The organism is Acinetobacter sp. P8-3-8 (genome assembly GCF_000214135.1).
Lineage (GTDB): Bacteria > Pseudomonadota > Gammaproteobacteria > Pseudomonadales > Moraxellaceae > Acinetobacter.
In genome coordinates this window covers 1-48,325 of the sequence record NZ_AFIE01000025.1, presented here as the reverse complement: position 1 = coordinate 48,325, position 48,325 = coordinate 1, and the positions used below count along the sequence as shown (strand labels likewise).

The 48,325-nt window shown below is 37.2% G+C and carries 47 protein-coding genes and 6 tRNA genes; 20 read left to right on the top strand and 33 right to left on the bottom strand.

What is annotated here, in order from left to right; genetic code table 11:
- Positions 1 to 146: 146 nt before the first annotated feature.
- From GGG_RS0111475 to GGG_RS0111385, 19 genes are all read right to left on the bottom strand, one after another.
- Positions 147 to 221, bottom strand: a tRNA-Thr gene (locus GGG_RS0111475).
- A 12-nt stretch (positions 222 to 233) separates the two neighbouring features.
- Positions 234 to 309 (bottom strand) — tRNA-Gly (locus GGG_RS0111470).
- Between the two features lie 34 nt (positions 310 to 343).
- Positions 344 to 427, bottom strand: a tRNA-Tyr gene (locus GGG_RS0111465).
- Positions 428 to 481: 54 nt separating this feature from the next.
- Positions 482 to 557 (bottom strand) — tRNA-Thr (locus tag GGG_RS0111460).
- Between the two features lie 98 nt (positions 558 to 655).
- Positions 656 to 2,149 (bottom strand): anthranilate synthase component I, encoded by a 1,494-nt coding sequence (trpE, locus tag GGG_RS0111455; protein ID WP_010115025.1) that lies wholly within the window; start codon positions 2,147 to 2,149, stop codon positions 656 to 658.
- 128 nt (positions 2,150 to 2,277) lie between these two features.
- A complete protein-coding gene (locus GGG_RS0111450; protein WP_010115023.1) occupies positions 2,278 to 2,946 on the bottom strand; it encodes an HAD-IA family hydrolase in 669 nt (222 codons plus the stop codon).
- 90 nt (positions 2,947 to 3,036) lie between these two features.
- Entirely contained in the window at positions 3,037 to 3,783 is a 747-nt protein-coding gene (locus GGG_RS0111445; protein ID WP_010115021.1) for an FHA domain-containing protein, read from the bottom strand.
- Between the two features lie 50 nt (positions 3,784 to 3,833).
- Complete coding sequence (locus tag GGG_RS0111440; protein ID WP_138920273.1) at positions 3,834 to 4,166, bottom strand: hypothetical protein; 333 nt, start codon at positions 4,164 to 4,166, stop codon at positions 3,834 to 3,836.
- Between the two features lie 290 nt (positions 4,167 to 4,456).
- A complete protein-coding gene (gspD, locus tag GGG_RS0111435) occupies positions 4,457 to 6,697 on the bottom strand; it encodes a type II secretion system secretin GspD (RefSeq protein WP_010115017.1) in 2,241 nt (746 codons plus the stop codon).
- Positions 6,698 to 6,738: 41 nt separating this feature from the next.
- On the bottom strand, positions 6,739 to 7,596 hold the full coding sequence (locus GGG_RS0111430) for a type II secretion system protein N (protein ID WP_081399942.1): 858 nt from the start codon (positions 7,594 to 7,596) through the stop codon (positions 6,739 to 6,741).
- A 2-nt stretch (positions 7,597 to 7,598) separates the two neighbouring features.
- Complete coding sequence (gene gspN, locus GGG_RS0111425) at positions 7,599 to 8,342, bottom strand: type II secretion system protein N (protein WP_010115013.1); 744 nt, start codon at positions 8,340 to 8,342, stop codon at positions 7,599 to 7,601.
- Positions 8,343 to 8,505: 163 nt separating this feature from the next.
- Positions 8,506 to 8,832: an H-NS family nucleoid-associated regulatory protein gene (locus GGG_RS0111420; protein WP_029574557.1), complete on the bottom strand. Its 327-nt coding sequence runs from the start codon at positions 8,830 to 8,832 to the stop codon at positions 8,506 to 8,508.
- A 235-nt stretch (positions 8,833 to 9,067) separates the two neighbouring features.
- The gene (locus GGG_RS0111415; RefSeq protein ID WP_010115011.1) at positions 9,068 to 9,499 is read right to left on the bottom strand and encodes a thioesterase family protein; all 432 of its coding nucleotides are present in this window, start codon (positions 9,497 to 9,499) and stop codon (positions 9,068 to 9,070) included.
- 9 nt (positions 9,500 to 9,508) lie between these two features.
- Positions 9,509 to 10,702 carry a hypothetical protein gene (locus GGG_RS0111410; protein ID WP_010115009.1) on the bottom strand — a complete coding sequence of 398 codons (1,194 nt, stop codon included), beginning with the start codon at positions 10,700 to 10,702 and terminating at the stop codon, positions 9,509 to 9,511.
- 4 nt (positions 10,703 to 10,706) lie between these two features.
- Positions 10,707 to 11,537: a hypothetical protein gene (locus GGG_RS0111405; protein WP_010115007.1), complete on the bottom strand. Its 831-nt coding sequence runs from the start codon at positions 11,535 to 11,537 to the stop codon at positions 10,707 to 10,709.
- Positions 11,534 to 12,316 (bottom strand): uroporphyrinogen-III synthase, encoded by a 783-nt coding sequence (locus GGG_RS0111400; protein ID WP_010115005.1) that lies wholly within the window; start codon positions 12,314 to 12,316, stop codon positions 11,534 to 11,536. The genes GGG_RS0111405 and GGG_RS0111400 overlap by 4 nt, the downstream gene beginning before the upstream one ends.
- Positions 12,317 to 13,243, bottom strand: coding sequence for a hydroxymethylbilane synthase (gene hemC, locus GGG_RS0111395; protein WP_010115000.1), 927 nt, complete (start codon positions 13,241 to 13,243; stop codon positions 12,317 to 12,319).
- A 92-nt stretch (positions 13,244 to 13,335) separates the two neighbouring features.
- Positions 13,336 to 14,073 (bottom strand): LytTR family DNA-binding domain-containing protein, encoded by a 738-nt coding sequence (locus GGG_RS0111390; RefSeq protein WP_010114998.1) that lies wholly within the window; start codon positions 14,071 to 14,073, stop codon positions 13,336 to 13,338.
- Between the two features lie 49 nt (positions 14,074 to 14,122).
- Positions 14,123 to 15,139, bottom strand: coding sequence for a sensor histidine kinase (locus GGG_RS0111385; protein ID WP_010114996.1), 1,017 nt, complete (start codon positions 15,137 to 15,139; stop codon positions 14,123 to 14,125).
- A gap of 134 nt (positions 15,140 to 15,273) precedes the next feature.
- Between GGG_RS0111385 and argH the strand changes: the two genes are divergently transcribed.
- Positions 15,274 to 16,704, top strand: coding sequence for an argininosuccinate lyase (gene argH, locus GGG_RS0111380; protein WP_010114994.1), 1,431 nt, complete (start codon positions 15,274 to 15,276; stop codon positions 16,702 to 16,704).
- Between the two features lie 11 nt (positions 16,705 to 16,715).
- The gene (locus GGG_RS0111375; RefSeq protein ID WP_010114992.1) at positions 16,716 to 16,985 is read left to right on the top strand and encodes an oxidative damage protection protein; all 270 of its coding nucleotides are present in this window, start codon (positions 16,716 to 16,718) and stop codon (positions 16,983 to 16,985) included.
- 418 nt (positions 16,986 to 17,403) lie between these two features.
- Here the strand turns inward: GGG_RS0111375 and GGG_RS0111370 are convergent, their stop codons facing one another.
- The gene (locus GGG_RS0111370) at positions 17,404 to 18,042 is read right to left on the bottom strand and encodes a sterol desaturase family protein (RefSeq protein WP_010114990.1); all 639 of its coding nucleotides are present in this window, start codon (positions 18,040 to 18,042) and stop codon (positions 17,404 to 17,406) included.
- A gap of 220 nt (positions 18,043 to 18,262) precedes the next feature.
- Between GGG_RS0111370 and GGG_RS0111365 the strand changes: the two genes are divergently transcribed.
- Positions 18,263 to 19,273, top strand: a complete 1,011-nt coding sequence (locus tag GGG_RS0111365) for an AraC family transcriptional regulator (RefSeq protein WP_010114988.1) — start codon at positions 18,263 to 18,265, stop codon at positions 19,271 to 19,273.
- 290 nt (positions 19,274 to 19,563) lie between these two features.
- Entirely contained in the window at positions 19,564 to 20,256 is a 693-nt protein-coding gene (gene aqpZ / locus GGG_RS0111360; protein ID WP_010114986.1) for an aquaporin Z, read from the top strand.
- A gap of 73 nt (positions 20,257 to 20,329) precedes the next feature.
- Here the strand turns inward: aqpZ and GGG_RS0111355 are convergent, their stop codons facing one another.
- The 3 genes from GGG_RS0111355 to GGG_RS0111345 all read right to left on the bottom strand — a co-directional run bounded on the left by GGG_RS0111355 (position 20,330) and on the right by GGG_RS0111345 (position 24,060).
- A complete protein-coding gene (locus tag GGG_RS0111355; RefSeq protein WP_010114984.1) occupies positions 20,330 to 20,575 on the bottom strand; it encodes a hypothetical protein in 246 nt (81 codons plus the stop codon).
- Between the two features lie 75 nt (positions 20,576 to 20,650).
- Positions 20,651 to 21,670 carry a DNA/RNA non-specific endonuclease gene (locus tag GGG_RS0111350; protein WP_202945564.1) on the bottom strand — a complete coding sequence of 340 codons (1,020 nt, stop codon included), beginning with the start codon at positions 21,668 to 21,670 and terminating at the stop codon, positions 20,651 to 20,653.
- A gap of 509 nt (positions 21,671 to 22,179) precedes the next feature.
- Positions 22,180 to 24,060 carry a potassium transporter Kup gene (locus GGG_RS0111345; RefSeq protein ID WP_010114980.1) on the bottom strand — a complete coding sequence of 627 codons (1,881 nt, stop codon included), beginning with the start codon at positions 24,058 to 24,060 and terminating at the stop codon, positions 22,180 to 22,182.
- A 122-nt stretch (positions 24,061 to 24,182) separates the two neighbouring features.
- Between GGG_RS0111345 and GGG_RS0111340 the strand changes: the two genes are divergently transcribed.
- Positions 24,183 to 24,269 (top strand) — tRNA-Ser (locus tag GGG_RS0111340).
- A 118-nt stretch (positions 24,270 to 24,387) separates the two neighbouring features.
- Here the strand turns inward: GGG_RS0111340 and GGG_RS0111335 are convergent.
- Entirely contained in the window at positions 24,388 to 25,338 is a 951-nt protein-coding gene (locus GGG_RS0111335) for a hypothetical protein (RefSeq protein ID WP_029574554.1), read from the bottom strand.
- A 401-nt stretch (positions 25,339 to 25,739) separates the two neighbouring features.
- Between GGG_RS0111335 and GGG_RS0111330 the strand changes: the two genes are divergently transcribed.
- The 3 genes from GGG_RS0111330 to GGG_RS0111320 all read left to right on the top strand — a co-directional run bounded on the left by GGG_RS0111330 (position 25,740) and on the right by GGG_RS0111320 (position 26,674).
- Complete coding sequence (locus tag GGG_RS0111330; protein WP_010114978.1) at positions 25,740 to 25,967, top strand: hypothetical protein; 228 nt, start codon at positions 25,740 to 25,742, stop codon at positions 25,965 to 25,967.
- A 314-nt stretch (positions 25,968 to 26,281) separates the two neighbouring features.
- Positions 26,282 to 26,422, top strand: a complete 141-nt coding sequence (locus tag GGG_RS21025) for a hypothetical protein (protein WP_157998080.1) — start codon at positions 26,282 to 26,284, stop codon at positions 26,420 to 26,422.
- A gap of 176 nt (positions 26,423 to 26,598) precedes the next feature.
- Positions 26,599 to 26,674, top strand: a tRNA-Thr gene (locus GGG_RS0111320).
- Between the two features lie 2 nt (positions 26,675 to 26,676).
- Here GGG_RS0111320 and GGG_RS0111315 read toward each other — a convergent pair.
- From GGG_RS0111315 to GGG_RS0111300, 4 genes are all read right to left on the bottom strand, one after another.
- Positions 26,677 to 27,093 carry a GFA family protein gene (locus tag GGG_RS0111315; RefSeq protein WP_010114977.1) on the bottom strand — a complete coding sequence of 139 codons (417 nt, stop codon included), beginning with the start codon at positions 27,091 to 27,093 and terminating at the stop codon, positions 26,677 to 26,679.
- Positions 27,094 to 27,100: 7 nt separating this feature from the next.
- The gene (locus tag GGG_RS0111310; protein WP_010114976.1) at positions 27,101 to 27,919 is read right to left on the bottom strand and encodes a cyclopropane-fatty-acyl-phospholipid synthase family protein; all 819 of its coding nucleotides are present in this window, start codon (positions 27,917 to 27,919) and stop codon (positions 27,101 to 27,103) included.
- Positions 27,920 to 27,938: 19 nt separating this feature from the next.
- Positions 27,939 to 29,237, bottom strand: coding sequence for an FAD-dependent oxidoreductase (locus GGG_RS0111305; protein WP_034599409.1), 1,299 nt, complete (start codon positions 29,235 to 29,237; stop codon positions 27,939 to 27,941).
- 471 nt (positions 29,238 to 29,708) lie between these two features.
- On the bottom strand, positions 29,709 to 30,584 hold the full coding sequence (locus GGG_RS0111300) for a pirin family protein (RefSeq protein ID WP_010114973.1): 876 nt from the start codon (positions 30,582 to 30,584) through the stop codon (positions 29,709 to 29,711).
- Positions 30,585 to 30,929: 345 nt separating this feature from the next.
- Here GGG_RS0111300 and ycaC point away from each other — a divergent pair, with 345 nt between their 5' ends.
- Both ycaC and GGG_RS0111290 read left to right on the top strand, forming a co-directional pair.
- Positions 30,930 to 31,556, top strand: coding sequence for an isochorismate family cysteine hydrolase YcaC (ycaC, locus tag GGG_RS0111295; protein WP_010114971.1), 627 nt, complete (start codon positions 30,930 to 30,932; stop codon positions 31,554 to 31,556).
- Between the two features lie 144 nt (positions 31,557 to 31,700).
- Positions 31,701 to 32,624, top strand: coding sequence for a LysR substrate-binding domain-containing protein (locus tag GGG_RS0111290; RefSeq protein ID WP_010114970.1), 924 nt, complete (start codon positions 31,701 to 31,703; stop codon positions 32,622 to 32,624).
- 85 nt (positions 32,625 to 32,709) lie between these two features.
- Here the strand turns inward: GGG_RS0111290 and ahpC are convergent, their stop codons facing one another.
- A complete protein-coding gene (ahpC, locus tag GGG_RS0111285) occupies positions 32,710 to 33,273 on the bottom strand; it encodes an alkyl hydroperoxide reductase subunit C (RefSeq protein ID WP_010114969.1) in 564 nt (187 codons plus the stop codon).
- Positions 33,274 to 33,492: 219 nt separating this feature from the next.
- Between ahpC and GGG_RS0111280 the strand changes: the two genes are divergently transcribed.
- On the top strand, positions 33,493 to 33,828 hold the full coding sequence (locus tag GGG_RS0111280) for a hypothetical protein (RefSeq protein ID WP_010114968.1): 336 nt from the start codon (positions 33,493 to 33,495) through the stop codon (positions 33,826 to 33,828).
- Positions 33,829 to 34,008: 180 nt separating this feature from the next.
- Here the strand turns inward: GGG_RS0111280 and ssb are convergent, their stop codons facing one another.
- From ssb to GGG_RS0111265, 3 genes are all read right to left on the bottom strand, one after another.
- Positions 34,009 to 34,602 carry a single-stranded DNA-binding protein gene (gene ssb, locus GGG_RS0111275; protein ID WP_010114967.1) on the bottom strand — a complete coding sequence of 198 codons (594 nt, stop codon included), beginning with the start codon at positions 34,600 to 34,602 and terminating at the stop codon, positions 34,009 to 34,011.
- A gap of 51 nt (positions 34,603 to 34,653) precedes the next feature.
- Complete coding sequence (locus GGG_RS0111270; protein WP_034599407.1) at positions 34,654 to 36,018, bottom strand: MFS transporter; 1,365 nt, start codon at positions 36,016 to 36,018, stop codon at positions 34,654 to 34,656.
- 139 nt (positions 36,019 to 36,157) lie between these two features.
- Positions 36,158 to 37,240 carry a DUF475 domain-containing protein gene (locus GGG_RS0111265; RefSeq protein ID WP_010114964.1) on the bottom strand — a complete coding sequence of 361 codons (1,083 nt, stop codon included), beginning with the start codon at positions 37,238 to 37,240 and terminating at the stop codon, positions 36,158 to 36,160.
- A 284-nt stretch (positions 37,241 to 37,524) separates the two neighbouring features.
- On the opposite strand from GGG_RS0111265, the gene tenA reads away from it, so the two are divergent.
- On the top strand, positions 37,525 to 38,196 hold the full coding sequence (gene tenA, locus GGG_RS0111260; protein WP_010114962.1) for a thiaminase II: 672 nt from the start codon (positions 37,525 to 37,527) through the stop codon (positions 38,194 to 38,196).
- A 295-nt stretch (positions 38,197 to 38,491) separates the two neighbouring features.
- On the opposite strand, the gene GGG_RS0111255 is transcribed toward tenA, so the two are convergent.
- Positions 38,492 to 39,457, bottom strand: a complete 966-nt coding sequence (locus GGG_RS0111255) for a hypothetical protein (RefSeq protein ID WP_010114960.1) — start codon at positions 39,455 to 39,457, stop codon at positions 38,492 to 38,494.
- A 383-nt stretch (positions 39,458 to 39,840) separates the two neighbouring features.
- Here GGG_RS0111255 and mdtD point away from each other — a divergent pair, with 383 nt between their 5' ends.
- From mdtD to GGG_RS0111215, 8 genes are all read left to right on the top strand, one after another.
- On the top strand, positions 39,841 to 41,232 hold the full coding sequence (mdtD, locus tag GGG_RS0111250; RefSeq protein WP_010114959.1) for a multidrug transporter subunit MdtD: 1,392 nt from the start codon (positions 39,841 to 39,843) through the stop codon (positions 41,230 to 41,232).
- A gap of 89 nt (positions 41,233 to 41,321) precedes the next feature.
- Positions 41,322 to 42,086, top strand: coding sequence for a GH25 family lysozyme (locus GGG_RS0111245; protein ID WP_010114958.1), 765 nt, complete (start codon positions 41,322 to 41,324; stop codon positions 42,084 to 42,086).
- A gap of 143 nt (positions 42,087 to 42,229) precedes the next feature.
- On the top strand, positions 42,230 to 43,285 hold the full coding sequence (gene dinB, locus GGG_RS0111240) for a DNA polymerase IV (protein ID WP_010114957.1): 1,056 nt from the start codon (positions 42,230 to 42,232) through the stop codon (positions 43,283 to 43,285).
- A gap of 423 nt (positions 43,286 to 43,708) precedes the next feature.
- Positions 43,709 to 44,422, top strand: a complete 714-nt coding sequence (creB, locus tag GGG_RS0111235; RefSeq protein WP_010114956.1) for a two-component system response regulator CreB — start codon at positions 43,709 to 43,711, stop codon at positions 44,420 to 44,422.
- Positions 44,423 to 44,429: 7 nt separating this feature from the next.
- On the top strand, positions 44,430 to 45,896 hold the full coding sequence (gene creC, locus GGG_RS0111230; RefSeq protein ID WP_010114955.1) for a two-component system sensor histidine kinase CreC: 1,467 nt from the start codon (positions 44,430 to 44,432) through the stop codon (positions 45,894 to 45,896).
- Positions 45,897 to 46,082: 186 nt separating this feature from the next.
- Positions 46,083 to 47,510: a cell envelope integrity protein CreD gene (gene creD / locus GGG_RS0111225; protein ID WP_010114954.1), complete on the top strand. Its 1,428-nt coding sequence runs from the start codon at positions 46,083 to 46,085 to the stop codon at positions 47,508 to 47,510.
- Between the two features lie 85 nt (positions 47,511 to 47,595).
- Entirely contained in the window at positions 47,596 to 47,808 is a 213-nt protein-coding gene (locus GGG_RS0111220) for a hypothetical protein (RefSeq protein ID WP_010114952.1), read from the top strand.
- 78 nt (positions 47,809 to 47,886) lie between these two features.
- The gene (locus tag GGG_RS0111215; protein ID WP_010114950.1) at positions 47,887 to 48,243 is read left to right on the top strand and encodes a RidA family protein; all 357 of its coding nucleotides are present in this window, start codon (positions 47,887 to 47,889) and stop codon (positions 48,241 to 48,243) included.
- The last annotated feature ends 82 nt before the right edge of the window (positions 48,244 to 48,325 follow it).

Below are 48,325 nucleotides of genomic sequence, written 5' to 3'. Positions count from 1 at the left end.
TTTGTTCTTCCTCGTTTATGTCGAACACGAGTTAAACAACTCAGCATCGACAATCGTCTAAAAAAATTAGACACCTAATACTTGAAAAGCAGACTAATAAGCCTGCTTTTGAATAACTGGTGTAGATTAATCTACTAAACTGTATCTGGAGCTCTTATCGAGATTTGAACTCGAGACCTCTCCCTTACCAAGGGAGTGCTCTACCACTGAGCTATAAGAGCAATCATCTTCGATGGAGCGGGAGACGAGGGTCGAACTCGCGACATGTAGCTTGGAAGGCTACCGCTCTACCAACTGAGCTACTCCCGCTTAATGTTGGTAATTTACCACTTATCGAAGTTAATGGTGGTGAGAGAAGGATTCGAACCTTCGAAACTTTCGTGGCAGAGTTACAGTCTGCTCCCTTTGACCGCTCGGGAATCTCACCATTTACACTTACTTTCAGTGTTGTTCTTCACTACTATATCACAAAACTTTAAGATGGTGCCGGCACACGGATTCGAACTGTGGACCTACTGATTACAAGTCAGTTGCTCTACCAACTGAGCTATGCCGGCGTTTCTTAGTGTTTCGTACGTTTCGTATCGGAACGGTGTGCAGTTTAGCAAAACTTAGAATCCTTGCAAGTGTTTTTTGCAAAAAAACTGTCAAAAACTCATAAAATCAATCCGTTTGACGATAATTCAACCGCTTTGATCACTGCGCGAGCTTTTATTTGGGTTTCATTCCATTCAGATTCAGGATTTGAGTCAACAACAAGCCCTGCTCCAGCCTGAACATAGACCTTATTTTCACGAATCACACAAGTTCGAATGGCAATAGACATGTCCATTTCGCCATGCCAGCCTAAATAACCAACAGCGCCACCAAAAACGCCACGTTTTACAGGCTCAACTTCGTCAATAATTTCCATTGCACGAATTTTTGGTGCACCTGAAAGTGTTCCTGCTGGGAAAGTTGCTTTAAAAACATCCAAAGCATCAACATCATCCAATACTTCACCCTGCACATTCGACACAATATGCATAACATGCGAATAACGTTCGATCACCATTTGATCAGTCACTTGCACTTTACCAATTTTAGAAACACGTCCGACATCATTTCGGCCCAAATCGATGAGCATAAGATGTTCTGCAATCTCTTTTTCATCAGAAAGTAAATCTTTTTCAAGCGCCAAATCTTCTTCTTTCGTTTTACCACGTGGTCGCGTACCTGCAAGCGGACGCACTGTAGCAATACCATTTTCAAGTCGAGAGAGAATTTCAGGTGAAGAACCCACTATATGGAATGGTTTTTGGTCTGTTAGTGTCTGACCCTGCACCAAAAATAAATACGGCGAAGGATTGAGATGTCGTAACGCACGGTAAACTTGCAATGGCTCACCATCAAAATCAGAAACCATGCGATGACCTGGAACCACCTGCATCACATCCCCCGCACGGATGTATTCTTTGACTTTTTCAATTGATTCAAGAAACTTGTCATGCCCAGTCAATGATTCAAACTGTGGAGCAGTATGTTTCTTGGCTTGCAAACTGATTGGCGTTGCCAATAACGCTTCTAACTGATCCAGTTGTTGTTGCGCTTTGGTATAAGCATCAACGTCATTCACATCTGCATGCACAATGACAAACAAAGTATCTTTCAAATTATCAAAAACAATGACTGTCTTAGACAACATCATCCACAAATCAGGTAAACCCACTGGATCTGCTTCAGGCACGTTTTTTAAACGCGGTTCAATATAACGCACCGAATCATAACCAAAGTACCCGACCAGACCACCTGTAAAGCTTGGCAAGGCAGGTAAGTCTTGTTGTGTAGGTACTTTAAACTGCGCCTGAAAATCTCGAATATATTGAAATGGATCAGCACAGGCTTGTGTTTGGATTGATCCATCTGGCGATTGAATGGTTAATTGACCCGCATTGCATGAAAATACCGTTGACTCACCCAAGCCAATGATTGAGTAGCGTGCCCAGTTTTCACCACCTTCGACAGATTCAAACAAATAGGCTTGTTGATGTTCTTTTAAACGTGCAAAAACAGAGAGTGGCGTATCAGTATCGGCCAATCGTTGACGATAAACTGGAATCAGGTTGTAACCCGCTGCTTTTAATTGTTCAAATTGCACTAAAGTTGTCATGAGGAATTCTCTCTATTTTCGATATTACTAAGTGTTTATGTCTATTCATTTCACTTAGTGACGCCATCGAAAACTATGTTTATTGTTCATTCCTCTTTCCTTTTCGCACCAAAATTACTAACGTTGCATTAAACCAAAAGTGTTGTTAAATCATCCACAACTTGCTGTGGCTGACAAAGCTGTATATCTTCACCATGATTATAGCCATAGCTGACCACAATACAATCAACCTCTGCACGACGTGCAGCTTCCACATCATTACTCGAATCACCAATCATCAAAGTTTTATCATTTGAGCTTTGATAGGTTTCTACACAATATAACAATGGTTTCGGATGCGGTTTACGCACCTCAAAACGGTCCCCACCAATTACATCAACAAAATAATGATCCATTTTAAGTTCTTGTAGAATTTTTCGTGCGGGCTGTTCAGGTTTATTAGTCACACAGATGAGTTTTTTATTATTTTGAATGCCCCACTCTAGGAACTCTAATATTCCTGTGAATGGTTTAGTATCAACGCAAGGATCGGCATTATAAATTTCCAAGAAAGTATCTAAAAGCTGTTGATGTAGTACAGGATCAACCTCCCCTTTTAAATATTTCAACGTACTTTCACAAAATAATGATGTGCCCTTGCCAATCCAAACACGTACTTGAGCTTCTGTCACCAATGGTAAGTTTAAACGCTCTAAACTGAGATTCATCGCTCGATATAAGTCAAATGCTGAATCCACCAAGGTTCCATCCAAATCAAATAAAATAAGTTCTCGTTGGTCTAATTTTGCAACATTCATGATTTACACCTGAAATTGAATGGATAAAACGTTATTCACATAAGACAAAGGCATGCGATTGCATGCCTTTGAGTCTATCGCATTTAAGAATTATTTAAAGAATAGCCAAGCAATAATTGCCAAAATAACCAAAGTCACAATGGTGATTAATCCCACCGAAGTGTTTTTCTTTTCTTCAAGTTGCTGATCGACCGCAGATGGAGTCTTAGGTGCCTCTGCTGGCGTTACCTCCACTTGAGCTTGTAAATCAATACCTTCGGGAATAGGTGCAGGCTTAGGAATACCCACAGCTGTCGGCATTCCATCACGTGACAATTGCACATTACTATCTCGTGATGCAAGTTCAGGCATACCTTGTTCATTCATTTGCTGAGCAGCTGTTTTTTCTTCAACTTTCTCTTCAATGACTGTTTCTTTAATCTCAGCTTCTTTGATTTCAGCAGTTGCTATGGCTTCCGAAGGTTGTTGAACTGGTTTTTCAACAACCTGTGAAACAGGTTCAATTTCAATCTCTGGAACAGATTGCTCAATCACCGACTCAATTTTTGCAGGTGCTAATACATTAAATTTAATGCTCGCAAATTGTACAATATCACCATCTTTAAGCATTTTATCGTGCTCAATACGGATATCATTGACAAAAGTACCGTTTGAAGATTTTAAGTCTTGCACCCAAAGTGCATCATCTTTCAATAAAAATGCTGCATGACGGCGAGAAATCTCCGCTGATTGTAAAACCAAGTCGGCATCTTGATGACGACCAATCAACATATCGCGTTCGATTGCAACTTCCTGCCCGTCAAACTCGCCTGTAATTGCTTGTAATTTCCAAGTCATGATTTTTATCCACTAATTCAGAATTATCTTATTTAAATAAGAATTTTATATCATATTTTCACATAACTTAAAATTCGATAATTTGCATTAAATATATTTGGATATTCTCTAATGGATGAACACCCAACTAAGGATGCAGAATTTGGCCAAGCTTCAACTTGTTTAGTATAGGTTACGCGCTGTGCCTTAGCATTATAATATTCCACTTGCACATTAACTCGATAGGCTACGGCTTCATAATTTTGGATTTTCACATAGCTACTCATTGGACAACTGGGATATGGTTCAGTCAAAGTCTGCGTAAATAAATAAGGCGCTGCATTCACTCCACCTGCAATAGACATTACAGCTGTGATACACATTAAAGCTCTCTTAATTTTCATTTTTAATCTTCCTAGTTAGAGATAGCAATTTTTCTAATATTAATTATTGCTTAAAAGTAATTTAAACCATTATTGTCAAATAAAACAAGTCAAAATCTCTTGTTTATGTAAGCAAGAATTTCAAAAAACAGTCAAACAAACTAAGTTATTAGAGTTTATAAATATAGCTGGGTCAAAAGATGCTCAAGAAAGCTATGTAATAATCATTTATTATAAAAATACAACAAAATCAATAAATAACATTTATATTAAACACTAAATTAAAGGGCCCTAGAAGAGCCCTCTTATCTCTACTGCTTAAGAATATCGTTTAATTCCTCTGCAACAGGCGTCGTCACTGCATTGCTTTTTGCAGGAACACTCGTTACCCCACCAGAAGGTACTTGCTTGTATTGGCTTGGTTGTTGTATCACTTGTGGTTGAACAATTGTAGGCTGTGTGCTTTTAGAAGATGTGATTGGCAAACGTTGCTGGAACACATCATCAACATTGGCAGGCAGTTTAGCAAAGTTACCATCCTTATCCATTGCCAATTGCAAACCATACAACTGATCATAACGTTGTTGAGATAATCGACGTACATCAGCATTATCCCCAACAATGGTTGGATGGATAAATACCAATAAGTTACGCTTAGCATTTGACTTGCTGTCTGCTCTAAATAAGCGACCTAAGCCTGGAATATCACCCAAAAATGGTACGGATTGACGCACATGAGCTGTATCATCAGAAATCAAACCACCAAGTACAATCGTTTGACCATGATCTGCAAGCACTGAGGTTTTAATGGAGCGCTTACTCGTCACCAAATCAGCCGCTTCCCCTTTATTTTTTGCAACTGCAGAGACTTCTTGCTCAACCTCTAAACGGATTGAACCACCCTCACCAATATGTGGAATTACTTTTAAAGTCACACCAACATCTTTACGTTCGATGGAAGTATATGGATTGACTGTGCCACCAGCACCCGTACTGACTGAACCTGTTACAAATGGAACATTTTCACCAACAACAATATAGGCTTCTTCATTATCCATTGTCACAATAGATGGGGTCGACAATAAGTTCGATTTGGTATTGGTTTTTAAGGCTTGAATCAAAGCACCATAAAGTTTACGTGAACCATCAGAACCCTCTTTATAATCGCCTAAAATAAGCGATGTCCCTGCTCCCACTGCCGAACCAAGCCCTGCCGCGCCACCTGTTAAATAACCCGCTGCCAGCTTAGATAAACTCGTACCCACTTTATCAAAATTAATTAAACCCACACCACTACTTAAATCACCCATCGCCCATTGCACACCGAGCTGATCCGCATCATCTCCTTGTATTTCAATAATGGTCGCTTCAATCAACACTTGTTGACGGCGCACATCCAATTGTTGAATGGCAGCTTCTATTTCACGCATCAGCTGTGGTTCAGCTTTAACCACCAGCGCATTTTGAGCACCATCAGCAATAATGCTGACCCCATTGGCATTAAAGCTTGTCACACTATTTTGGTTATTATTATTTGAGTTACTGTTTAAATTAATCGATGGTGTCGAAACCCCACCACTACTATTTGAGCTTGTGCTGGAAGAATTATTGTTATTAAAATTATTACTGCTGCTTGAACTACTATTATTAGAAGAATTATTTGAACTTGAATTAACAGCCTGCCCTGTTACTAAGCCTTGTAAAATTTCAGACAGACTTTTTGCACTGGCATACTTCAATTTAAAGACTTTCAAGCCACCCAAACGATCTGCCGACGGTACATCAAGCATTTCAATGATGTTACGCAATCGTTTACGTGTATTCGGATCACCCTTGATTAAGATACGGTTGGTTCGTGCATCTGCAACAATGCGTACACGTGAACCGACAAAATCTTTAGATGCACCTGTCGCACTCATAACTTCTAATTGTTTAATGATTTCTTCAGCCTGACTGCTTTGCAAACTGATCGCTTCAATATCATTTTGCCCCGTACCATCTAAATTACGGACGATCGTTTCAATCTGATAAATATTGCTTGCACGATCCGAAACAATCAGAGCATTGGTTCCTTGAATTGCAGCAATATGTGCAAATTGAGGCATCAAAGGACGTAACGCTGGAATAAGATCATTTGGATTGGTATTTTCCAACCAAATCACACGTGTTACGACTTGGTCACCACGTGCATTATTACGTGGGTCATAAGGCACACCCGAGTTTTTGACATTACTGTCTGGTACTAAACGAATGGTATTTCCAGAAGGTATCGCAACTACACCATTGACATTTAAAACACCCAAAAATAAGTCATAAACTTCATTTTTATTGAGTGGTTTATTTGAAATAACAGTCACATTGCCACGAACACGTGGGTCAACAGCAAAGTTTTTACCTGTAATATCGGCGACTTCATTAATAAAAGCAGTGAGATCGGCATCACGTAAATTAATTTTCCACGTTTGTGCATGCGCTGCCGTACTGATTGCAGCCATCATTGGTGCTGCAGCAACTAAAGCCCAAAGCGGTCGATTGTGATTCAAAAAAGCCATAACTTATTATCTATCCTAATTTTATTTGTAGTCCTAGCCACTTACAAACTTTGCTGAATGGTCATCACTTGATCACCACGCTTAATTTCAATTTTTACTTTTCCTTCACGCTTAGCTTGTTCTAACAGTTGAATGTCATTTTGTCCTTGACCAACTGACTGCCCATTGAGTGAAAGAATACGATCCCCAGATCTTAATCCTAATTTATTCCGAAGTGCTGCGGGGGTTTGATCTGTAACCTCATAGCCTTGACCGCTATTGGTATTCACCCCCATGTTCTTTAGATATTGTTCTCTGTTTTCATTCATTCGCTCTATTGCTTGACCCAACGCATTTTGATTTTGGTTCGCTGGCGGTGGCTGTTGTGCAGCTTGTTCTGAGTTAGTCGATGGCATACTTGTATTTTGCCCCGATGTATTATTCGGCAAAGGCTGATATAAATTATCTAAACCAGTAAAACGCAATTCTTTACTATTGCTTCCGTTCTGACTCAACACAATGTGATCCCAATATACCTCAGACACGGTATAACTAGTGCCTTCAATTGTATCTCCAACTTGGTAACGATCCGCTGTTTCTTTTACTTTAATCACAGCTGAAGAGAATCGCGCAGGATAACTCACCACCACACCTTGCAAAACCATTGCCACACTATCATCTGCCGATGAATTACTTCCAACTTCATTAAACAATGAAAAACTTGAAATATTCGGCACTTGAACTTGCTGTGAGCCCAAACTCACTTGCTCAGGTTGTATCACTTGAGGTGGTGCAACAATCCACCAAAAAATAGCAGCTAATTTCCAACACAGTGCCAAAATTAAGATAAATAATGCAATCGGTGCAATATGTTCAGTTTTCTTCCATGAAATATGTTCAAACTTGTCTTTTAAATTCATCATTAGAAACCACCTTGTAGCAGTGGTTGTCTTGAACTGATCACGTAGGTATCTAGCCCTGCTTTACCATTATATGAAGGTACATTCAGCAACATACGCTGTGTCAATTGCACATCAAGCATCAAGGTTTGATCTAGGCTAATATTCGCCATTTTTTGACTTCTTTGATCTTGAATATCAAAAATAAGTTTTCCTGCATCATTCTTCAATTGAGCATTGAGCGAAGGAATATTCATTTGGTCTTGGCGCTGACCAAAGGTATATCTTAACTCACCCCCACCCCATTGCAATTTACCATCCGCATCAGCAAACCCAGTATCTTTTCTAAAATTCATACTGATATCGGTCAATTGAATTGAATTTGACGGCCATTGCCAATTGGCAATATTTTTTAAAGTTTCAGGCGCGATCTGACCATTGATATTTTTAATAATAATTTTTTTCCCAACACCATATCCCACAATACCATTGAGCTGAGTTTGCCCAGTATGGATTTCAACATTGGCCCCTACACGCAATAAAATCAAATCCCACGGACGGGTGCGCCAAGCGACTGATCCACGTAAATTGCCTTTACGCCAATCTGCCTGACCTTGCCAAATATTCCCACTCACATTTTGTAGTACCTGATTATTTTTATAAAATTTAGAAATGATCCAAGTTGCAGGAACCTGCAAAAGTACAAAAAATAAAAATGCAATAACCCCTGTAATCCACCATGTCACCTGTTTAGATTTTTTATTCATCCAGCTTTACCATATTCATTTTTTCTTCCGTGCGAGATGATGCCCTCATTATCTATACATTATGCATAATTTTTTCACATCGCCAATTCACTCGTATAAAAAAACCAAGCAGTTTTGCTTGGTTCTCTTAGTTTAGAAGCATTGAATGACACTTAGATGAAGATTAGATCAAGAAATCTTCTAATTTTGCACCTTTTTCAATTTCTGCAACTAACCAACGTGGTTGTTTACCACGTCCAGTCCAAGTTTCAGAAGCATCTTTTTTATTACGATAACGTGGTTCAACCGCTTTACGCGTTGTCTTTTTACGTTTTTGAGCACCGTATTCAATAAACTGTTCTAAACTTAAACCTGCAGATTCTGCAATTTCAATAATTTTATTATAAGCATCTTCAACAGCTTGATCTTTTTTAGTTTCAATTAAAGCTTCCGCTTCAGCTGTTAACTTTCTTAACTCTTCAACCGATAGATTACTAATATCAGGCATTATTAACACTCCACTTAATTCCATTAATAATTATTTAAAATAATTTCCCAGCAATAATATTTTCATTCATTCAAATTAGCAATACATTTAAATAGAGATAAACCAGATTAAATACATAAAAAAACAAAAAGTAATCTAATGAAATATAGGTAATGGATGCCGAATTTTGAATGTACGTTAAATTATTTTCATTAAAACACAATTTAACGCACATTTAATGAATGAATATAGACTAAGCCTACATTAAATTATTTTCAACCGAACGTTCTAAATCAAAAATAGCTTGACGTAAGTGTTCAGGAATTGAAGTTTTCTTCATTTCTAATTTATCAACAAAAACAATAACTGCCTCACCATCAGCCACAACTGCCTGCTGTTGAGTGCTATATAAAATATAATGCATTCTTATTGCACTATTTCGAACTTCTTCAACTCGCGCACCAATATGCAACACATCTGGATAAAATACAGGTTTTAAGTATTTACATTGGCTAGATGCAACAACAGTAACTACATCTTGGTCAAATACATTTAAAAGATCAAAATATGCAATTCGGGCACTTTCTATATAACGATAATACATCACATTATTTACATGACCAAAAGCATCCATATCTCCCCATGCAACTTTCTGTTCATAAATAACGGGGAATTGTGCTAACTGACTCATACTACGCTCTCAGATTTTAAATTGAATATATTTGGTGTCTTTTTCAAGAATTAAATTTAATTGTTGAATTAATTCATCATTCCCATTTAATTTCGCTTTTATTCGGAGATAATTCATCAAAATATTATTCGGATATAATGATAAAAGTTGGCCTGCTTCATATTCTCTTTGCGTTGCAATATATATATGCCATTTCATAAAACTAAACATTGGAATATCGATATATTTATTTTCAAGCTTTAAAATCTGCTGTTCCAAATAAAGGTAATCTGGGTTTTGTCTTAATATTTGCTGTTGAAACCACAAATAAAACACATCTTCATCAAACCGTTCATCTAACAATTGAATTGCCAATTGTTGCTGTTGTTGTGATAGCTCAGGTAAGCGCGTGATGATTTTTAACCACAATACTTTATTTTCAAAAGGCATTTGCTCAAGCTGATCTTCTATTTCCAAAAATTTTTGCTGTAATAATTCAAGATCTTCAAAACTTGCTTGGTCATAACAACTGAGTAATTGCGTTAACCATTGTTGCTTAGTCGCTGTTTCAAGTTGGCCAAACTGTGTTGAATGCAAATATACCCATGGAAATACAACTGCAAACTGCCCCCATAATTTTTGCATACACAACTTATAACTTTCAGCCAATGGATTTAACCATGGTGATAAATCGTGTCCATTTAAAAATTCCAGATGGGTTAAGGCCTGTTGTGCATCTTGCTGAGCCAAATAAATTTCAATTCTTAAAATTTCTGCCAGTTCAAATGCAGACGGCGGGCTAGTTTCTAATAGTGCCAAAGCTTCTGAATAATGATTTTGTTTAAATAACAACCGTGCTTGAATAATTTGTTTTAACAATCCAGATTGATCAAAAATTTGCTGAATCACATCAGGTTGTTCTTCATCACCTTCAAGCAACCAAAGTACGCCCAGTTTTTCATAAGGATGCAAGTGGCTAAAACTCAGTACATGTTCTAGCTTTCTTTTCTCACGGGCTAAATAACGCTTAAACACCGTCCAAGTCAGTTGCATCAACAGGCTGATCAAAACACAAAGAAATACGACTGCCCATAAATTGCTTTGGATTTGAATATTATTCCATAACAGATAAACATATCCCGAACCTGCGGCATAACTCATCACACTTAAAATAGCGAAAACCACCAAACTGATAAGCGCATAAATTTGAAAGATATGTTTCATCGACCTACCCCAATACAGCCAAACTGCTCAGTTTTGGTACTGGTAGCATCGGTATTTGTTTAAGTTGAATCACTTGTTGTTTTAATTTTTGACTTGATTTATCTGGTAATTGATCCAGTTGTTGAATCGCTTGGTTTAACATGGATTGAAATTCTGAACTTTGCCCTTTACTAAGCAATTGTTGTGCAAGTAACAATCTAAACTGTGTTTCTTTCAAAATAAATTTTCGATTGACCAATTCTGGCGCATTATTTTCAACAACATCAATTTGCAACCATTTCTGCCAGAAATGTTCAGGTTGATTTTTCCCAGGACTCAGTTGATTATTTTTTAATTCAGTTACTAAATTTTGATCAATCTGCTTAATCATGACATCCAACTGAGCTTGCTGTCCATTTTTAGCAATCACAAATTGTTGAATACTTTGTATATCTTGGTTAATGGTTTGATGCAAACTTTGCTTAACTGTATCCGCCAATGTGTAATGATCTAAGGACTGATTCAGTTGGGTTAAATGCTCAAGTGCATAAATAAACTGTTGCTGTTGCAAAGCAAATTGTACCAATTCAAGCTGTTGCTTAATTACAACACTGGGACTAATCCCTTCTATATGTGCATCAACTGTTGTGGTTTTTTTCGATTCTTTTGAAGTTGGCTCATCTGTTTGTCTTTGTACTGCAACCAATTGATCATTCAAACTGGCATTTTTCTGTTCGCTTTTATGTAAAACCTGTTGAATATCATCAAGCTGTTGCGAAACATGATAGAAGTCATAACTCAGTTTAATGAGCCATCCTAAAGCGACGAACAATAAGAAATAAATAAACTTCTTCATAACTTCCTTTGCAACTGCAATATCATTTGTAGAATCGTATTCGGTTCTAAATCTAAAATCTTAGTGATATTAAAACACTTTTGATGATTATTCTTCTCATCCAGCAATAATTGATACAAACGCTCACCTAAAACCAAATAATGACAATCGTTGAGAACGTCTGGATGATCTTTGGTTAATGCAAGCCAATGTTTCCAACTGGCTTCACTACTAATGCAATTCCAATAGGGCTTTTCAGCTTGTGTAATATGAGGAAGCCATGCAGAGAATTTACTTAAAGTCGTTTGCGGACACTCACGCTCATATAATACGAAGTTTAAAACCTTTATATGACGCTCTGTGCATTGTTGCATCATAAATTGACGACCACCTTTCCCACGCCAAAATGCAATTTGAGTAATATCTTGCAATTGATTAAAAATGGGTAAACTCAACATGCCTTCTGATGTTTCCACTTCAGGTACATGGCTGGAAATCTGATATTCAGCTAATGCTTCAGCCGTTTTTTTACCTACAGCAATCCATTGAATATGCTTAATTTGTGAAGTTAAGATACCTGCTTGCTGCAAATATTGCATGCCAACTTGTACAGCGGTTGGGCTGACCACAACGATACATTGAGTATGTTGAAGCTGTGAATAGAGTTGTTTTAAGGATTGAGTCAAAGGTCGAGGCTTGAGCTCCAATAATGGTAGATCAAGCACTTCAAAGCCCGATTGGCTAAGGCATTGTGTTAATGCCTGAGCACGATCAATCGGACGTGTATTAATAAAAAGCATTTAGTCTTGATAAAGTGCTTTGAGTAATTCTCCAGCACCTTGTTGAAGTAGGTTTTGAGCAAGTTGCACACCTAATTGTTCAGCATCTTCAGGTACGCCTTGAACATTGCTCCGCAACAAAGTTTGACCATCTGCGCTACCAACACGGCCTTCTAGGGACAATGTTTGATTGTCCAAAGTGGCAAAACCCGCAATAGGAACCTGACAACCACCCTCCAAATACGCATTAAACGCACGTTCAGCGCGGACACATGCATTGGTTTCAGCATGCATAAGTGGCATGATCAAATCTAAAATTTCCTTATCGTTAGAACGACATTCTAGACCTAATGCACCTTGCCCTACCGCTGGTAGACTGATTTCAGCTGTTAAAGTATGGCGAATGCGCTCTAATAAACCTAAACGCTTCAATCCTGCACTCGCGAGAATAATCGCATCATACTGTCCAGCATCTAGCTTCGATAAGCGTGTCCCAACATTGCCACGTAAATCAATCACATCCAAATCTGGACGCTGTTTAAGAATCTGACTTTTACGGCGTAAACTCGAAGTTCCGAGTTTGGCACCTTGCGGCAAATCTTCAAATTTTTCATAGTGATTTGATACAAAAGCATCAAAAGGATCTTCACGCTCACAAATAACTGCCAGCTCTAAACCTTCAGGTAAATGCATAGGTACATCTTTCATTGAGTGAACGGCTAAATCTGCACGTCCATCCAACAATGCTGCTTCTAACTCTTTAACAAATAAGCCTTTACCACCAATTTTAGCCAGTGGGGTATCTAAAATTTTATCACCTTGAGTAACGAAAGTGACTAACTCAACATGTAGTTGAGGATGTAACTGTTCTAATCGATCACGAATATGTTCCGCCTGCCATAAAGCAAGAGGGCTCTGACGTGTAGCTATTTTCAAGGTTTTCTTCATTTCAGCTTTGCCAAACTTTAAACAATGTAAACTTACCCTGCTATGTCAAAAATGCAAGTAAATTATCAAAATGATTTAACTTTCCTATCCAACTATAAGTTTTGCATGCGCTCTCTAAGCAAAGGTAAATGACGACGACTGACTGCCAAGCGTTCTTCTAGCTCCCGACATCTCGCTTGATACTGCCCAGATGCGACCATTTCCAAACCATCCAAATAGTCTAAAGAAATTAAAGCATTACGGTGAATTCGAATAAAACGGTCTGCAAATTCAGTTTCTAAATCCTTCAAAGTTTCATCAATCAGCACACTACCGTTTTTATGGCGCACAGTGACATACTTCTGATCTGCTAGAAAATAGTAAATATTTTCAACAGGAATTAATTCTAAACCTCGATACGTTTTTGCAGCAATTTGCTGTCTTTGCACTTTTTCTTCCATGAGTTCTTTTTTTTCTAAATTAGTGAGTTGAGCTTGCGTCAGTTTGGTTACATTCCCCAAAACTGCTTCCAATTCATCCTTTGCTATTGGTTTTAACAAATATCCTTTTGCTTGAGATTGGATCGCTTGCAAAGCATGTTCATCATATGCTGTGCAAAATACAATTGCTGGCATTGGGTTAAAATGTGCTAAATGCTGCGCACAGGTCAGCCCATCCATTTCAGGCATTTGAATATCAAGCAGTACAACATCTGGCTCAAACTGTTGAACCATGTCCAAAGCTTGTCGCCCATGCTGTGCTGTTGCGATAACGTGATGTCCTAATTGAGACACTAATCGTGACAAACGTTCCACTGCCAATGGTTCATCATCACAAACCAGGATGTCCATTTTCCCTCCTTGCCCCGATACCTAATATTTATTTTAATCTTTATTCCAATCATCTCTTTTTATACTGATATTGAATTACTGTAGTAAATAATCCATTTCCCGCATAATTTCGAAAATAAACAGAATCGCCAAAATGTGCTTTCAAACGCTGTTTTACATTTTCTAAAGCAATTCCATGCCCTTCTCTAACTTTTATTCTATCTTGTAAAAATGGGTTGGTAATGACTATATTGACTTGATTTTCTAATATTTCAACCAATATGGCTATTTTAGCATTGGATATTTTCCTTTCTACGCCATGAAAAATACTATTTTCAATTAATGGTTGTAAGGTCAGCAAAGGGATTTGAATCCCGCCTAATAACAAGGGTTGCTGTATATTCCATTCGACATTTAGACGATCCCCTAATCGAATTTGTTCTATGGCAATATACTGTTTACACAATTCAATTTCTTCTTTTAAGCTCACCAATTTTAATTCTTGAAAGCTCGCTCTAAATAACTTGGATAAATCAATCAGCATTTGTTCTGCTTTATCGGGATCTATCGCAATCAAACTCACCACACTATTTAGGCTATTAAATAAAAAGTGGGGATGAATACGTGCTTGCATCGCTTGAATACGCGCATTAAGCTCACTATTTTGCTGTAAAACAGTCTGCTCTCGAATATACATATATCGCAGACAAAATGCGCCTAATAAAATGCCATAACTCAGATGTAAAACCAAATTATGCTGAATATCCTGAGCTGAAATATGTTGTAAAGAAAAATTTTGCCCCCAAAAATGCACAATGTTTAAAACTACTGTTGTACACAGCACAATTATTTGTAACAGTAAAAAACTAAATACAGTAGCGGATAAATAACTCAGTTGAGATATTTTCTTTTGGAATAAGTCCTGAAATGCAGCAAATGCCAGTAAAATCCAATTAATATAAAAAATATATTCTAAGACATGTCCAAAATTTAAATTTTCCCAACCTTTGGCTTCAGATAATGCCAATAGCAGCGCAAGTACATTACTGGCAATAAATAGCTCCCATAAATATCGCCGATGTCCCATTTTCCTAAAAAAATAGGACTGACGAAAATACTGATTGGATTTTATTGATGAATGATTGTGCTTTACTTCGGCAAGTGAGGCTGAATTTGTTATACTGTTGCGAGTTCTACTGCTTTTTTTCCTACTGAGCCGATATGACCACATCTTCTAATTCCTCTAATCCGTCACAAGCCCAAACTTCAGGCATGTGGGGCGGTCGTTTCTCCGAAGCTACTGATGCCTTTGTTGCTGAATTTACTGCATCTGTTCAATTTGACCAACGCTTTTATAAACAAGATATTGCAGGTTCTATTGCACATGCAACCATGTTAGCAAAAGTTGGTGTCTTAACAGAACAAGAACGTGACGACATTATCAATGGTTTAAATGCCATTAAAGCTGAAATTGAGGCGGGTAATTTCGAATGGCGCATCGATTTAGAAGATGTGCACATGAATATTGAATCACGTTTAACACAGCGTATCGGTATCACAGGTAAAAAACTTCATACGGGTCGTAGTCGTAATGACCAAGTCGCTACAGATATTCGTTTATATGTACGTGATGAAATTGATGCTATTTTACAATTACTTGAAAAATTACAAAAAGGTATTTTAGGTTTAGCTGCTAAAAATACCAATACCATCATGCCTGGTTTTACCCATTTACAAACTGCTCAGCCAGTGACTTTCGGTCATCACTTAATGGCTTGGTTTGAAATGCTGGTTCGTGACTCAGAGCGTTTAATTGACTGTCGTAAACGTGTCAATCGCCTACCTTTAGGTTCAGCCGCGCTTGCAGGTACAACTTATCCGATTGAACGTGAATACACTGCGGAGCTATTAGGTTTTGAAGCTGTGTGTGAAAACTCATTAGATGCAGTATCTGATCGTGATTTTGGTATTGAATTTAATGCTGCTGCTTCTCTGATCATGATGCATTTATCACGTATGTCAGAAGAACTGATTCTTTGGACTTCTGCACAGTTTAAATTTGTGAACATTCCTGACCGTTTCTGCACAGGTTCTTCAATCATGCCGCAGAAGAAAAACCCAGATGTTCCTGAACTCATTCGTGGTAAAACCGGTCGTGTATACGGTGACTTAATCAGCCTATTAACACTAATGAAAGGTCAACCGTTGGCATATAACAAAGACAATCAAGAAGATAAAGAACCATTATTTGATGCGATTGATACTGTTCGTGGCTCTTTAATGGCTTTTGCTGACATGATTCCAGCCTTGGTACCAAATATTGACATCATGCGTGAAGCAGCACTTCGTGGTTTCTCAACTGCGACTGATCTTGCTGATTACCTTGTTAAAAATGGCGTAGCATTCCGTGATGCACATGAAATTGTCGGTAAAGCTGTGGCTTTAGGTGTTCAAGAGTCTAAAGACTTATCAGAGCTAACACTTGAACAACTTCAGCAATTCTCAGATTTGATTCAAGCAGATGTATTTGAAAAAGCACTGACACTTGAAGCATCTGTGAATGCACGTAATCACATTGGTGGTACTGCGCCTGCTCAAGTTGCCGCCGCAATTGAACGTGCTTATACCCGTTTAGAAAAACTTTATGCATAAGGAGTTTTGATATGACTCGACAAGTCTTTTGCCGTAAATATCAAAAAGAGTTAGAAGCTTTAGATTTTGCACCATTTCCTGGTGCAAAAGGTCAAGAACTCTTTGACACAGTGTCAAAACAAGCTTGGCAGGAATGGTTAAAACATCAAACAACATTGATCAATGAAAAGCGATTGAATGTATTTGAAGCTGATGCGAAAAAGTTTTTGGAAGAGCAACGTGAGAAGTTCTTTAATAATGACGAATCATTAGAAAAAGCTGAAGGCCTAAAGCCTGAGTAACTTTTAGAGCACTGCTCTAAAAGTTACGCAAGACAAACGCTGAAAGCGTGCGTAGGCTTTCATTTAAAAGAATCTCCTCTTAGTTAGCTTAGAGGGGATTTTTTATGTGTTAGTTTTTATGTCTAGTTTTTTATTACTGAGAATAACCACAACATTTTTCTAGCCATAAAAAAAGGAGTCTTGGAGACTCCTATAAACTTCAGAAACTACAGCGTATGCATTCTGAATAAGCACAAAAGTACTTATAACGCTAAGTTTACTTGAATCACATACGCAAATATTGACAATATACGCACATTTTTTTGACAATTTGCGACTTATCTAAATTACAAAATAAACTTAAAATTGACATACAAATATGATTTTAGTGTTTAACACCAAACCATATTTCTATAAAAATAAAATACATAGTATCAATTTAAGCAACAGACTCTATGCTTTCTTCAGCTTCTTTCTGAACCAATTTAGGTGTCTTTTCTACCCACTTTGCAGGGAAGTATTTCTCTACAGCAGATGACAGCCATTGAGCGACAGGTTCAGGTAATTTCACACCCAACGGATTTTGTTCTTTTAAATCCGCAGAAGAAACCACACGTGTACCCATTAAATAATCAAACCAAGGTTTGGTTACACACCAGTTGGCATCTTGGTTTGAATTCATATGATGGTCATAGTGCCAAGGAATTTTTTTCATTGCCCAGTCTGGCTCAAGATGTGCACGGCGATGAATATAATAATAATTACAAGCACTATATAAAGATGCCGCAACCATGCCTTTTGAGATCGGATAGAAAATCAAACTTGCAGCTCCAGCAACCACAGCCAATGAAACAATTTCATTTTTAGTTCGCCAGTTTGAAATTCCTTCTACATAGCCATCATCATTGAAATCTTGTTTGCGCACTTCACGATGATGTTCCCAGTGTGATTTCATACTTCTTGGAACAGGGCTATAACGTGGCTGACCTGAACGATGTGTACCATGCAAAATAAATTTATGTGCCATCCACTCAAAACCATTTGCAAAGACTAAACCAACAACAAAACCTTTTAACATGGGGTATCTCCTTTCACATATATTTAATATAAAAGAGTGACAATAAAAGATATTGACATGAAAAAACTTTTCCATTGACAAATTACGACATTGATTTACTATCCTTAATTGAGATAAACATGTCCTGAAATGCGCTTGTTTGCTAATAACAAACTTGATTAGAATATTTTCGGAAAATAGATTTCTTTTATCAACGATCAACAATAAAAAGATTATAGAGATGCAACAATTTAAGGATTACGCTGGCTCCGTCTATGGAGGACTTGGACAATTACTCTTTGCTTTTAGTGAAGCAAATGGATTGAAAATTTCACCTAAATTACAACAAGTTCAAAACTTAGAACGCTTTGATTTTAATATATGGCGTGAGCTTTTAGATGACATTCAAGCACAAACCCAAAGTCCTGCGTTAGGACTCGAAATCGCAGCCCATGTACAGCCTAAACATCTTGGAATCATCGCTTATATTGCACAATCTTGCGATACCATGGGAGAAGCTCTCTCTCGTTATTTTGACTATCACCGTTTAATTTTTGATGGAAGTCCATTAAAAATAGAATCTTTTCATGATGGTTATTTAGGTATTCATTGGACAACGTTACCTTCTCATCTCACAACACAAATCACCGATGAAATTGCCATTGCGCTCATGGTGCAATTTCTCAGGCATTTTTTATCAACCAAAGATATTCAACTACACCAAATTAATTTTACTCATGTAAAACCATCAAATTTAAAAATTTATGAAAAATTCTTTGATTGCCCTGTCAGATTTAATCAGCCCCTAGCAGAATTAATTTTCCCATTGCACGTCATGACCGTTCCACTCAGTCATGGTGATCAAACTTTACAAAAATTATTAATGCAACAAGCTCAAGCTTTACTGAATGACCTCCCCAATTCCAGCCAAATCGATGAGCGTTTACAGCAAATTATTCTATTGGGATTACAAAAGAACTTGTATCAAATTGGCGAGATTGCAAAGCAACTGAATATCTCTATTCGACAACTACAACGCCACTTACAAAATCAAGGTACGACCTATCAACAACGGGTGCAAGAAGTCCGAAAATTACTGGCTGTTCAATACCTACAAGACCCTTATTTAGGGCTACATGAGATTGCATTATTGCTTAGTTATTCTGAACAAAGTGCCTTCCAACGTGCATTTAAACAATGGACAGGTATTACGCCACAGCAATGGAGAATTCGAAATAGATCATCTAAATAGACGCTTAAATCCTGCTTAAAAATAAAATAGTTAACGTTTTTCTATGCTTTTTTAAGATAAATGTATTCATTTATTTTGAATCAAATCATTGTTAAATATATTTATTAAAAATTCTACACGAACTTTTTCAAAAAAAATTACGTTAAAAATGCAGATTTGTGATTTTATTTTCATATTTTTAGATTATTATTCACTCAGCAAAATAAAGTTTTACATAATCAACTGGCTATCCTTCACTGATTACAACATTGGATAACCAACCCTTTCCATAAAAAGAAATAGGAATAAACATGCAAAAATATCTCGCAGAATTTCTCGGAACCTTTTGGCTCGTTTTTGGCGGCTGTGGTAGTGCGGTACTGGCTGCGGCTTTCCCTGAACTCGGTATTGGTTTTATGGGCGTTGCTCTAGCCTTTGGTTTAACCGTATTAACAGGTGCTTTCGCATTTGGACATATTTCAGGTGGTCATTTCAATCCAGCAGTCAGCGTAGGCTTGTGGGTTGGTGGCCGTTTTGATGTTAAAGATCTCGCACCCTACATTATCGCTCAAGTGATTGGTGGTACTTTTGCGGCATTCATTCTCTATTTAATTGCACAAGGTCAAGCTGGATTTACAGGTGTTGGTGCTTTCGCAACCAATGGCTTTGGTGACTTATCACCAGGCAAATACTCAATGGTTTCTGCTTTACTGATCGAAATTGTGCTCACAGCAGTATTCTTAATTATAATCATGGGTGCAACGGATAAACGTGCACCAGCTGGTTTTGCACCAATTGCGATTGGTTTGACATTAACCGTCATCCATTTGGTCAGTATTCCTGTGACCAATACGTCCGTAAACCCTGCACGTAGTACCGCAGTGGCATTGTTTGCAGAAACTGCTGCATTAAGCCAATTGTGGTTATTCTGGGTTGCACCAATTGTAGGTGCCATCATCGGTGCAACGATTTATAAAATTGTGGGAAGTGAACCTAAAAACTAATTCATCGTGACAATAAAACAACCTGCTTCGGCAGGTTTCTTATTGTCAAAATAAAAGCTTTTACTGATCAAAATTACAGAAATGGATTTTCAATTTCACCTTCAGTTTGACGTGCAATTTGCTCTGGTAGATCAGCTTGTTTCTCTAAATCCGCAACAATTTGATTTAAATAGCTTTGCAATACTTGCGCTGCTTGTAAACCTGCTTTGTCTTTGGTGATCTGCAAATTCCCATAAATACTCACACAATCCACTTGATTTTCTAAAGTTAAATCATGAATTGAATGCGATTCCGTTCCATTTTCAAAGGGTTTAAACATTGAGTATTCTCGTTTTTTTCGGTATTGATGCAGTATAAAGTGGTTTTACAACCTGACCAGAATATAAGCATCAAATTACTTTAAAATTTGTAATATATATTGCAATAAAGCCTCTACCAATTGCTTAACCAACGCGTCTTTAGTTTCTTCATCTACTTTAGGTAATTCAATATTTGAGGCACTTGTTGTGCCTTTCGGTTGAAACTGTTTTTGCAAAGCTTGTATTTGATCTTTTGAAATATCTTCCGCACATTGGCTTTCTGCATCCCAATGAGAATATTCAATTTCTTTATTGGCTTTCACCTGATTTGCAGTCAAAGGCAGCTTATAAGTATTTCGTTTTTGTTCTTCCGTCAATTGTGGAAATAAATTCATCCCCAATTGTTCTTCTAAATAGCAAACACTCACTATTTTAACCTGTTGTGAATCATTATTTGGAGAATAGTACGCTCCAATAATGCCATGTTTGGGAATATAAATGGCTTTAAACACTGCTGTCGGAACAATTACACCACTGCCAATGGTTTTAAGTCTTTTTCCTGAAAAAATAGGGCCTGTCACCACATAAATATCTTTCTTCTGCTTGGTGACCATTGCACGTGTTGCTTCTTCAAGCTCACGCCATACTTGCTGATTATTTTTTGGCGCTTGCGGTACGATATTGGCCAATGAAAAGCTGTCAAATTGTGAAACTTTATCAGACATATCACCATTGGGAGACATATGCCCACGATCATAACCAGAGCCACGATAGTCCGATAATAATGCACGATGTGCAGAACTCAATCGTTGCTCTTCATGGAAATTATCTTCACGTTTAATTTTCTGGCTTAAACGCTGTGGTGATAAGTGTTCAGCTGTCCATAAAGGTGTTTTCGACACCCCAGAATACATAACATTAAAACCGTTAAAACATAGAGGATAACTATTCTTCTTTAAACTTTCTTTGGCTAAAACTGGCGGTTCATCTCGATAGAATTGCGCCAAACAATCCGAACTTAAACGATTGGTTTGTGTAAAAGGAATAAACTGAGCAATTTTTTCTTGTCCAAAAGCAATGGCAACACTTCCAGTAGCAACTACACCTAACATCATTTTCACAACTGAATTTTTCAACCAAAATTTTCCCAAATAATCCAAACCAATTTATAAATTTGCACATAAATCCAAAAATGAATTTTGAATATCAATAACCTAGCAAGCTGATACCAACAAAGATATTATGTGAATATTCAAACGAATAAAGCTTCCACATATTCCGTACAGCAAAGCATCATTGCTGGTAACAATTCATTGCTTTCCCTATAAATTTTCCTTGAAAGCCTTGCAACGCCTTATCTTCCATGCAATTTACCTGATTGAGTATGCCACTTTAAAAGCAGATCAGCGAGATAGTGGCGACACTGCTTGACGCTTTACTAAGCTTTAATGCTATTAAAATGACTGATACAGATAAATAAAAACCAACTGAATGAATATGTATTGAAATTACAAATGCAACATGCCCGTTCACCCATCAAAAGATACATTTTAAAATCAATAAAAAAGCCAAGAATAATCTTGGCTTTGGAGAACAAAACACGCTGTACGTACTGTATAAGAAATCAAATTTCGATCTGACTTCCCATTTCAACGACACGGTTCGGTGGGATTTGATAGAAATCACTCACAGGACTGGTATTTCGTTGCATTGAAATAAATAGCTTTTCACGCCACGGCGCCATCCCTTCACCCACTGTATGAATGAGGCGGTCACGCGAGATGAAGAAACTGATATGCATCATGTCAAAATCAATCTCAAGCTGAGCATACGCAAGCGCTAATGCATTTGGAATATCAGGCTGATCTTTAAATCCATAATATACAAATACACGCTGGAACTTATCGTCTAATACCTCTACGCGAATTCTCTCTTGATCTGGAACAAAAGGCACATCACGAGTAATCACCGTCACAAGAATATTACGCTCATGTAAAACCTTGTTGTGCTTAATATTATGCAACATGGCATGTGGCACAATATTTGGATTCCCCGTTAAAAATACTGCTTGCCCTGGAACACACATTGCTCCGTCATTCAAGCTAACACTTTTAATAAATAAATCTAAAGGCAAAGCATCTTTTTCTAAACGATTAAAGACAATTTCTCGTCCTGTTTTCCACGTCATGAGAATAGTAAATACCATTGCACCAATCAGAATTGGAACCCAACCACCAGAAATAATTTTGAGTGAGGTTGACCCAATAAAAGCAATATCGATGATTAAGAATGGAATGGCAAATAAAGCCACTTTCCATTTCGGCCAACGCCAAAAACCATAAGCCAAAATAGAAATTAAAATAGTGTCACAGAACATGGTCATGGTTACGGCAACACCATAAGCATTGGCTAAATTCGCACTATTCTGAAAAATGACAATAAGTAAAACGATTGATACAAATAGTACCCAATTAATAAAGGGTAAATAAATCTGTCCTTGTTCAACATCGGACGTATGATGAACAGTTAACCGTGGTAAATAACGCAATTGTATCGCTTGATTTGCCATCGAAAATACACCTGTAATTACTGCTTGCGAAGCAATCACAGCTGCGGCGGTGGCTAAAGCAATCATCGGATACAAGCCCCATTCTGGAACAAGTAAATAGAATGGGTTTTCAATTGCATTTGGATCACGCAACAATAAGGCGCCCTGTCCTGCATAGTTCAAAACCAAACATGGCAGAACAATGATAAACCACCCTAAACGGATCGGAAGGCGTCCAAAATGCCCCATATCGGCATAAAGCGCCTCACCGCCTGTGACCGTAAGAATCACAGCACCCATTGTCAAAAAAGCAACATAAGGTTGATGGAAAATAAAGTTAAGTGCCCAATGAGGACTCAACATACTCAGCACATAGGGTGTTTGGCTAATACTGTAAATTCCGACAAGACCAATCGACACAAACCATGTCAATGTAATTGGACCAAAGAATTTGCCCATAGTTCCCGTACCATGTCGCTGTACAAGAAACAGTGCTGTAAGAATTCCTATTGCTAAAGGCATCAACCATTTATTAAACATAGGCGTCGCGACGCTTAAACCTTCAATCGCAGATAGAACTGAAATTGCAGGGGTAATGATGCCATCACCAAAGAATAATGATGCACCAATAAAACCTAGTGCAATCAGATAGATTTTTCGATTATCTGCAATTCGGTTAGATCTCAAGTTCAGTGCCAGCAAAGACATGATACCGCCTTCACCGTTGTTATCAGCACGCATAATGATGGTGACATATTTGAAACTAATGGTCAGCATCATGCACCAGAAAATCAACGAGAGTATTCCAAGCACAGTTGCTTCAGTAATTGCAACATGAGCTGTAAGGAAACATTGACGTAGTGCGTATAGAGGACTGGTTCCAATGTCACCAAATACCACCCCTAATGCTGCTAGCGTAATTGCAGGCAACGCTGCCTTTTTTGCAGTACTTTGCATAAAACGTCTTCTAAAAGTCGACACTATTTTTCCATAATAATATCACTGCATAAAAACTTTTGCCTTAAATCAATTGTTTCAGCTTGGCAGATTTCATTTTTTTGGTTATTATCGCTCGCCTTGGTGAGGTGTCCGAGTGGCTTAAGGAGCACGCCTGGAAAGTGTGTATACGTTTGCGCGTATCGAGGGTTCGAATCCCTCTCTCGCCATTTTCAATTCTTACAATATCTCATGATGTACTCAAAAGCCTAAATCTAAAGGATTTAGGCTTTTTTTATGTCTGATACGATCTACTTTATCTGTTGCAATCTCGATATAATTTTCGAATTATTCATCAACTTTCCGCATTCGTTCCACAATAATATATTCATTTGGAATGACGATCTGTTTTTCAATATTTTTAACTTTGTAGGAAATTAAAGTATTTTTTCCAATTCCTTGAAATAACACTTTTACATCCTTAAAAATAAAAGTTTGATACTGGCTGAGTTCATTCGTTGTCGTTTTTGGTAAATCAATTAAATTGGCATAAGGTGATTTAACATACAACGTTGCTTTTTCTATTTTTACACCTGTTTTTTGCATCGTAAAATCTAAAAATACTTTCCCAATATCGTCAATAAAATACATGGGAACAAGTGGAGTCAAAATAAGAAAAAGTGCAATTTGTATGCTGTCTTTAATATGAGTTTCTAATCGCTTTAATTTGACCCTTGCAAATGTTTTGATATTTTCACTTGCATCAGGGTCATCAATGATATCTTTTAAGTTATCAAACTTATTATTGAATTCTTTGATCTTCTGACGATTGATATAAAAGGCATAATAAAACAAGGAAATAAAACTTGCTGTAACAACAACATAAAGGCTAATTTTCCAATCTAATAATAACAAGCCTCGAATAGTATATAAAAGATATAGGGATGCAACTAATGTAAGAATGCTGATCTTTGGAAATGGAAGCTTTTTCCCAATTCGTACATGAGGTGGTAAATATTTATCAACCGTACTAAAAATCATATAGACCACAGGTGTTAAGGAAATACCAAAGAAAAATAACACCATGCTTAAGCCGGCATAGACTATAGAACAAGCAATAAAAATCAGTAAAAAAATGAGTGTATCACCAAAACTAATTTCTGAAGGGATATATCCAATTGTTAAAAGGTATGCCACCAAGCACAATATCCCTATTGCAATAATGGCTTTTATGAGGGTCAGAGCTACATCATGCCACTGACTAAAATTATTTAAAAATCTTGTTGTTAAGTCATTCATTGTCTAGCCAAGTTTTTATAATGTGGTTTAAAAGTAACGTATTCTTAATACATGTGTAAACGGCTACTAGCAACATCTTAAAAGTTGTTTTGCTGTTCTCGTGTCATGTTAAAAACTATTGTTCTCGTCCCTTTCTCTATCTAACCACTCTTTTACGTTTTGAAGTAAATAGATACATAACACTCCACATAAAAATGCAAGTTACTCTTTCAATTATCATTTCCTTGAATTAGTATCAAAACATAAAACTTCTAGCATATCTTCGGGAGGTCATAACAAATTAAAAATAAAGATCATATACATATAGATGCAATATTCCTTAAAGATAATCAAAGTGCCTAACTCAACCCAGTAGCGATTCAAGCAAGTGAATAACATAAAACTGATATTCGGGAGTGATGATGAATACCAGCACTAATTATGTAAGACAAGTTAAAAATGCTAAACGTGGTGGATATACCCCAACGATTGCCAAAGATGTAAATAAACATAAAATTCAAAAAGCAATTCGATTGATCGAAGAATGGAGAAAGCTCGCAAACGAATTAAAACCCCAAATGCAAATTGATATGGCAATCACCCTCGAAGAATGTGCACAAGATTTAGATCATATTTTAAAGAGTAAATAAGTCTATATTATTATTTTATATAAGATTTATTCATTCACTCTACTAAAAATCACATAAGGCTTACCTGATGTAAGCCTTATTCACTGCAATTACTTTCTTTGTTTTTCCACCGAAGAAAATTGCTCAATACTGTGATCTTGTTTAAACATTTATGCTGTATCAAACTGTATTTTCTCGCTATTTTATAAATAATTATTTCCAGTAAAAACCTATTTGAAGGAATATTTTTCAACTAAATCAATATCAACATATTTACAAATAAAATCAACTTTGATAAAAATAATGCACACCAGTTCATATTAAGAAAAATTATTATGAAAGAACTACAACTGATCGTCTGTGCTGTCTTACTCATTGCCAATGCTATCGTATTTTCAACGTCGAGCTTTGCAAAAACTTCAACAACCCACTCCATCAAACAAGCTGTGATTCACTTGCTTGGCATTAAAGCGTAATTTATTAAACGACTTACAATGCTGTTTATTCATCAAAATTTCTACAATTGTTCGTTTAAACATTAAAATTTGACCAAGTTAATTTCTCTCAAACCATCATCAACGATAAAGATCATTCAAGTGTTTATTTTTTGGCTTGCAATCTTGTAAATATTCTGTAAAATTCTCGCCAAGTCGCCGGCATAGCTCAGTTGGTAGAGCAACTGACTTGTAATCAGTAGGTCCACAGTTCGAATCCGTGTGCCGGCACCATTTTATCTCTTCCTCATCATTTCCTCAAAATGCACAATATTTGGATTTAATATATCCCATTCATTTGCATGACTAACAAAACATTCTGCTTGCGGTTGATACAAATTCGGTTGATCTAACGTCCCTGCGCGTATTGAAATCATTTCTGGTGCTAATTCTGGCAATCCAAACATCTGTGACCCACATGTCACGCAAAATGCTCGACGTATTGGCTTTCCGGATAATCCTAAAGATTCAAAATATTTCAATTCACCTTGAATTTTAAGTTCTGATTGATGAAAAAATGCAATCGGTGCATAAGCACTCCCTGTTATTTTTTGACAATCCCGACAATGACAATTAAAACGATATCGAGGAGCAACATCGGCCTGATAAGTCACGGCTCCACACAAGCATGAACCTTTATATTCTGTTGGCATTTTCTTTTCACTTTTTAGTTGCACTGACTTGAATATAACGCACTAAACCATCTTGATAAAATTTTCGGCACAACTTGGCAGTCATCTCTATTTTTAACTGCTCCAGATCAAAGCTCTTTTTTTTCATTTTTTGTATTTCTATATATTCAGCAAAACCATTCAAAACCGATGCGGAAAAATCCTGAATAACAATATTACTCCAACCATGCTGTGTTAATGTCTGCAAAAGCTGTTGTTCATTTTTTAAATGTTCCCAAGTCACATCTGCCGCTTTTAAAAGCCAAGCATATTTTATTTTCTGTTTAGCACTAAGCGATTGATCAGAAAACATTAAATAATGAAATCCCAAACGACCATTTGACTTCAAAACTGAATGTGCCGCATTTAAAAATACATTTAAATCACTGTGATAAGCTGCATCAATGCACATCACCACATCAAACTGATTTGGAAAAGGAATCTGTTTTAAGTTTAAAAAAGATTGGCAATGAATAGCTTTTAATTGAATGTGTTTATTGATTTTATCGACACAGTCTTGCTGCAGCTCTACCGCTTCTAAGTCTTGAATTTGATAATGTTCTCGCCAATATTTTAGACTCGCACCTTGTCCACAACCCAAGTCCAATACACGATCTTGTGGTTGTAGCTGAACAGCTTGTGCAAGATGTTCAGCCAATTGCTCGCAAGCCATTGGATAGGATGATGTTGCATCATTCCAATAGCCTAAATTGGTCCAAGCACATTCACGATCATCTCCCAGTAATTTTGCATTGATTGCATATTTATGCTGAGGAAGTTTATTTTGAATTGCTTGTAACCATTTCAAATGATTAACCCTTTTAAGTTTAATAGCCGAGCTGCGGTGCGACCTCTACTTTAGGTTTTAATCCTACAAATGGCAATGGTGCGCCAAAAATCTCAGCAATGTGCATAGCAGACGTCACCGCTGATTCTAAAATAGGTAAACCATCACATGACCATGATCCACAATAAAATACTTTACGATCAGGTGATTTGTGTCGTTGTTGCAATTCGTTATTCAATGCTACGGTTTCAGTATTCACTACAGCACGTGTAAGCGTCACTGTTGAAATGATTTTTTTCGGGTCAATATCCGTGACTGGTCGCCATGTTTGAAATACGGGTGATTTTCCAACTAAACTTGGTTCAATCGAATTGAGCCAAACCGTAAACTGTTGTTTGGTAAATTGACGATCCATCATATAGCTGAGCACGCTCCAATCTTTACGATTAGGTGGCATGACGGTTGGATCTGTATGCATCACCAATTCGCCCTGCTCAAACTTAAATTTTTTCAACAATGCAATATCATCTGCAAATTGTTCAGGATTTAAAAATTCTTCTAGTTTATTGGTTGGCGTTGCGACAACAACACGGTCAAATTGAAATTGCTCACCTTTTACATTTTCGACAAGAACATGATCGTCCTGCTCTTCAACCTTAGTAATTTCAGAGCCACTACGGATATCAATACCTTCAACCAATTTATCTACGAAGGCTGGCGTTCCACCATGTAGACGTAATAGAGCATCACCATCCGTCAATTGTTTGAGGAAAATCAGTAAAGGTTTTGCTGGCCATTCGCCAATTGTTTTTGGATCACACGTACAAATCGTATACAGCACTGGCATGACAGCACCATGCCAAAATACTTCTTCTATTTCATTATGATTAATAAAATCTGCAAGGGTAATATCTTGATTTTTAGATTTAAAAAATTGGTGAATTGCTGTTTTAAGTTGCAACATGCCTTTCACTAAACGCCAACCGTACTGCTTAATCCCTTTGCGATTATTAATAATTGGAAAGTTACCAATACGTGTACGTGAGGTTGTTAGCCACGTTTCAGTTTTATCTTCAAATAACCAACTACATGCCATAAAGGTACGTACAGGAAAAGTTTTAATACCGAGATGTGTTGCTAGGCTTAACGTGTTTTTCCACAAATGCTGATTCATCACACGTAAAGGCGCATCAATCAAACCACCTTCAAACTCAATACTATGACTATCCATACCACGACCAGGTAAAGCTTCAAAGATCGTAATATTATGACCTGCATCTTTAAGAATTCTTGCGGTAGCGAGCCCAGCCATGCCGCTTCCAATGACTGCAATATTCAAAGTTATTATCCGTGAGTTTCCATTTTTTTTATTATGAGCCATGCATTCTAAAATGCAGCTATTAAAAAGTTCCAGTTTTCCACTTTTTTACAAGATCAAAACAAAGCGCTATTCCACATTTTTACAAAAATTTATTCGAAAATACTCATTTTTTTAGCAAATAAGGTGAATATTCATCTTAATAATTTTATATTTTTCATATATTTATAAAAAATTTATTAAAAACAAACAGATAATTTAACTATTTTTTAAAATTTTATTTACAAGTTCTTTATTTTTCTTTATCATAGCACTCATAAAATGAAAACTAAGTCACAATTATAATAAACATAAGTACTTACTACAGTAAAAATCAATAAGAGAAAATACAGCGCAAAAAGGGTCTCTACTGTGTGGGTAGAGACCCTCTTTTTTATCTGAATATTCATATTTAAAGCAAAAAAAATCGGGTCTTTCGACCCGATTTCTTGTTTAGGCTTCTACAGCAATTTCACCAAATTTACCTTGATTGAAATCATTAAATGCTTGAACAATTTCATCTTTGGTATTCATCACAAATGGACCATAACCTTGGATCGGTTCATTTAATGGTTTACCTGTTAACACAAGGAATTTAGCATCTTGAGTAGCTGCAACTTGAATATGTGCCTCACCATCATTGCCAAAAATAACAATTGAGTTATCTTGCACAGATTGCGTTCCGTTAATCAGCAACTCACCCTCCAAAACAGCCACTAAGGTATTGTGATCCACAGGAACATGAAAATGCGTTTCATGACCTGCTTTTAATACACCATCCCATACATTGACTGGACTAAAGGTCGACGCTGGCCCTGCTTGTTCAGCAAAGTTTCCTGCAATCACACGTAAATGACCTGCGTCATTTTCAAACTGAATCACTGGAATATCAGCCGCATCAATCGCTTGATATTTAGGTGTGGTCATTTTGTCAGATGAAGGCAAATTCACCCAAAGTTGTACCATTTCAAATAGACCACCTTTCTCAGCAAATTCATGTGAATGAAATTCTTCATGAACTAAGCCTGAACCTGCAGTCATCCATTGCACATCACCTGTTTTGATTGTTCCACCACCACCATGAGAGTCTTTGTGAGTCACTTCACCATGATAAGCAATGGTCACTGTTTCAAAACCACGATGTGGATGTGAACCGACACCATGTTGTGCTTTTGTCGAATCAAAATGATAGGGTGCAGCATAGTCCAATAGTAGGAATGGACTAATGGCTTGACCTAAACGATCATAAGAAAATAAATTTTTTACAGGGAATCCATCGCCAACCCAATGCATATTTTGATTACGGTAAACGCCGATAATTTTTTTCATCTCAAAGCTCCTATCTCTAGGGAGTAATATGAGTGCAAGATAATATTTTTAAAGGATAAGATCAGCACTGAAATTGATATTCAGTTTCCTATTTTTGAGATGATTATGATTTTACAAGCTATTTAAAATATCAAAAATAGTAACGAAGATTAAATTAAAGACGATATTTTTATTAATTATCTCATTTTTAAGACAATTAATCCTATTTTCTGGACTTAACAGCCTCACAGAATATTCCTATGATTGGTCGTATTCAGTAAATACTTCAACAGATTGACTTAAATGATTTGCTTGAATGATTGACATGAAACTTTTGATTTCAAATCACTTTCTGAGGATAGAAAAATGGGAAAAAAATACGTTCGTTTAGATAAAGACAATGCTGCTGTTTTACTGGTTGACCACCAAACTGGATTACTTTCACTTGTCCGTGATATTGATCCTGATAAATTTAAAAATAACGTACTCGCTGTTGCAGCTGCTGCAAAGTATTTTAATTTACCAACGATTTTAACCACTAGTTTTGAAAATGGCCCAAATGGTCCTTTAGCGCCTGAACTAAAAGAAATGTTTCCTGATGCACCCTTTATTCCACGTCCTGGTCAAATCAATGCATGGGACAATGAAGACTTTGTCAAAGCAGTAAAAGCAACAGGCAAAAAACAATTGATTATTGCTGGTGTAGTCACTGAAGTTTGTGTTGCTTTCCCTGCACTTTCAGCACTCGAAGAGGATTTTGAAGTCTTTGTGATTACAGATGCTTCGGGTACTTTTAATGCTTTAACCCGTGATTCAGCTTTGGATCGTGTTTCAAGCGCAGGTGCTCAATTGATGACATGGTTCGGTATGGCTTGTGAATTACATCGTGATTGGCGTAATGATATTGAAGGTCTAGGTGCACTATTTTCAAACCATATTCCAGACTATCGCAATCTTATCACGAGTTTTAATGCGAATACTTCACAAAAGTAAGTGATTCAATTAGATAAATAATATGCAGATCAGTCAATCAAATCATTGTATTGGCTGATCTTTGCTTTTGCACTATTTCTATTGAATCAATACTGTGCTTTTTCAGTTATGCTATTTTGTAGTGATCTAAATTTAGGATAATGTATGCATTCATTTGACGATTATTATTACTTTTATCTGGTGGTCAAACACGGCGGATTTAGTGCTGCAAGTGAAACCAGTAATATTACAAAATCCAAGCTGAGCCGACGTATTTTAGACTTGGAAAGTAAATTTAATATTCGTCTCATCGAACGATCTACACGTCATTTTAAAGTCACTTCACTCGGACAAGAATTCTATGAAGCCTGTTGTAAGGTGATTGCCGAAGTTGAATGCGCCGAAAATGTATTATTACGTCAAAAAAGTGAACCTCAAGGCTTAATCAAAATCAGTTGCCCGTCGGTGATGATGCATTTCCAAATTCGTAGTTTACTCAATCAATTTTTAAAAACTTATCCTAAAGTTGAGATTGAATTGGAGCTGACCAGCCGTCGTGTTGACCTTATCCATGATGATGTAGATCTTGCTATACGCACCAATTTTCAAGCCAATGAAGATTCTAATTTAATTGTCCGTGATGTAATTAAAACAACGCATTGTTTGGTCGCAAGCCCTACATTATTAAAAAATAAAACTATTGAATATTTCCCAGAATTACATGAATTTCCAAGTATCGTACTGGGTACGCAAAAGCAGCAGTATGCTTGGCATTTGCATCATCTTGGACATAATGAAGAAGTAAATATTCCACTGACACCACGTATTAAAAGTAACGATTTAGCAGGTGTTTATTATGCGGTTAAAGATGGTTTAGGCATTGCCGATTTGCCTTATTTGGCAGTTGAAGAAGATATTAAAAAAGGCGATTTAATCCATATTCTACCCGAATGGTGTTCAAATATGGGGACCGTGCAATTGGTTTATGCCTCTCGTAAAGGGCAACGCTTAGCGATGGAAAAGCTGATTGATACACTTGTAGACGGATTAAGAAACTTAGCCAATCATGGTTCAGGTTATGTCATATAAAATTCAATAGAAATAAAAACCATAAAAAAATCCAGAAGTTAATTCTGGATCTTTTAATAGAATGTTGATGAATTTTAATTAGGAATTAAATTTTCCCAATCAAATCAATAGATGGCGCCAATGTTGCATCACCCTCTTTCCATTTTGCAGGGCAAACTTCACCTGGATGTGCATGTACATATTGTGCAGCTTTTACTTTACGTAGCAGTTCTTGCGCATCACGACCAATACCACCTGCGTTGATTTCAATAATTTGAATTTTCCCTTCAGGGTCAATCACAAAAGTACCTCGATCTGCCAAGCCTTCCGCTTCAATGAGAACGTCAAAATTTTTGGCTAATGTCCACGTTGGGTCACCAATCATTGGATATTGGATTTTTTTGATCTCATCAGAATTGTCATGCCAAGCTTTATGGGTAAAGTGTGTATCGGTAGATACTGAGTAAATTTCGACACCCATTTTTTGAAATTCAGCATAATTGTCTGCAAGATCACCTAACTCTGTTGGGCAAACAAAAGTAAAATCAGCAGGATAGAAAAATACAACTGACCATTTACCAAAGAAGTTCTTTTCAGACACTTCGATAAATTCACCATTTTTATATGCAGTTGCGTTGAATGCTTTAACTTCAGTATTGATCAAACTCATTGGGTATTCCTTCAATTCATTTCAGGGATTGCTTATCTGTGAGATCACTATACGAAACAATTTAATATTGGTAAAACAGTAGTTTTTTATCAATATAATCGAAAAATTAGATTTAATATTTTAATGCAAATTGATCTATTTATCGGAAAACCCTATTTTAAAACCTCTTGACCTGCCTTAACTTGTTCTGTAGATTTTCTTTTTGAATGGATGATTTACATGATGTTTTCAGCACTTTTAGAGCAGTTCCAAAACCTTTCTAGCGGTAGCGATGCTTTCAAACAACTCAAAAATCAGTGTGAAGCGCACATTTTAAGTGCCGATTCTCATTTAGAAAAAAGCTCACTTTTTCTTATTTATGGCTTTGCTAAAAATTATGTTTTGCTTTATGAAGATCAAGGCGTAACAGCTGAATTTTCTGCCTCAGCTAAAGCACAACTTTTAGGCTATATGCAACAACTCAATGATGCGCTTCAATCTGGTGATAAATCACTGGTCCTTGATGCCTTAAATCAAGTAACAGTTGAATATATGCAGAGTTCACGCGTTTTTTAAAGTGTTGATTCAAGGCAATGGCTTCCATCCGAACCAATATATTGGTTTCTATACTGCCAATAATGCAGTGTTTAAAGCTGTAATCCCAGTTGTAGGTTTCAGCTAAGAAATAATTTATAGCAAATAAAAAACCCTTTGTTTCTACAAAGGGTTTGGTTCAGCATTTACCATTTTAATCAATTAAAACGGTAAATCATCATCTAAATCAGCTGGTGCAGCTGCTGGGGTTGGTGCTTGTTGCGGCTTAGGTGATTGGAAACCTTGATTTACATTGTTTCCACCATTGCCATAACCACCTTGGTTGCCTTGATTAGATTGGTTGTAACCGCCTTGACCTTGGTTTCCGCCTTGATTGCCATAACCACCTTGTTGTTGGTTATTGTTGAAACGAGGTTGGTTATAACCACCACCGTCTCCACCTTCAGCACCTTGCTGACGATTATTTGAATCTAACATTTGCATTTGTTCACCACGAATTTCAGTGGTGTAACGCTCTTGACCATTTTGGTCTGTCCATTGACGAGTACGCAAAGAACCTTCGATATAAACTTTCGAACCTTTACGTAAATATTGCTGTGCAATTTCACCTAAACGGTTATGTAATACAATACGGTGCCACTCGGTTTGTTCTTTTCTTTCGCCCGAGTTTTTATCTGTCCAAGATTCACTTGTCGCAATTGAAAACTGCGTTAAAGAGCCCCCATTTGGGAAAGTTTTGGTTTCAGGATCACGACCTAAAGTACCCACTAAAATGACTTTATTTACACCACGCATCAGACGTTATCTTCCTATTCGATTCTATGTTTTACTTTATAAGAGTTATGTTTAAATGGCTACCTCTTTACCCAACAAGTGCGTTAAATGTTGTCGCGCAGCATCATCTATTTGCTGTTTATCGACTTTAATATACGCAACCTCTTGATCAGACATCACCACGACCTCTTCAATACCATGAATTGCCAATAACTGAGAAGTCCAATCATCGGTTTGTTTACCCTCAGGTAATCGCAATACAATCGATGTTAAATAGCGTGGTTGAGCCAGCCCAAAACTAATGAGCAACCAAATTATAGCAAGTGCAGATAAAACACTCCAACCCATTGCAGTATTATTCAGTAAAATTAATTGTCCACCTAAAGTTCCACCAAAAAATGCACCTAAGAATTGCGCACTCGCATTCACACCCATAGCCGTTGCTTTAGATTGAATCGGTGCAGCTTTCGATAACCACGAAGGCAATAAAGCTTCCATCACATTAAATGCGATAAAGAATAAACCGAGTCCTAACAACAAGATATATTTAGATTCATAACCGAAAATTAGAATAATCAAACCCGCAATGATTCCTGCAATGGCCGTGAGGAAAATACTGCGCATTTTGCGATATTTTTCCGCAAGAATGATGCTTGGAAAGGCAAAGAACAAACTGATCAACAATAAAGGTAAATAAACCAAACCATGTTTAGACAGCGGAATCCCTGCAAAGTTAATGAGTTGCGAAGGCACATAGATAAACATTGCTGTGAGCAATAAATGTAATGAAAATACTGAAACATGCAAACGGTTGAGATCACCCATTTTCAAGACTTGTTTAAGCTGATTTAAATAGCCTTGATTATAATTTTTATGATGTCGTGTGGTTTTCGGTACCAGAAATAACATCAAGATAGCCAACAATCCCATGATTGTGGTTACCCAGAATAATCCTGAAATACCCACCAATGTGGTGAGCCAAGGTCCTAAACTAAATGCAACGACAAAGGATAGACCAATACTCATTCCCATCATCGCCATTGCTTTGGTGCGTTGTTCTTCACGTGTCACATCAGCCAATAATGCCATCACAACGGCGGATACAGCGCCTGCGCCTGCAATGGCACGGCCAATAATCACCCCGTAAATCGTTTCAGACATTGCGGCAACTGCGCCACCTAATGCAAAAAGCAATAAACCAAAAATGATCAACGGTTTACGATTAAAACGGTCTGCCCAAAGGCTAAAAGGAATTTGTAGTAAAGCTTGGCTTAAACCGTAGACACCCACTGCTAAACCAATCAATGTTGGCGTAGCATATTGATATGACTGTCCTGCAATCGCAAAGACAGGAATAATCATGAACAAACCCAACATACGTAAAGCAAAAATACTGCTTAATGCAAAAGTCGATCGGCGTTCTAAAGAATTCATCATATCTATGGGCTTATCAAAACTAGCGAGCTATTCATCGCACACATCATCGCATATTGCGACAACTTGTGGAAACATTGCGTATAAAAAAGGGATGCTTTTAAAGCATCCCTTCATTGTAAACGTTTTTCTTAAAAAAGAATTAACGTCGTTGTTCCATTCGTTTGTTATATTGAATCGAAGCAACAATTGCCCATACGATAAATGCAACACCAATCAGACCTGTCACCACTTCTGGGATGTGCAAGCCTGTACCACTTGCAAGCATGATGAATGCTAGCGCACCAATCGCATAATGCGCACCATGTTCAAGGTAGATATACGCATCTAATGTGCCTTTATCAACAAGGTAAATCGTCATTGAACGTACAAACATTGCACCAATTGCAAGTCCAAGCATGATAATGACGACATCGGAAGTAATCGCAAAAGCACCAATCACGCCATCAAAACTAAAAGAGGCATCTAATACTTCAAGGTAAATAAAACCACCAATACCTGCTTTGATGATCCCTGTTGGCGCACCACTTGCATCATGTCCAACGGCATTACCATCTTCATCGACTTCAGGCTCACCACCGAGTAAATGGCTTAGTACTTGTACACCGATATAAATCACAATGCCCCAAATACCTGCCATAGTTACAACTAAGCGTTTTGCCTCATCAACATTGGCAGCCATCGCTAACAATGCAATCAGCGCAAGGAAAACAGACATTGCGGGAACATTGGCTAAGTTTGCTAAACGCTTTTCCAACCATCTAAACCAATGGGTATCTTTACCTTCATCCAAAAAGAAGTTTAAAAATACTAACAATAAGAATGAACCACCAAAAGCTGCAATTTCGGCATGGTGTGCAATCAGTCGTGCTGAATAATCAATTGGATTGTTCAATGCCAGCTTAACCACTTCTAGCATGCCCATGTCCGCAGTTACCGCAACAATAACAATTGGGAAAACCAAACGCATCCCAAATACAGCGATCAAAATACCAATCGTTAAGAAAATCATTTTCCAAAAATGATCCCAGTTACGGAGTACCGATGCATTAACCACAGCATTATCAAAAGAAAGTGAAACTTCCATCACGGCAAGAATAGCTGTAATGGTCAGTGCAGATAGCATCGCTTGTACGCCTGCATTTGGCCCATGCGTAAAGCCCCAATATGCAGAAATTGCTAAACACACAATTGTAAAAAAGATTGAGAAACCAAAATGTTTCATAATGTCACGTGACCTGCGGAGAGTAGGTTTAAATCAGAGAAAACTGAAATAAAAAATTGGATTTTTAATGCGCTTATTATGACGGCTTTTTCACATTAATCCAAAGTTGTTTGTCTTATTTTTATGAAGATAAACTGGAATAATCTAAGATCAATTCACTAAAGCATTATAGAATAATGATCATCTTCATTATTGATTGTCGCTCTTATTCATTGTAGTTCTAATGCGACTTATTCTTTCATCACACTTATTTTTTAAATTTAAAACCTTTGTAGGAAAATGACATGAGCTTCTCTCAAGACGTTTGGCAACGTAACCTTGCCTTATATCAAAAAACTTTAGCCCTGCCGTTTAACCAAGAACTTGCCAACGGTTCATTAAGCCGCGATGCTTTTTGTCATTATGTGATTCAAGATGCACATTATTTGGTGGCTTATGGTCGTGCCCTTGCGGTATGCGGTGCTAAGGCTTATGAAGCGGATGACATTATCCAATTCACTCAAGGCGCTAAAGAAGCCATTGTTGTTGAGCGTAGTTTACATGATGGTTTTATGAAAGATTTTGGCATCAGTAAAACAGATTTTGAAAATACACCGCTCACACTCGCTTGCCATCATTACACCTCTTTTTTAACAGCAACGGCTTGGTCTGAAAGTTATCCTGTTGTTTTAGCGTCGTTATTACCATGTTTCTGGATTTATGCAGAAGTTGGCAAAGACATCACCAGTCAATCAATTGCCAATAATCCATACCAAGCTTGGATTGATACCTATTCAGGTGAAGAGTTTAATGAAGCTGTCCGCAATGTTTTAGTGACGATTGATCGTATTGCTGAATGTTGTGATGCAGATACCCTTGAGAAAATGCATAAGGCTTATACCAAAGGTGCTGAATTGGAATGGTTATTTTGGGATAGCGCTTATCATCAAAGACAATGGTTAGGTTTAGACCAATAGAATAAAGTTCTGAGATTTATGAATTAAGCGTTTTTAATACTTTCCCTTGTAAAACCAATACCTCAACATTTTCAATAGGTAGCAACAGTAATGCTGATCAGTTAAGTCTTTTTTAAATCCTCAATAATTCCCATCTTTCTTAAAGAGGGATTAGAGGAGATTCTTAGATGAGTAACGACTAAATTACGCTTAACTGAACGGCATTAGGTACCAACAGGGTTATACAAGGGATTTAAATGCTCATCTAAGCATCTAATCGGGCCTAAAACACATCATCATTTCTAAGCCATCAATGCTAGCCTTCAATAACACGATAAAGCCAAGGCAAAGCAGTTGCCAAAAGAATACTGACGGCTAAACCCAACATCAATTTCATTGCATCTTTACTGACATTTCGTGAAGTTCGATATTTATTGACTTCATTCAAGTGCATCGCCATCGCAAACTCACGTCCTGCAAGTAAACCTAAGAACACCCAAGTGGTACTCATTGGAATATTACTCATCTCTTTAAACACCAAAAGAATGAGGGCATACATGAAATCAATAATGGTGGCAGAACGTACATCTTGTACCCCAGTTTTGGTGTCAATAATGTTCTGAATTGCACCACCACGTTGGTAAAAAACCACGCCAAGCAGCGTGATAAACACGGTTATAGCAAATAACATGAACCAAAATGGCACCACACGTGGTACATAAACAAAGATGTTAGCCAAATCTTGAATCAGCCATTGGCTCCATAAAAACCCTGTTGCAACCCATTGAATTGCAATCCAAATTCTTGGTGGCGGATGATGGCGTGTTTTACTGAAATAGATGGTGATACTTTTAACGACAAAACGATAGATAATAATTGCGACAACAAAAGCAACCGCATAACCCAACATCGATTTGGTCAGCATTGCACTTAAACTACTCGGTGAGAAGATCGTAAGTACAAGGAACGTGGTACTCACAGGAATACCAAAACGAGTTAAAAACAAAAGAATGAGTGGCGGAACAACATAAAGCCATGTCATGCCTTCTTTTGGAAATGGGATGGTTTCTAAACGTCCATAAGAGGCATCACCGACACCAGACACCCACCAACCATATAACAAAACAACGGTTAAAATCGTACTGGTATAGATCCAGAGAATCCACCATGGGCGGTGTGCATTGGAAGAAATAAATGTTCCCAAAGTTTGAGGAACGTCATTTCCAACAATCGAATAAGCGGCTAGACAAAAGCCGATGATCATTAAAATATCAATGCTCATTGTGCTAAACCTCTTTTTAGATGCATGGTCAGATGCATAGTCAAACGCATAGAAAGCATTCTTTATTTTGATAAATGTCTGCGAGATTATGACACTTTTGTGAATTTGCAAACGTTTAATTTTCCAGATTATGTGGAAAATAAAATATCTAAATTAAAATTTACTTATAAATAATTGAATATATTCATAAATAAAACAACTTTGGTGATGATCCATCATCAAGATTGATTATAGATTTTTTGCGTCTATTTGAGTGACTTTTACACATTCAATTTAGCGTCATCAATCCACTTTAGCACACTGAATAAATACAACATTTTCCTACAGATTTAGCAGAATGAATGTTTTAAAATAATTCTAAAATTTTATATTTAAAAAGATATATGACAGCCACGCCATCGCATCAAAAATTACAGCCCCAATTTTATCTATTGGTGTTTTTAGTTTCGATTGGCTTTTTCATGCAAGGTTTAGACACCACGATTATCAACACGGCGTTGCCTGCGATGGCGAACAGTTTGCATGAAAATCCATTGCGTATGCATGGTGTCGTCATTAGTTATGTGCTTTCAGTCGCTGCCTGTATTCCTTTAAGTGGTTGGTTAGCAGATCGTTTTGGCGTTAGAAATACCTTTTTCACAGCGATTGTTATTTTTACAACAGCTTCTTTAGGTTGTGCCCTTTCCAATAGTTTCAATACATTGATTGCTTTTCGAGTGCTCCAAGGGATTGGCGGTGCATTATTGCTCCCTGTTGGGCGTTTAGCCATGCTCAAACTGATTCCACGTGAACAGTTTTTATCTGCGATGAGTCTAATGAGTTTGGCAGGTTTAATGGGGCCACTTATGGGGCCAACACTGGGTGGATGGCTGGTTGAAGTCGCATCTTGGCACTGGATCTTTCTGATCAATTTACCCATCGGGCTTTTAGGTATGTTACTCACCTTTAAAGCTATGCCAAATGCCACCGAACCTACAGTGAAAAAATTTGATTTAAGTGGTTTTGTTTTACTGGTCATTGCAATGGTTGGAATGGCTTTAGGGATTGAAAATATTGCCAGCCATGAAGTTTCAAAAAGTTTTAGTATTGGCTTATTGGTTGCTGGAATCATTGCAACCTTACTCTATGCCTATCATGCACATACCCATCAAAATGCCTTATTTCGCAGTACATTATTTAAAAATAAAATGTATGCCATTGGCGTTTTAGGCAATTTCTTTGCTCGTTTTGGAAGCAATGCGATTCCTTTTATTTTGCCATTGATGCTACAAATTGCTTTTAAAATGGAACCGTTAATGACGGGGATCATGATGACACCGATGGTTTTAGGGTCATTATTTTCCAAACCCATTATTCGTCCAATTATTTCTCGACTCGGCTATCGCAGATTATTGTTAATCAATACCTTTTTGGTCGGCGCATGTATTGCCAGTTTTGCACTGACCACAGCCGATACGCCAACATGGTTAAGAGCTTTACATTTCTTTATTTTCGGCACATTAAACTCATTGCAATTTGTGACTATGAATACTTTTACCCTCAAAGACTTAGCTCAGCAAGATGCCAGTAGCGGTAACAGCTTTTTGTCAATGATTATGATGCTTTCGATGAGTATTGGTGTCGCATTGGCTGGTGCATTATTAAATGTATTTACCACGTATTTTGGAGAGCAACATATCACTCAGGCCTTCCATACCACCCTCATCTGCTTGGGAACAATCAATATCATCACTGCATTGATTTTCTATCAAATCCCAAAAGATCAGGCAACTTAAAGTTTGTATGTTCTCCGCCTGTGCGCTTCACCATGGTTTTGAGATGCAGATCACGTTAAACTAAGCCCATCCGAATAGATCGAAAATTCATGCCTAAACAATCTGTAAAGCAATCAACAAAACGTACACGCTATGTTTCAGCAGTTGTGATTGCGCTTTTATGTTGTGTTATTAGCATAAGTTTGGCAATTTTCTATAACAACAAGGCTGCTGCGGAAACTTATCCAATCAAAGGTTTTGATGTATCTCACCATCAAGGTGTGATTGATTGGAAAAAAATCTCTCCTCAACAGTATCAATTTGTATATCTAAAAGCCACTGAGGGTGGTGATTATAAAGATGATAAATTTCAAGATTATTGGTTAGAAGCACGTGAACGTGGCATGCATGTCGGCGCATATCATTTCTATCGTTTATGCCGTGATGGCAAAATACAAGCACAGAATTTTATTCAATCTGTTCCCAATAAAACCAATGCTTTGCCACCAGTCATTGACTTGGAATATGACAGCAACTGCATTAATACTTTTACCAAAGAGCAATTATTAAAACAAATTAAAATCATACATGATGACTTACATCACTATTATTCGAAGCAACCCATTTTCTATACATCTAAAAATTTTTATAACATTATTTTAGTCGGTGAATTTAAGGACACACCGATTTGGATTCGTGAATATAAAGAACAACCTGATTTAAAAGATGGTCGTCCGTGGACATTTTGGCAACAAACAAATCAAGGTTCCATTCAAGGGATCACCAAACCAGTCGATTTGAATGTTTTCCATGGTAGCGCAGATGAATGGAAAACCTTTTTAGAAAAAAATCAGGTGATTCAGGCAGAGAAATGAAGCCATATTGTATTTGATGTAAGATTTAAAAATAGTTTATCTGGACACAATCTGTCGCATAAAATTGACCAAACCTAAATAAATAAATTGAAGCAAATCAATATCGGTTAAAATAATCACACAGCAGTTTGGCACTGTAATTTATGAGAAAAATCATTCATATTGATATGGATGCATTCTACGCCTCTGTAGAACTACGTGAGCGTCCCGACTTAAAACATTTACCTGTGGTGGTTTCTTCACATCATCCACGGGCTGTGATTGCTGCTGCCTCTTACCCTGCACGGCAGTTTGGATTACGTTCTGCAATGGCGATGGCTCAAGCGAGGAAACTTTGCCCTCAAGTGGTGGTGATTGAACCCAATTTTGAAAAATATCGCGAAGTATCCCAGCAGATTCATCAAATTTTTCAGCACTATACCTCAACCATTGAACCCCTGTCTTTGGATGAAGCTTTCCTTGATGTCACTGAAAATTTACAGAATATCCCTAGTGCAACTGAAGTTGCCGAATGCATTAGAGCAGATATTTTTAAAACAACAGGTTTAACAGCTTCGGCAGGTGTCGCACCCAATAAGTTTTTGGCAAAAATTGCATCCGATTGGAATAAACCGAATGGGATTTGCATCATTAAACCCAGCCAGGTACAGCATTTTATTCACGATCTGCCATTAAAAAAGATTCCGGGAGTAGGCAAAGTCACTCAAGAGAAATTAAAAAGTTTAAATCTTGAAACTTTGGGTGATTTACAACAAGTGGATGAAAATGTCCTGATTCATCATTTTGGCAAATACGGCAAACAACTTTTTTTATATGCGCAAGGCATTGATGAGCGTCCTGTACAAGCTGAACGACAGCGACAACAAATTTCTAAGGAAATTACCTTCGATGATGATTTAAGTATCACGCAATGTTCGCCATATTGGGATAATTTGATTGAACGTGTTTGGCTCAGTTTGCAAAAAAAGCAAATGCAAGCACGTGGCGTAAACGTCAAATTAAAACTGAAGAATTTCCAAGTTTTACAACATAGTAAAAGCTTTAAACTTGCGTTAAATTCACAACAAGACATGGTACAAGTCATCAAACTTTTACTACAAGAAATGCAGATTCCTGAACATCTTCAATTTCGCTTGATTGGCGTAGGTTTATACCAACTCACAGAACAACAGGATGAAACACAATTGTCTTTATGGTGATTGGCTATATGCAGAGAGGGTCAATTTTTATTTCGAAAATAAAGAACAATTAAAAATAAAATTTTTTGACTAATTTTCAATCAAAAGAACGTGTTTCGGTTAAATATTTACCAACCTTGATTAAAATTAGAGTAATCTATTTGGCGCAATACATTACCCATGCTGTTGCTGAAGATAGCAAAAGTCACCAATACTTTTGCACTGCTGTCCTGTGATTGGCGAGACGATCAAATCCGAATATTACAGGGCGCTTCGAACATTTTCATGGGTCATCCCCAACTTCAAAACATCTGCTTTATTTTTAATATCACGCCAAAATTTTCAATACAATCACAAAGTTCACGGAAACTTCACACAAAATTCATTCGCCTAAAAAACAGAATTTCAGTACACTCAAAATGATTTCACAATATTCAAAGAGCAATGAATAATAAAAAACAGATTCTCTGTGTTGAAGATGATGCCGCAATTCTCATGCCCTTACGCTATGCACTGGAACGTGAAGAATGGCAAGTCACTTGGGCCAATACAGGTACTCAAGCAATTACTTTTGTTCAACAGCAAACTTTTGATTTTATTATTTTAGATGTCGGTTTACCCGATATAAACGGCTTTGATGTGTGTAAAAAAATTCGTCAGTTTAACCATACGCCACTACTATTTTTAACTGCACGAGATGATGAAATTGATCGAATTGTAGGACTGGAAATTGGCGCAGATGATTACTGTACCAAGCCTTTTAGTTCACGTGAAATTGTTTCTCGTATTAAAGCCATTTGGCGCAGAATGGACATACAAAGCCAATTACAAGCTGCTCAAAGCACGATTGAGATACAAGAAATCACTGCAAAAACTTGGCAATGTATGGATGAATCACTGCAAATTCATTATCAAGGCAGTGCCTTACAACTGACTCGTTATGAATACCGCTTATTAAAATTGTTAATCGATCATCCTGAACAAGTCTTTAGTCGTCAACAATTGATGGATCATATTTGGGAACATCCTGAACATAGTTTAGAACGTACTGTCGATACCCATATCAAAAGTTTAAGGCAAAAACTCAAACACATTTCAGCTGAACATGACCCGATCACAACGCATCGTGGTTTTGGTTATAGCCTAAAACGGATGTGATCACACCATGTCGATCTTTATTCGTATTTGGTTTTTCTTTGGCTTAATTATCTTGCTTGGGTTGTGGTTTATGTCCTACACCTTCAACCAACAAGTAAAACCCAATGTGCGCCAAGTCGTTGAAGACACACTCGCTGAAAATGCCAATATTATCGCCATGTTAGTCGCTGAAGATGTCTATGAGAATAAAGTCAGCACCGTACAATTTGATGCAAAAATTCAAAATGCACTGAATCGAAAACTCAATGCCAATATTTGGCAGCATAATAAAAAAGAAATTAACCAACAAATCTATATTACCAATGCAAAAGGCATCGTGATTTATGATTCACAAGGCATTGCTACGGGGCAGAATTATTCTCGGTGGAATGATGTTTATCTAACGCTACAAGGTAAATACGGCGTACGTTCTACTCGCAGTTATGAGGGTGATTCCAATAGCAGCACCATGTTTATTGCTGCGCCAATCTATTATCAAACTGCCCAGAATCGACAACAACTAATAGGTGTGGTGAGTATTGGTAAACCGAATAGTTCTGTGCAACCTTATATTCAACGTGCAGAAGATCAATTACTACGCCAAGCCGCATGGATTACTTTACTGAGTTTATTCCTTGCCAGTTTGGTCGCCTATTGGCTCAAACACAGTATTGACCGTGTTCGAAAATACGCTCAAGCACTTGCTCCAGTGAATCAAACGCCTTATTTTCGTTCAGCCAAGGAACTGAATCAAGTGGCTCAAGCTGTTGAAAATATGCGTGAAAAACTCGAAGATCGTGCCTATGTAGAACATTATGTCAATACTTTAACCCATGAGTTAAAAAGCCCACTTACAGCGATTCAAGCCAGTGCTGAATTGCTCAAAGAAGATTTACCATTGAATGATCAACAACAGTTTGCAGGTCACATTCATACGCAAAGCCAACGCTTAAAAACCTTGATTGATCGCATGCTGTTACTGACACGTTTAGAAAAATCGAAATATCAAATTGAAATTCAAGAATTTAATTTGTCTGAGCTGATACAACAGGATTTAGATCAACATGCCAGTCAAATTCAAGCCAAGAAAATTCAATGTTTATTGGAGGTTGAAGCCGATTGTATGATTCGAGCAGATCGGTTTTGGTTACAACAAACTATTGCCAATCTTTTGGACAATGCTTTAGATTTTTCAGCAGAATCTGCAAAAATTCTGATTCAATTGCATCATCAAACTCAGCAAAAAATTCAATTACAGATCTTTAATGAAGGCGAATGGATTCCTGAATACGCCCTCTCACAAATCTTTGATACTTATTTTTCATTGCCTCGCCCAATTACCCAGCAACGCAGTTCAGGTATTGGTTTAAGCATTGTCAAACAAGTGATTGAACAACATCATGGACAAATTGATATTCAAAATATTCAAGCCCATCGCCTATCTATTATTGAACCGCATCGACAAGGCGTATTGGTGACTATTTTATTGCCGTAACAAGAATTTAAAGCGTAGCTTCTTGTATAAGCTTTTGTTTTTAAAATTTATTGTTTTTATAAATTCTTAGATTAAGATTTAAAATACTTCACCTAAACTTCACCTAAAAATCAAAACCAACTCAAACAAAAACCATCTCACTTTCACATACTTAGTCCTGAAAAAAACAAATCATCAGGAATCATTATGCGCTCTCATTTCCTTAGTCTTAAAATCATTGCGATCATCATACTGGTCGCCATTTTCTGGATCGGCTTATTTTTTATTACCAGCCTTGTTTCAGAACGCCAAGCTTACCAACAAGCATTCCTCAAAGAAATTTCGCAAAATAATATCAGCCCACAAACCATCATCGCACCTTATATACAAGTTCCGTATCAAGAACAGAAAACCTGTTTGGATGAACAGAAAAAATCCTATCCATGCACAGAAGAAAACTGGATGTATATCGGTGCTGATAGCACTCAATGGACATCAAACTTTAATGTTTCAGACGATACCTACAAACGCACAATTTATCGTGCCATCACCTATCAAGCCAATTTAACAGCGAATGGAATCTTTCAAAAAACCCCATTAGAAAATAAAACCTATCTTTGGGATCGTGCAGAAATTATTTTCCCAATCCATGACCCACGTGGTTTAGATCAACAACCCACACTGAAAATACTCAATAAAAATTATGCTTTTGAAATAAATGCTCAAGGTAGTGATGATTCAGGTTTTGATTTTATGCGTATTTCTACAAAGAAATATCCTGAATTAATTGCTGCGATTCAAAATGGCTTTCGCTTTGATTTAACTGCGAATCTAACAGGTTTAAGTAAATTTACCTTAATTCCAACCAGCCGCAGTGTCACTTATCAAGCCAAAGGCAATTGGGCCGATATCAAATACGATGGGCAAAACTTGCCTTATGATAATACCAGCACTCAACAGCAATTCAATGCACAATGGAAAAATATTGCCATAGGTCATCAAAACCTGAACAAATTCATCCGTTGTGAAAGCAATGATTGCACTCGCCAATTCACTCAAGGTAACTATACACAAAGAGCAAGTTATGCTGAAACAGCAGGTTATACACCAATAAATCACGAGAAAGTTGGTCTATCGACTGAGTTTTTAGAGTCCGTAAATGTCTATACCCAAACAGATCGCGCGATTAAATACGGTATTGTGATTATCATCATCACCTTTGGTTGCTTCTTCTTATTCGAAGTGCTGAAAAGCTTGCGAATCCACCCGATTCAATACTCATTGGTGGCAATGGCGCAAGGTATATTCTTTGTCCTATTGCTTTCAATCAGTGAATATTATGCCTTTGCATGGGCATATATCGTAGCGGCGATTGCTTGTATCGGCTTAATGACTTGGTATTTATATTTTGTGATGAAAGGATTTAAAGCAGCCGCTTTGTTTGGCATCATTTTGAGTAGCTTATACACCATTATGTATATGTTATTACAATCTTCCAGCAAAACTTTCTTAATGGGTTCAATTATCGCCTTCGCTGTCCTCGCAGTTGTGATGTTTATTACGCGCCATATTGATTGGTACAGCATTGGGAATAAACCTGAGCGTGAGCTAAGAACCTACACCCCACCTCGATAATCAAAAAACATCTCGCTTGTGAATGGTGCATCACCATTCACAGCCTGCTTAAAACAATCAAGTCAAAATAATATCGAGACCTGTTATGTACACACATATTTCGAAAAATCAGCAGCTAGGACGACTATGCCCAATACAAAGTTCGATTGCTTTTTGTTTAAATCAATTGAGAATGGCACAGATTCATTTTTTAAACTTAGGCAATTTGATTGTCTGTCCTGAATACAATTGCATCTTGATCTTTCAAACCAAGCTTTTGATTCGTATTGATCCACTGGCAAAATCAGCACAAACTTAACCGATTGCAACAAACTAGATTTGCAGAATGACCATGATCACGTAAACTTTACCTAATAATCTGTATTAGAGAAATATGATGGCTGTACAACGTTTGCATGTGTCAAATCGCTTTTCTGAAATTGCTGTTTCAGGTAATTTGGTGCATTTAGCAGGGCAATTGGCTTCTGACTTTGACTTAGATATTAAAGGACAGACGCAACAAACATTCGACATCATTGACCAATTTCTTGCCGATGCTGGCACAGATAAAAGCCATATCTTATCGGTGACGATTTATTTAAAAGACATTGAAAATGACTATGCCGCGTTCAATGAAGTTTGGGATGCTTGGGTTGCAGATATTGATGCATTACCTCGTACTTGTGTCGAAGCAAAACTTTATGATCCACGGGTGTTAGTGGAGCTGACTGTTGTTGCAGTCAAACCTGAGTAAAGCTCAACTTTAGACATTGTAATAATCACTTTCAGTGTTGCAATAAAAAATGCATGTTCGGACATGCATTTTTTATTGGTTG

Excerpts from the sequence above, each read along its gene's own strand:
- trpE (WP_010115025.1), bottom strand. The coding sequence starts at position 2,149 with ATGACAACTTTAGTGCAATTTGAACAATTAAAAGCAGCGGGTTACAAC.
- GGG_RS0111450 (WP_010115023.1), bottom strand. The coding sequence starts at position 2,946 with ATGAATGTTGCAAAATTAGACCAACGAGAACTTATTTTATTTGATTTG.
- GGG_RS0111445 (WP_010115021.1), bottom strand. The coding sequence starts at position 3,783 with ATGACTTGGAAATTACAAGCAATTACAGGCGAGTTTGACGGGCAGGAA.
- GGG_RS0111440 (WP_138920273.1), bottom strand. The coding sequence starts at position 4,166 with ATGAAAATTAAGAGAGCTTTAATGTGTATCACAGCTGTAATGTCTATT.
- gspD (WP_010115017.1), bottom strand. The coding sequence starts at position 6,697 with ATGGCTTTTTTGAATCACAATCGACCGCTTTGGGCTTTAGTTGCTGCA.
- GGG_RS0111430 (WP_081399942.1), bottom strand. The coding sequence starts at position 7,596 with ATGAATTTAAAAGACAAGTTTGAACATATTTCATGGAAGAAAACTGAA.
- gspN (WP_010115013.1), bottom strand. The coding sequence starts at position 8,342 with ATGAATAAAAAATCTAAACAGGTGACATGGTGGATTACAGGGGTTATT.
- GGG_RS0111415 (WP_010115011.1), bottom strand. The coding sequence starts at position 9,499 with ATGAGTCAGTTAGCACAATTCCCCGTTATTTATGAACAGAAAGTTGCA.
- GGG_RS0111410 (WP_010115009.1), bottom strand. The coding sequence starts at position 10,702 with ATGAAACATATCTTTCAAATTTATGCGCTTATCAGTTTGGTGGTTTTC.
- GGG_RS0111405 (WP_010115007.1), bottom strand. The coding sequence starts at position 11,537 with ATGAAGAAGTTTATTTATTTCTTATTGTTCGTCGCTTTAGGATGGCTC.
- GGG_RS0111400 (WP_010115005.1), bottom strand. The coding sequence starts at position 12,316 with ATGCTTTTTATTAATACACGTCCGATTGATCGTGCTCAGGCATTAACA.
- hemC (WP_010115000.1), bottom strand. The coding sequence starts at position 13,243 with ATGAAGAAAACCTTGAAAATAGCTACACGTCAGAGCCCTCTTGCTTTA.
- GGG_RS0111390 (WP_010114998.1), bottom strand. The coding sequence starts at position 14,073 with ATGGACATCCTGGTTTGTGATGATGAACCATTGGCAGTGGAACGTTTG.
- GGG_RS0111385 (WP_010114996.1), bottom strand. The coding sequence starts at position 15,139 with ATGGGACATCGGCGATATTTATGGGAGCTATTTATTGCCAGTAATGTA.
- argH (WP_010114994.1), top strand. The coding sequence starts at position 15,274 with ATGACCACATCTTCTAATTCCTCTAATCCGTCACAAGCCCAAACTTCA.
- GGG_RS0111375 (WP_010114992.1), top strand. The coding sequence starts at position 16,716 with ATGACTCGACAAGTCTTTTGCCGTAAATATCAAAAAGAGTTAGAAGCT.
- GGG_RS0111370 (WP_010114990.1), bottom strand. The coding sequence starts at position 18,042 with ATGTTAAAAGGTTTTGTTGTTGGTTTAGTCTTTGCAAATGGTTTTGAG.
- GGG_RS0111365 (WP_010114988.1), top strand. The coding sequence starts at position 18,263 with ATGCAACAATTTAAGGATTACGCTGGCTCCGTCTATGGAGGACTTGGA.
- aqpZ (WP_010114986.1), top strand. The coding sequence starts at position 19,564 with ATGCAAAAATATCTCGCAGAATTTCTCGGAACCTTTTGGCTCGTTTTT.
- GGG_RS0111355 (WP_010114984.1), bottom strand. The coding sequence starts at position 20,575 with ATGTTTAAACCCTTTGAAAATGGAACGGAATCGCATTCAATTCATGAT.
- GGG_RS0111350 (WP_202945564.1), bottom strand. The coding sequence starts at position 21,670 with ATGATGTTAGGTGTAGTTGCTACTGGAAGTGTTGCCATTGCTTTTGGA.
- GGG_RS0111345 (WP_010114980.1), bottom strand. The coding sequence starts at position 24,060 with ATGCAAAGTACTGCAAAAAAGGCAGCGTTGCCTGCAATTACGCTAGCA.
- GGG_RS0111335 (WP_029574554.1), bottom strand. The coding sequence starts at position 25,338 with ATGAATGACTTAACAACAAGATTTTTAAATAATTTTAGTCAGTGGCAT.
- GGG_RS0111330 (WP_010114978.1), top strand. The coding sequence starts at position 25,740 with ATGAATACCAGCACTAATTATGTAAGACAAGTTAAAAATGCTAAACGT.
- GGG_RS21025 (WP_157998080.1), top strand. The coding sequence starts at position 26,282 with ATGAAAGAACTACAACTGATCGTCTGTGCTGTCTTACTCATTGCCAAT.
- GGG_RS0111315 (WP_010114977.1), bottom strand. The coding sequence starts at position 27,093 with ATGCCAACAGAATATAAAGGTTCATGCTTGTGTGGAGCCGTGACTTAT.
- GGG_RS0111300 (WP_010114973.1), bottom strand. The coding sequence starts at position 30,584 with ATGAAAAAAATTATCGGCGTTTACCGTAATCAAAATATGCATTGGGTT.
- ycaC (WP_010114971.1), top strand. The coding sequence starts at position 30,930 with ATGGGAAAAAAATACGTTCGTTTAGATAAAGACAATGCTGCTGTTTTA.
- GGG_RS0111290 (WP_010114970.1), top strand. The coding sequence starts at position 31,701 with ATGCATTCATTTGACGATTATTATTACTTTTATCTGGTGGTCAAACAC.
- ahpC (WP_010114969.1), bottom strand. The coding sequence starts at position 33,273 with ATGAGTTTGATCAATACTGAAGTTAAAGCATTCAACGCAACTGCATAT.
- GGG_RS0111280 (WP_010114968.1), top strand. The coding sequence starts at position 33,493 with ATGATGTTTTCAGCACTTTTAGAGCAGTTCCAAAACCTTTCTAGCGGT.
- ssb (WP_010114967.1), bottom strand. The coding sequence starts at position 34,602 with ATGCGTGGTGTAAATAAAGTCATTTTAGTGGGTACTTTAGGTCGTGAT.
- GGG_RS0111270 (WP_034599407.1), bottom strand. The coding sequence starts at position 36,018 with ATGATGAATTCTTTAGAACGCCGATCGACTTTTGCATTAAGCAGTATT.
- GGG_RS0111265 (WP_010114964.1), bottom strand. The coding sequence starts at position 37,240 with ATGAAACATTTTGGTTTCTCAATCTTTTTTACAATTGTGTGTTTAGCA.
- tenA (WP_010114962.1), top strand. The coding sequence starts at position 37,525 with ATGAGCTTCTCTCAAGACGTTTGGCAACGTAACCTTGCCTTATATCAA.
- GGG_RS0111255 (WP_010114960.1), bottom strand. The coding sequence starts at position 39,457 with ATGAGCATTGATATTTTAATGATCATCGGCTTTTGTCTAGCCGCTTAT.
- mdtD (WP_010114959.1), top strand. The coding sequence starts at position 39,841 with ATGACAGCCACGCCATCGCATCAAAAATTACAGCCCCAATTTTATCTA.
- GGG_RS0111245 (WP_010114958.1), top strand. The coding sequence starts at position 41,322 with ATGCCTAAACAATCTGTAAAGCAATCAACAAAACGTACACGCTATGTT.
- dinB (WP_010114957.1), top strand. The coding sequence starts at position 42,230 with ATGAGAAAAATCATTCATATTGATATGGATGCATTCTACGCCTCTGTA.
- creB (WP_010114956.1), top strand. The coding sequence starts at position 43,709 with ATGAATAATAAAAAACAGATTCTCTGTGTTGAAGATGATGCCGCAATT.
- creC (WP_010114955.1), top strand. The coding sequence starts at position 44,430 with ATGTCGATCTTTATTCGTATTTGGTTTTTCTTTGGCTTAATTATCTTG.
- creD (WP_010114954.1), top strand. The coding sequence starts at position 46,083 with ATGCGCTCTCATTTCCTTAGTCTTAAAATCATTGCGATCATCATACTG.
- GGG_RS0111220 (WP_010114952.1), top strand. The coding sequence starts at position 47,596 with ATGTACACACATATTTCGAAAAATCAGCAGCTAGGACGACTATGCCCA.
- GGG_RS0111215 (WP_010114950.1), top strand. The coding sequence starts at position 47,887 with ATGGCTGTACAACGTTTGCATGTGTCAAATCGCTTTTCTGAAATTGCT.